Annotated in this window: 64 protein-coding genes and 2 pseudogenes; 26 read left to right on the plus strand and 40 right to left on the minus strand. The window is 35.4% G+C overall.

The features are described 5' to 3' along the window. The first annotated feature begins 35 nt into the window (after positions 1 to 35). Positions 36 to 710, plus strand: coding sequence for a BclA C-terminal domain-containing protein (locus tag SB773_RS21865; RefSeq protein ID WP_486304295.1), 675 nt, complete (start codon positions 36 to 38; stop codon positions 708 to 710). A 368-nt stretch (positions 711 to 1,078) separates the two neighbouring features. Here SB773_RS21865 and SB773_RS21870 read toward each other — a convergent pair whose 3' ends face one another. The 11 genes and pseudogenes from SB773_RS21870 to SB773_RS21920 all read right to left on the minus strand — a co-directional run bounded on the left by SB773_RS21870 (position 1,079) and on the right by SB773_RS21920 (position 6,196). Next, on the minus strand, positions 1,079 to 1,243 hold the full coding sequence (locus tag SB773_RS21870) for a hypothetical protein (RefSeq protein ID WP_002135968.1): 165 nt from the start codon (positions 1,241 to 1,243) through the stop codon (positions 1,079 to 1,081). 167 nt (positions 1,244 to 1,410) lie between these two features. Continuing rightward, positions 1,411 to 1,821 carry a hypothetical protein gene (locus tag SB773_RS21875; protein ID WP_410592047.1) on the minus strand — a complete coding sequence of 137 codons (411 nt, stop codon included), beginning with the start codon at positions 1,819 to 1,821 and terminating at the stop codon, positions 1,411 to 1,413. Positions 1,822 to 2,422: 601 nt separating this feature from the next. Then, positions 2,423 to 2,584, minus strand: coding sequence for a hypothetical protein (locus SB773_RS21880; RefSeq protein WP_002141502.1), 162 nt, complete (start codon positions 2,582 to 2,584; stop codon positions 2,423 to 2,425). A gap of 37 nt (positions 2,585 to 2,621) precedes the next feature. Next, a complete protein-coding gene (locus SB773_RS21885; protein WP_000511367.1) occupies positions 2,622 to 2,813 on the minus strand; it encodes a DUF3954 domain-containing protein in 192 nt (63 codons plus the stop codon). A gap of 71 nt (positions 2,814 to 2,884) precedes the next feature. Beyond that, positions 2,885 to 3,247: a cell division protein SepF gene (locus tag SB773_RS21890; protein ID WP_410592050.1), complete on the minus strand. Its 363-nt coding sequence runs from the start codon at positions 3,245 to 3,247 to the stop codon at positions 2,885 to 2,887. 10 nt (positions 3,248 to 3,257) lie between these two features. Further along, on the minus strand, positions 3,258 to 4,235 hold the full coding sequence (locus tag SB773_RS21895) for a DnaD domain-containing protein (RefSeq protein WP_410592052.1): 978 nt from the start codon (positions 4,233 to 4,235) through the stop codon (positions 3,258 to 3,260). A 117-nt stretch (positions 4,236 to 4,352) separates the two neighbouring features. Then, positions 4,353 to 4,637: a hypothetical protein gene (locus SB773_RS21900; protein WP_098566672.1), complete on the minus strand. Its 285-nt coding sequence runs from the start codon at positions 4,635 to 4,637 to the stop codon at positions 4,353 to 4,355. Between the two features lie 177 nt (positions 4,638 to 4,814). Further along, a complete protein-coding gene (locus SB773_RS21905; protein ID WP_410592055.1) occupies positions 4,815 to 5,036 on the minus strand; it encodes an RNA polymerase subunit sigma in 222 nt (73 codons plus the stop codon). A gap of 30 nt (positions 5,037 to 5,066) precedes the next feature. Continuing rightward, positions 5,067 to 5,582 (minus strand): annotated as a pseudogene (locus tag SB773_RS21910) (helix-turn-helix domain-containing protein). A 67-nt stretch (positions 5,583 to 5,649) separates the two neighbouring features. Further along, entirely contained in the window at positions 5,650 to 5,949 is a 300-nt protein-coding gene (locus tag SB773_RS21915) for a DNA-binding protein (protein WP_327963086.1), read from the minus strand. 22 nt (positions 5,950 to 5,971) lie between these two features. Then, complete coding sequence (locus SB773_RS21920) at positions 5,972 to 6,196, minus strand: helix-turn-helix transcriptional regulator (RefSeq protein ID WP_050821779.1); 225 nt, start codon at positions 6,194 to 6,196, stop codon at positions 5,972 to 5,974. 97 nt (positions 6,197 to 6,293) lie between these two features. Between SB773_RS21920 and SB773_RS21925 the strand changes: the two genes are divergently transcribed. The 5 genes from SB773_RS21925 to SB773_RS21945 all read left to right on the plus strand — a co-directional run bounded on the left by SB773_RS21925 (position 6,294) and on the right by SB773_RS21945 (position 10,552). After that, positions 6,294 to 6,647 carry a helix-turn-helix domain-containing protein gene (locus SB773_RS21925; protein ID WP_410592058.1) on the plus strand — a complete coding sequence of 118 codons (354 nt, stop codon included), beginning with the start codon at positions 6,294 to 6,296 and terminating at the stop codon, positions 6,645 to 6,647. 141 nt (positions 6,648 to 6,788) lie between these two features. Further along, positions 6,789 to 7,781 carry a DUF6731 family protein gene (locus SB773_RS21930; protein ID WP_050821777.1) on the plus strand — a complete coding sequence of 331 codons (993 nt, stop codon included), beginning with the start codon at positions 6,789 to 6,791 and terminating at the stop codon, positions 7,779 to 7,781. 44 nt (positions 7,782 to 7,825) lie between these two features. Beyond that, positions 7,826 to 8,491: a hypothetical protein gene (locus tag SB773_RS21935; protein WP_410592061.1), complete on the plus strand. Its 666-nt coding sequence runs from the start codon at positions 7,826 to 7,828 to the stop codon at positions 8,489 to 8,491. A 385-nt stretch (positions 8,492 to 8,876) separates the two neighbouring features. Beyond that, on the plus strand, positions 8,877 to 9,395 hold the full coding sequence (locus SB773_RS21940) for an ImmA/IrrE family metallo-endopeptidase (RefSeq protein ID WP_410592063.1): 519 nt from the start codon (positions 8,877 to 8,879) through the stop codon (positions 9,393 to 9,395). 20 nt (positions 9,396 to 9,415) lie between these two features. Further along, complete coding sequence (locus tag SB773_RS21945; protein ID WP_410592065.1) at positions 9,416 to 10,552, plus strand: site-specific integrase; 1,137 nt, start codon at positions 9,416 to 9,418, stop codon at positions 10,550 to 10,552. Between the two features lie 360 nt (positions 10,553 to 10,912). On the opposite strand, the gene SB773_RS21950 is transcribed toward SB773_RS21945, so the two are convergent. Both SB773_RS21950 and SB773_RS21955 read right to left on the minus strand, forming a co-directional pair. After that, positions 10,913 to 11,188, minus strand: coding sequence for a stage V sporulation protein S (locus SB773_RS21950; RefSeq protein ID WP_002035358.1), 276 nt, complete (start codon positions 11,186 to 11,188; stop codon positions 10,913 to 10,915). Between the two features lie 191 nt (positions 11,189 to 11,379). Beyond that, complete coding sequence (locus SB773_RS21955; protein ID WP_410592067.1) at positions 11,380 to 11,529, minus strand: hypothetical protein; 150 nt, start codon at positions 11,527 to 11,529, stop codon at positions 11,380 to 11,382. 190 nt (positions 11,530 to 11,719) lie between these two features. On the opposite strand from SB773_RS21955, the gene SB773_RS21960 reads away from it, so the two are divergent. Further along, positions 11,720 to 12,304, plus strand: a complete 585-nt coding sequence (locus SB773_RS21960) for a preprotein translocase (protein WP_410592069.1) — start codon at positions 11,720 to 11,722, stop codon at positions 12,302 to 12,304. Between the two features lie 194 nt (positions 12,305 to 12,498). Here the strand turns inward: SB773_RS21960 and SB773_RS21965 are convergent, their stop codons facing one another. The 3 genes from SB773_RS21965 to exsG form a co-directional block, all read right to left on the minus strand. Further along, the gene (locus SB773_RS21965; RefSeq protein WP_410592071.1) at positions 12,499 to 14,109 is read right to left on the minus strand and encodes a lipase family alpha/beta hydrolase; all 1,611 of its coding nucleotides are present in this window, start codon (positions 14,107 to 14,109) and stop codon (positions 12,499 to 12,501) included. Positions 14,110 to 14,372: 263 nt separating this feature from the next. Then, positions 14,373 to 14,582, minus strand: a complete 210-nt coding sequence (locus SB773_RS21970; RefSeq protein ID WP_002085943.1) for a hypothetical protein — start codon at positions 14,580 to 14,582, stop codon at positions 14,373 to 14,375. Positions 14,583 to 14,831: 249 nt separating this feature from the next. Continuing rightward, positions 14,832 to 14,984 (minus strand): exosporium protein ExsG, encoded by a 153-nt coding sequence (gene exsG, locus SB773_RS21975; RefSeq protein ID WP_000395676.1) that lies wholly within the window; start codon positions 14,982 to 14,984, stop codon positions 14,832 to 14,834. Positions 14,985 to 15,192: 208 nt separating this feature from the next. Here exsG and SB773_RS21980 point away from each other — a divergent pair, with 208 nt between their 5' ends. The 7 genes from SB773_RS21980 to SB773_RS22010 all read left to right on the plus strand — a co-directional run bounded on the left by SB773_RS21980 (position 15,193) and on the right by SB773_RS22010 (position 22,802). Beyond that, complete coding sequence (locus SB773_RS21980; protein ID WP_410592074.1) at positions 15,193 to 16,095, plus strand: excalibur calcium-binding domain-containing protein; 903 nt, start codon at positions 15,193 to 15,195, stop codon at positions 16,093 to 16,095. Between the two features lie 203 nt (positions 16,096 to 16,298). After that, positions 16,299 to 17,006 carry an iron-sulfur cluster repair di-iron protein gene (gene ric, locus SB773_RS21985; RefSeq protein ID WP_410592076.1) on the plus strand — a complete coding sequence of 236 codons (708 nt, stop codon included), beginning with the start codon at positions 16,299 to 16,301 and terminating at the stop codon, positions 17,004 to 17,006. 251 nt (positions 17,007 to 17,257) lie between these two features. Beyond that, positions 17,258 to 19,663, plus strand: a complete 2,406-nt coding sequence (gene nirB / locus SB773_RS21990) for an NADPH-nitrite reductase large subunit (protein WP_410592078.1) — start codon at positions 17,258 to 17,260, stop codon at positions 19,661 to 19,663. Between the two features lie 15 nt (positions 19,664 to 19,678). Next, complete coding sequence (nirD, locus tag SB773_RS21995) at positions 19,679 to 19,993, plus strand: nitrite reductase small subunit NirD (protein WP_410592080.1); 315 nt, start codon at positions 19,679 to 19,681, stop codon at positions 19,991 to 19,993. Between the two features lie 211 nt (positions 19,994 to 20,204). Then, positions 20,205 to 21,629 carry a uroporphyrin-III C-methyltransferase gene (locus tag SB773_RS22000; RefSeq protein ID WP_113734570.1) on the plus strand — a complete coding sequence of 475 codons (1,425 nt, stop codon included), beginning with the start codon at positions 20,205 to 20,207 and terminating at the stop codon, positions 21,627 to 21,629. Beyond that, positions 21,626 to 22,336: a sirohydrochlorin chelatase gene (locus SB773_RS22005; RefSeq protein WP_410592083.1), complete on the plus strand. Its 711-nt coding sequence runs from the start codon at positions 21,626 to 21,628 to the stop codon at positions 22,334 to 22,336. The genes SB773_RS22000 and SB773_RS22005 overlap by 4 nt, the downstream gene beginning before the upstream one ends. Next, on the plus strand, positions 22,329 to 22,802 hold the full coding sequence (locus tag SB773_RS22010; RefSeq protein ID WP_113734572.1) for a precorrin-2 dehydrogenase: 474 nt from the start codon (positions 22,329 to 22,331) through the stop codon (positions 22,800 to 22,802). Before SB773_RS22005 ends, SB773_RS22010 begins: the two co-directional genes overlap by 8 nt. Positions 22,803 to 22,996: 194 nt before the next feature. Here the strand turns inward: SB773_RS22010 and SB773_RS22015 are convergent, their stop codons facing one another. The 7 genes from SB773_RS22015 to moaA form a co-directional block, all read right to left on the minus strand. Beyond that, positions 22,997 to 23,194: a PspC domain-containing protein gene (locus SB773_RS22015; RefSeq protein ID WP_113734573.1), complete on the minus strand. Its 198-nt coding sequence runs from the start codon at positions 23,192 to 23,194 to the stop codon at positions 22,997 to 22,999. 267 nt (positions 23,195 to 23,461) lie between these two features. After that, entirely contained in the window at positions 23,462 to 24,631 is a 1,170-nt protein-coding gene (narK, locus tag SB773_RS22020) for a nitrate transporter NarK (protein ID WP_002031603.1), read from the minus strand. Positions 24,632 to 24,711: 80 nt separating this feature from the next. After that, entirely contained in the window at positions 24,712 to 24,945 is a 234-nt protein-coding gene (gene moaD, locus SB773_RS22025) for a molybdopterin converting factor subunit 1 (RefSeq protein ID WP_215577016.1), read from the minus strand. Continuing rightward, a complete protein-coding gene (locus SB773_RS22030; RefSeq protein ID WP_113734575.1) occupies positions 24,942 to 25,412 on the minus strand; it encodes a molybdenum cofactor biosynthesis protein MoaE in 471 nt (156 codons plus the stop codon). The genes moaD and SB773_RS22030 overlap by 4 nt, the downstream gene beginning before the upstream one ends. A gap of 44 nt (positions 25,413 to 25,456) precedes the next feature. After that, positions 25,457 to 26,746 carry a molybdopterin molybdotransferase MoeA gene (locus tag SB773_RS22035; protein WP_410592088.1) on the minus strand — a complete coding sequence of 430 codons (1,290 nt, stop codon included), beginning with the start codon at positions 26,744 to 26,746 and terminating at the stop codon, positions 25,457 to 25,459. A 43-nt stretch (positions 26,747 to 26,789) separates the two neighbouring features. After that, on the minus strand, positions 26,790 to 27,803 hold the full coding sequence (locus SB773_RS22040; RefSeq protein ID WP_410592090.1) for a molybdopterin-synthase adenylyltransferase MoeB: 1,014 nt from the start codon (positions 27,801 to 27,803) through the stop codon (positions 26,790 to 26,792). A 17-nt stretch (positions 27,804 to 27,820) separates the two neighbouring features. Then, positions 27,821 to 28,834 (minus strand): GTP 3',8-cyclase MoaA, encoded by a 1,014-nt coding sequence (moaA, locus tag SB773_RS22045; protein WP_410592092.1) that lies wholly within the window; start codon positions 28,832 to 28,834, stop codon positions 27,821 to 27,823. 376 nt (positions 28,835 to 29,210) lie between these two features. On the opposite strand from moaA, the gene SB773_RS22050 reads away from it, so the two are divergent. Then, on the plus strand, positions 29,211 to 29,903 hold the full coding sequence (locus tag SB773_RS22050) for a Crp/Fnr family transcriptional regulator (protein ID WP_016120121.1): 693 nt from the start codon (positions 29,211 to 29,213) through the stop codon (positions 29,901 to 29,903). A 118-nt stretch (positions 29,904 to 30,021) separates the two neighbouring features. On the opposite strand, the gene narI is transcribed toward SB773_RS22050, so the two are convergent. From narI to SB773_RS22070, 4 genes are read right to left on the minus strand one after another with little or no spacing between them, the layout of a single operon-like run. Then, a complete protein-coding gene (gene narI / locus SB773_RS22055) occupies positions 30,022 to 30,711 on the minus strand; it encodes a respiratory nitrate reductase subunit gamma (protein WP_131246649.1) in 690 nt (229 codons plus the stop codon). Between the two features lie 17 nt (positions 30,712 to 30,728). After that, a complete protein-coding gene (gene narJ / locus SB773_RS22060; RefSeq protein ID WP_002031591.1) occupies positions 30,729 to 31,259 on the minus strand; it encodes a nitrate reductase molybdenum cofactor assembly chaperone in 531 nt (176 codons plus the stop codon). A 19-nt stretch (positions 31,260 to 31,278) separates the two neighbouring features. Further along, entirely contained in the window at positions 31,279 to 32,754 is a 1,476-nt protein-coding gene (gene narH / locus SB773_RS22065; protein ID WP_410592095.1) for a nitrate reductase subunit beta, read from the minus strand. Continuing rightward, positions 32,744 to 36,427, minus strand: a complete 3,684-nt coding sequence (locus SB773_RS22070; protein WP_410592097.1) for a nitrate reductase subunit alpha — start codon at positions 36,425 to 36,427, stop codon at positions 32,744 to 32,746. The genes narH and SB773_RS22070 overlap by 11 nt, the downstream gene beginning before the upstream one ends. Positions 36,428 to 37,137: 710 nt before the next feature. Between SB773_RS22070 and SB773_RS22075 the strand changes: the two genes are divergently transcribed. Genes SB773_RS22075 through SB773_RS22085 form a run of 3 tightly spaced genes read left to right on the plus strand, consistent with a single transcriptional unit; the run spans position 37,138 to position 41,539 of the window. After that, complete coding sequence (locus SB773_RS22075; protein WP_341024188.1) at positions 37,138 to 38,100, plus strand: AAA family ATPase; 963 nt, start codon at positions 37,138 to 37,140, stop codon at positions 38,098 to 38,100. Continuing rightward, entirely contained in the window at positions 38,100 to 39,314 is a 1,215-nt protein-coding gene (locus SB773_RS22080; protein WP_410592100.1) for a DUF58 domain-containing protein, read from the plus strand. Before SB773_RS22075 ends, SB773_RS22080 begins: the two co-directional genes overlap by 1 nt. Further along, complete coding sequence (locus SB773_RS22085) at positions 39,311 to 41,539, plus strand: transglutaminase TgpA family protein (protein WP_410592102.1); 2,229 nt, start codon at positions 39,311 to 39,313, stop codon at positions 41,537 to 41,539. The genes SB773_RS22080 and SB773_RS22085 overlap by 4 nt, the downstream gene beginning before the upstream one ends. A 96-nt stretch (positions 41,540 to 41,635) precedes the next feature. Here the strand turns inward: SB773_RS22085 and bsaA are convergent, their stop codons facing one another. Continuing rightward, complete coding sequence (gene bsaA / locus SB773_RS22090; RefSeq protein WP_131246652.1) at positions 41,636 to 42,118, minus strand: glutathione peroxidase; 483 nt, start codon at positions 42,116 to 42,118, stop codon at positions 41,636 to 41,638. 225 nt (positions 42,119 to 42,343) lie between these two features. On the opposite strand from bsaA, the gene SB773_RS22095 reads away from it, so the two are divergent. The 4 genes from SB773_RS22095 (at position 42,344) to SB773_RS22110 (ending at position 44,694) form a co-directional block, all read left to right on the plus strand. Then, the gene (locus tag SB773_RS22095; RefSeq protein WP_002127081.1) at positions 42,344 to 42,553 is read left to right on the plus strand and encodes a DUF3925 family protein; all 210 of its coding nucleotides are present in this window, start codon (positions 42,344 to 42,346) and stop codon (positions 42,551 to 42,553) included. Between the two features lie 96 nt (positions 42,554 to 42,649). Continuing rightward, on the plus strand, positions 42,650 to 43,621 hold the full coding sequence (locus SB773_RS22100; RefSeq protein ID WP_410592105.1) for an MBL fold metallo-hydrolase: 972 nt from the start codon (positions 42,650 to 42,652) through the stop codon (positions 43,619 to 43,621). 85 nt (positions 43,622 to 43,706) lie between these two features. Beyond that, entirely contained in the window at positions 43,707 to 44,141 is a 435-nt protein-coding gene (locus tag SB773_RS22105; RefSeq protein WP_078181557.1) for a hypothetical protein, read from the plus strand. A 310-nt stretch (positions 44,142 to 44,451) separates the two neighbouring features. Then, entirely contained in the window at positions 44,452 to 44,694 is a 243-nt protein-coding gene (locus tag SB773_RS22110) for a hypothetical protein (protein WP_131246654.1), read from the plus strand. Positions 44,695 to 44,748: 54 nt separating this feature from the next. On the opposite strand, the gene SB773_RS22115 is transcribed toward SB773_RS22110, so the two are convergent. Together SB773_RS22115 and SB773_RS22120 are read right to left on the minus strand one after the other, a co-directional pair. Beyond that, complete coding sequence (locus SB773_RS22115) at positions 44,749 to 45,429, minus strand: DUF3600 domain-containing protein (RefSeq protein WP_410592108.1); 681 nt, start codon at positions 45,427 to 45,429, stop codon at positions 44,749 to 44,751. Beyond that, positions 45,426 to 46,005 (minus strand): annotated as a pseudogene (locus SB773_RS22120) (sigma-70 family RNA polymerase sigma factor). Before SB773_RS22120 ends, SB773_RS22115 begins: the two are co-directional and overlap by 4 nt. A gap of 206 nt (positions 46,006 to 46,211) precedes the next feature. Between SB773_RS22120 and SB773_RS22125 the strand changes: the two are divergent. Together SB773_RS22125 and SB773_RS22130 are read left to right on the plus strand one after the other, a co-directional pair. Further along, positions 46,212 to 47,198 (plus strand): quinone oxidoreductase family protein, encoded by a 987-nt coding sequence (locus SB773_RS22125; protein ID WP_410592110.1) that lies wholly within the window; start codon positions 46,212 to 46,214, stop codon positions 47,196 to 47,198. 29 nt (positions 47,199 to 47,227) lie between these two features. Further along, entirely contained in the window at positions 47,228 to 47,866 is a 639-nt protein-coding gene (locus SB773_RS22130) for a zinc dependent phospholipase C family protein (protein ID WP_410592113.1), read from the plus strand. 44 nt (positions 47,867 to 47,910) lie between these two features. Here SB773_RS22130 and SB773_RS22135 read toward each other — a convergent pair whose 3' ends face one another. The 6 genes from SB773_RS22135 to SB773_RS22160 all read right to left on the minus strand — a co-directional run bounded on the left by SB773_RS22135 (position 47,911) and on the right by SB773_RS22160 (position 53,658). After that, positions 47,911 to 48,294, minus strand: coding sequence for a VOC family protein (locus SB773_RS22135; protein WP_410592115.1), 384 nt, complete (start codon positions 48,292 to 48,294; stop codon positions 47,911 to 47,913). Positions 48,295 to 48,364: 70 nt separating this feature from the next. Beyond that, on the minus strand, positions 48,365 to 49,159 hold the full coding sequence (locus SB773_RS22140) for a sugar phosphate isomerase/epimerase family protein (RefSeq protein ID WP_410592117.1): 795 nt from the start codon (positions 49,157 to 49,159) through the stop codon (positions 48,365 to 48,367). Positions 49,160 to 49,388: 229 nt separating this feature from the next. After that, entirely contained in the window at positions 49,389 to 50,558 is a 1,170-nt protein-coding gene (locus tag SB773_RS22145; RefSeq protein WP_002012513.1) for a DEAD/DEAH box helicase, read from the minus strand. Between the two features lie 19 nt (positions 50,559 to 50,577). Beyond that, positions 50,578 to 51,105, minus strand: coding sequence for a hypothetical protein (locus SB773_RS22150; protein ID WP_002065080.1), 528 nt, complete (start codon positions 51,103 to 51,105; stop codon positions 50,578 to 50,580). Between the two features lie 90 nt (positions 51,106 to 51,195). Further along, positions 51,196 to 52,884 (minus strand): formate--tetrahydrofolate ligase, encoded by a 1,689-nt coding sequence (locus SB773_RS22155; protein ID WP_002031556.1) that lies wholly within the window; start codon positions 52,882 to 52,884, stop codon positions 51,196 to 51,198. A 93-nt stretch (positions 52,885 to 52,977) separates the two neighbouring features. Beyond that, on the minus strand, positions 52,978 to 53,658 hold the full coding sequence (locus SB773_RS22160; protein ID WP_002085991.1) for a class I SAM-dependent methyltransferase: 681 nt from the start codon (positions 53,656 to 53,658) through the stop codon (positions 52,978 to 52,980). A gap of 359 nt (positions 53,659 to 54,017) precedes the next feature. Between SB773_RS22160 and SB773_RS22165 the strand changes: the two genes are divergently transcribed. Next, a complete protein-coding gene (locus tag SB773_RS22165; protein ID WP_001253195.1) occupies positions 54,018 to 54,356 on the plus strand; it encodes a hypothetical protein in 339 nt (112 codons plus the stop codon). A 30-nt stretch (positions 54,357 to 54,386) separates the two neighbouring features. Here SB773_RS22165 and SB773_RS22170 read toward each other — a convergent pair whose 3' ends face one another. The 4 genes from SB773_RS22170 to ytfJ all read right to left on the minus strand — a co-directional run bounded on the left by SB773_RS22170 (position 54,387) and on the right by ytfJ (position 56,403). Next, on the minus strand, positions 54,387 to 54,599 hold the full coding sequence (locus SB773_RS22170) for a hypothetical protein (RefSeq protein ID WP_002012518.1): 213 nt from the start codon (positions 54,597 to 54,599) through the stop codon (positions 54,387 to 54,389). Between the two features lie 69 nt (positions 54,600 to 54,668). Beyond that, complete coding sequence (locus tag SB773_RS22175) at positions 54,669 to 54,989, minus strand: hypothetical protein (RefSeq protein ID WP_002118741.1); 321 nt, start codon at positions 54,987 to 54,989, stop codon at positions 54,669 to 54,671. A gap of 51 nt (positions 54,990 to 55,040) precedes the next feature. After that, entirely contained in the window at positions 55,041 to 55,817 is a 777-nt protein-coding gene (locus tag SB773_RS22180) for a hypothetical protein (protein WP_002085994.1), read from the minus strand. A 160-nt stretch (positions 55,818 to 55,977) separates the two neighbouring features. Continuing rightward, positions 55,978 to 56,403, minus strand: coding sequence for a GerW family sporulation protein (ytfJ, locus tag SB773_RS22185; protein ID WP_410592122.1), 426 nt, complete (start codon positions 56,401 to 56,403; stop codon positions 55,978 to 55,980). Positions 56,404 to 56,536: 133 nt separating this feature from the next. On the opposite strand from ytfJ, the gene SB773_RS22190 reads away from it, so the two are divergent. After that, complete coding sequence (locus SB773_RS22190) at positions 56,537 to 57,322, plus strand: GNAT family N-acetyltransferase (RefSeq protein WP_410592124.1); 786 nt, start codon at positions 56,537 to 56,539, stop codon at positions 57,320 to 57,322. Positions 57,323 to 57,671: the final 349 nt, after the last annotated feature.

The following is a 57,671-nucleotide window of genomic DNA, read 5'->3' on the forward strand; positions in this document are numbered from 1 at the left end:
CTGGTGGACCTCCGGGGCCTACTGGGCCTACCGGCATAACCGGAGCTACTGGACCTTCTGGTGGACCTCCGGGGCCTACTGGACCTACCGGCATAACCGGAGCTACTGGACCTTCTGGTGGACCTCCGGGGCCTACTGGGCCTACCGGCATAACCGGAGCTACTGGACCTTCTGGTGGACCTCCAGGGCCCACTGGACCTACTGGATTATCAGGAATTGTTGGAGCTACTGGGCCTACTGGACCTACCGGATTATCAGGAATTGTTGGAGCTACTGGACCTACCGGACTTACAGTATCTGGGTTATCTCATTATGCTTATGTTTTCAATACAGCAGCTCAAGTTGTTGCCTTAGAAGCACCTATTCTTTTTAATTCACATGGTAGAATGACATCTGGTTTTACTCATACGCTGGGAACTTCTCAATTAATGGTTCTTAATGCAGGAGATTATAAAATTTCTTTTTCTGTATCAGGAGTTGAGCCTAATCAATTCACACTTTTTTTAAATGGTGCTCCGGTTACCAGCGCAGTTTATGGATCAGGTGCAGGAACTCAACCAAACAACGGCCAAACAATCCTCACTTTAGCTGCAGGTGATATTATTACCCTTAATAATCATACTTCCGCTGCTGCAGTTACTTTGCAGACTTTGGCAGGTGGAACACAAACAAATATAAATGCTTCGATTGTAATTGAAAAATTAAATTAATTTAATCATTTATTTCTTGAAACTCTGGCAGTAAATAACCTAGAGTGGATTCTTTTTTTAACAAGCAGTTAGCTTTTGCTAGCTGCTCTTTTAATTAAAATAACGATTTTGTTTGAAAACTGCACATATATTAAACACATACATACAATAATCATAGTCACCTTTTTATATAAATCTTGGTCAGAGAGCGCCTTAAAAAGCGCTCTTTTTATTTAAATAAAGGTTTTATTAAAAAAATTTTCACCTTTTAACCGGACAAGCATACGTTATTGTATGGAGACTCTCCACTCATAGAAATCTACCTTTCTTGTCAAAGAGCATGCTTATATGTGTGCTCTTTTTCGCTTGTTATGAAATAAGGATTTTGTTTAGTTTTTCTTATGACCAAGAATCTCTTTCACATGCTGTATTAACTGCTCACGATCCATCTTTGTATATCCTTTAACCTTATGATTCTTGCATGCATATCTAAGGCTTGTTATTGTCCACTCTTCAACTGGTGGAATATTAATGATTACAGTTTGTTCACTCATCTCTCATTCCCCTTTGTTCATGATTTTGTAACAGATGTATACAAGTTTGTGTGTTACACTAAATTCATTCGAAGATGTCATTCGTTATTAATTCGGCAATTCTTAATACCCCATCCCCTGCCCTAGCTCCCCTGCTAGGGCTTTTGTTGTTAAAATAACTATTTTGTTTAGTTTCCTTGGTATTCAAGTTTGCTAGCGTCTATCGTTTCGATATTTTCAATTGATCCGAAGCTAGGGTACTCATTTATTCCTTTTAGCCATCCTTCAACTACCTTGTTTATTTGTTCTTGAAGTTTTTCACCTTCATCTCTTGCTACCCCTGAAAGCCGAGAATCTGCAACCCCTCCACATTCATCGTTTGCTCGTTCATATAATTCATCCAACAATACATCCGCATTAATCCATGGCGTATACTGTTTGAATTCTCCAATTTGGAATTCATTATCAACTGATGCCCTATCCGCTACCATTCTATCCGTCCAATCTTTTAAAGCTGCTTGAATGGCTTCCTCTTTCGTTTCATATTTATCACTTGTCCAAATCTCACTATTGCTATCAAGATTGTACATCCATTTCATATCTCCCATTCCCCTTTTCGTATAATCTTTTTTATATCGTGCATACTACCTGCAAGCCGACTTCCCACCGGCTTCACTCTTTCAAATCGGAGCTCTCTCCTCCGTATCTTTTCAGGACATGGCAGGTAACTTAGTCAATTACCTGCCGTTTTTACGTATAATCGTAAAAATCCTTGTCCATACTGTTTAGAGAAAACATCTCAAGCTATTTGATGAGACCTCCAGCACATGATATTTGTACGGCCGTTCCGATAAAGGAGCGGTCTTATTTATTTATCTCCGCATTACTTTTCAACAAAATAACGCTTTTGTTAACATTTTAAATAGCTATAAAATACTCAGTAACCTTACAAACTTGTAATAAAAATGTAAGCTTATTGAATGTTAAACTACCTACTTCTATAGTAAAATTCATCTGGGACATAAATATCTCACATTATTTAAAACAAATTGATTAGGATGTGTAAAAACATGATTAGCTTTTTATTCAAAGAAGTTGGAGTTATAGGTGTTTCATTAATTTTAAGTCTTGCTATTTTTTCATTTGTAGTTATCACAAACAAAATAGTTAAATTCAAATAACACTTATGTTATAAATTTATTAGATTGGTTGTACTGTTACAGTTACAAGGTCCAAATATACAATTTTATGTTTACCTTGCAACCTATCATTTTCTATTACATCTTCAACTCTGAAATGTTTGTTTTCTATATTGAAATTGAAGAAATTAGTAACATCTTCATGTAATACAAACATCAGCATTTTCAACTTCCTCCTTTTTAATAAAATTCAAATTTGATTAAAGTAACTGTGTTTTTCGTTCTTCCATACGAATTACTTTTCCACTTTGATATACAAATGATTGTTCACCAAATCCACCTTGGGGTGGTTCTATTAGTTGGACCTGACCATTTTTAACAACATATATTCCGTTTATTTTCAAATCTATTTCAGCTGTCATTTCTACAAGATTTTCTTTAATAATTCCCATTAAGACCACTCCCGTATGTTATGATTATTTTGTCGAAGCAAGTCGGGAGCAATCTCGACTTTTTTATTTTGTTATAGATATTCCACAACATTATCGGGAATAAATGATTGTTCTAATGATAAATAAAGTCGTATTGAAATCGGTTCTTTATTATCTCTCGCAGACTTGCAAAGCTCCTCCGCTTCGTCCCAATTGAACTGCTTATCTTCCACTCGCTTAAATCTCCAAATTCCAATTGTATATTCCTCAAATAATTCATACTGATCATTTGGCGCTGTTGTTGGTTTTAATTCATCAGTAGCTCTTACTTGCTTTGGTACTTGAACAACTACATCCGTAAAACGAACTTTAGAATTTAATCGATGAATGTGTGCTTTCTCAGTATCGAATGCTACTACAGGCTCAACATCAAATATTGTTAACTGCTTTGGCATTACAATCCTCCTAAGCCTCTTTTTTATATTTAGATAACACTTGTTCTAAACGTTTCCGTTCAGCTTCTAATTCGATTTCACTATGCTCTACTGACTGAGAATGTGTTTCCGTATCTTGAGTATGTAACCAATCAGGAACAATTTCTTTTCGAGCATTACTACTCCCACCACGAGACTGGTATTTCTTACGGAATTGAGTTTGTGCAGCTTCAACATCAGTAATACTCTTATACCCCTTAGCATGCCAATCTCTTAAAATACCTTGTACATAAGACATATTAGGTGCATTCTTTTCTAAAGCTATTTTCATTGCTTTGATAACAAGCTGTGCATTCAAATCTTCAATCCACGCATTGATCCCTTCAGCCACAAATGGTTTAAGAACTCCAAAGTTTTGCTCATAAAATGCTATTGGATTTTCTTCTGCAACTTTTTTATCTCTTGAGCAGCTTGCTGCTTCTTCTTTTGTTTTTGTTTCTTCTTTTTCTTTTGTTTCTGTTTTTGTTTCTTCTTTTTCCTTCATAGGGTCTTCGAAGCCCCTTATAAGCCACTCAAAACGAGCTTGGAAGTATTCCTTAATACGAGGAATTTTAAAATCTTGCTGCTTTTCTAACTCTAAACATGTCTCATAAAAATCAATTAAAAAATCTTCACATTTAATATTCTGGATTTCTTTTAACACACACTTTTCAATATTCAAATTTGTAATAGCATTGAATTTAAGCCAATTAAGCAACATAATTTCTTTCGTCTTTTTGTTGTAATAAATTTTCCCGTAATCAGCAAAACGCTCTAGCAGCTTCTCAACCGTTTCACGGTTATACCCTGTATCCATTTCTATCACTCGTAATGGAAGCTCATAGATACCACTCTGAGAAGTTTTGCTATTAGTCATTAAGTATAAGTAGAAGTATTTTTCCTCCGGTGTAAGATCTAAAACGAAAGCATCTTGCCAATATGAAACTTGAACAGGTCTATAAACTGCCATATTATTCATCCTCCATTGTTTTACTTGGTTTGCTTTGATATACTTAATCCAATTCAATTTTTAGAAAGACTCTCTGTTAGAGTCTAAAATCTATCACTCTGCCAAGTGATAGATTTTTTATTTTCTTCGACTAACTACTGATGCATTAATCCCCTGCCCTTGAAGGTTTTTAACAACTACACGATAACTCTTTGATACATCGTGATCCTCTTTTTCATTACGAAGGCTCTTGAATTCTTTTGCGCATCTATTTAATTCCTTCTCCCAATGATTTGCTTCATCTAATGAACCAGCATTGAACATGTTATGAATACATGTCACCATGCAGTTATGTAATTCATTTGCAAAAGCAAAATCACCTGGTAGAACTAAGTCGAACAGACGATTACATTCTGCTTTCATAATTTGCTCCCCATTTTTAATAATTTGATACTGTACGCATCGTTATGACCAGAAAGTATTGTATATGAAAGGATTAGAGGTAACAAATCCTCCTGGTCATAACGACAAGCACAACAGCTTGTCGCATTAAATTGTTATATGCTATAATTCATTTGTTGTACTATTGGCTATCGCGGGCTATGCGGTAGTCTTTTCTTTTTTAATTTTGTTTTTCAGAATAAATGCAGCTTCTATAATTCGAATTCTTATCTCCATTAACTTCTTCTCTTGTTTTAAATCCCTAGCTTTCATATAGTCTCCACAAACTGCTGCAATTCGAATATCACCATATAAATTTGCTTCCTTACGAATTAGAGCTTTATATTGATTTAAAGTTGGACTTACATAATCAATTGTCATAACTTAAACCTCCTCAATAAAATAATTAAATTAATCTTTTATATACTTCCTAGCTCGTAATGATACTTTCCAGTACTTAAAGACTTCTTTCATTGAAATACCATATTGATCACAGAGGACCGCTACGAGGCTCATCATCGAACCTGTAGCATCCAAGATTTCATGCATTACCTTTTTCAAATCTTCTTTCTCACTTTCGGACCAAGTTTGTGAAGGCTTAAACCAACATACCGTATCGAGTTGTTCCAAAGCTTCATTTGTCTCTTGATAAACCATGTATCTCATACTTGTAGGATGAAGATCTATTTGCTCTCCGTTAAAGAACGGGATACTTACATCCCCTGCTGCTTCACTTCACATTTTAAAAAACAACTGTGGATCATCAATTCCTTCAGTAATGCATTTTCGTAAATCTTCTGGTAATCGTCGTTGTTCAGTTTCATATTTTGCTAGTGACTCACGACTCACGGGGATTTCTAAGGAGAGTTGCTCTTGGGTGATTCCCTTTCGTTTGCGTGCCATAGCAACTTCTTTTCCTATGGACATCGTTTACTTCCCCCATTCGTACCTAAAGCAATATTTATTTGTGACAACTTACTATGGTAATTTGTTATTAGACGGATTCTTTAAATGGATTGTAATACTCAGTATTGTTTTCTACCCATTCAGTGTGATTCTCCATCCACTTAAAAAGAAGGTGTGTAGGAATAAGAACTCCCGCTTCACGACATACTGGAAAATCAGAACGGTTTAATAGCTCAGATGCTTTAGTGCGTTTAATATGTAACAGGTTCATTAATTCCGTAATTGTTAAAAATGGTGGTAATTCTTTCATTGGCTGAAGATGTTCGGTTGCTCTTTGTACTTCTTCTCGGATGATTTGACGAAATGATTCGATATCAAAGTTAATCACTTTCTTTCCCCCTTTAAAACTATTAACAATCGCACACATTGTGTTGTAGAGAATCAAAAAAAATAGATTGAACAGTAGCTCCATAAAAATTAGCTAATTTTACTTTTATTTCATCTCGTGGAATTCTTTGTCCATTCTCATACATTTGTAATGTACTAACACTAATGCCCACTGACTCAGCTACTTCTTCTCTTGTTTTTTCACTTCTTAAAGTTATAAGATTTTTGGCTATTAATTGTTTATTCAAGTATATCCCCCCAAGTTAACAACACAAAACGTGTGGTTTAGACTTGTAAACTTAATTAAATAACACATATTGTGTTATCATATGGATAGGTGATAAAATGAAAACTTTTGGAAATATACTCCGAGACTTACGGAAAGAAAAAAAAATTACTCAAAAAGAACTGGCTCAAACCCTTAAACTTAGTGAAAGTACAATTGGCATGTATGAAAGAAATGAACGTCAACCTGACTACGACACACTTAATCAAATTGCTAATTATTTTGAAGTAACAACTGATTACCTCTTGGGACGAACTGTTTCTTATAAAGAAGATAATTTAAAAGGTATTGATAATGACCCTGAACTTGGCCTATGGTTTAAAAATATTAAACTTGCTTCTCCTGAAAAACAAGAAGAACTAAAAAGATTCTGGGAGTTTATCTTACACAAGGAAAAAAATGAAGATACATAAAAAAATTACAAATTCTGTATTAACAAAGGCACGCTTATCTGCGTGTATTTGTTTCATTTCTTATTCATTTTATCGTTATGTTCATCTTATAAAATATTATTATTTTTTAATTATTTTATGCTATATTAAGGAGGAATTTTTATGAGTAAAACCATCCATTATTACAACTGCTTCATCACCCGAAATGGTGTAAAAACCAATATAAACTTAACAACCTTATTAGACCAACTTATTGGCATTAATCCACAAGTATTATTTAAAAGCACGAAGTACGGTAATATTTCGTTAATAAATATGAAAATGCCGGATATAACTTCCCCTACTTTTCAAAATAGAACTGTAACATTCGGAAAATTCAGAGACCACAAACCATACTTGGGCAATAAAGGAACCAGAAGAGCCGATGAGATTACAGATGATGTTTTAGAATTAACTACTGCCGTATTTATGCCAAATTCAAACTTGGTAATGATTGAATATAATCATTATGGTTGTCGACCAGTTCACTTGCAGCATTATTTAAGTCTTTTTTTACCAAGCAGTGAAACTGAAAGTTGGATGGTCGAATTTACTGAAATTGAACCTACATTAGGTTTTAATGATGTTCGTCACTCTCGAAATATAAAATCTATTGAATTCAGCCTTAATTTGATAGCACCCGCTCCACATAATTTTCTTGAAAACCAAGAAAACGAAAGTCTAATTGCCAATATTTTAAGACCTACCCTAGAAAGTCATGCTGAATTTGGTGCAAACAAAGCAACCATTACTTTTTCTAATGGCCGTTTCCGTAGGGAAGTTATACACCCTGAAAGACTAATTGAATTAGTTGCGGCACTTGATTTTGATGAAAATGATGTTTTCGAATCCATTAAAGTAAAATACCAAAGTCCAACAACTGGAAATTCTGAACATATAGATTTAAAAAATGCCGGAGTATTAAAAAGAATCATTATGAGAAATGACGATAATACCGGGTGGGAGTATATCGGTGATCAAATGGAGAGCGACTATTATAATAACAACAGACCAGGAAATGGTTTTGTAAGACGTTATGACCGCGAAATTATTGGCGCTAACTTGCCAAATATTGTTCTACCAGAAATACCATTACCTGATGCTATACCAAACTAATTATTTATATGTGTTATATTGAGTGCAAGGATGTGATTAAAAATATGAAAAAATATGATAAACTAATACGTTCCTTTGAAGATTACTCAATTACAGTAATATTAATTATGTTTTCTATTGTATTTTCAATTAATAAATTACTTATGATTTTCTATACAAGTTTCGCTTTTAGTAGCATAGAGAATTTTATTACAGTGCATCTAAAATCCTTTTTTATAGCTAAAGAAGGTTCCTTAGGTACTATTACAGCAGTTTTTATCGGTATTTATTTTACTGTATTCTCAATTTTGGGTAGTATTAAAATCGGATCTACCTTTGCCACTCTAACGAATAAAAATTTAAAAAAATTAGTTAAGTTTATAAAAAATGCCCTAATAGGGGCGTTTATTTTCCTATTCTTCTTGCTGTCCATGCAAACATTTATTCAATTAACTAATTGGATATTAATTGTCATTGGTTTTCTTTTATTACTCTATGTCTGTCTTTCTGCAATCAGATTTGGTATAGTAATATACTTTATTATAAAAAAAGATATCGAGAATACACATTCAAACATAGAAAAAGAAGAAATAGTAAACCAGAAGAATCAATTGTTAATGCATAGATTGGACAATTTTTTAACAGAGCATGAAAAAATTCAATCAAAAAAACAGGCCGAATTAATGCAACATAATATTAGATCAATAAAAAGCACTAGAAAACATGACTGATACTTCTTGTCTTCTAGTGCTTTTTATTCTCTATGTTAACTTTAATACTTCTTAGTTCATAAAACTCTCCATTATCTATCCTTTACTTAAAACTTTTAAGATTTCTATTAACAACTATCGCCTTCAGTAATTATACCATTTAGTATATTGAAAAATCTTAATTTAAATTATACCTGCTTCTATATTAATCAATTTCTTTTCTAGTATTTATTAATCCCGCTACTACTCGAACCATGTGACTCTTTTTTCACTTTAGAAACCACACTCCTTTTATCCTTTGGGTAAAATTAATTCATAAATCAAACCTTTCAAATTTTACTTTTTTATATTATTATATTAATAAGAACGTACGTTCTTATTATTTTTGAATGGAGTGAAAAATATTTTGTTTCAATCGCAACCCTACTACACAACACAACTTGAAGACTATATCCAGCACTTGTACCAATCCTTATCTATTATTGTTCCCGAACAAATTGATATGATAGAGATTGCGAAAAAGCTAAACATTTGGCTGTACTTCGCTCCGTTTGGAAGTCATGCAATGGAAAGAAATCAAATAGCTAACTTAGTTATTGATAATCGTATCTCTCAGCAAGAACAATGGGAGGATTTTGGCCATGAGACCTGTCACATTCTATTTCATTCTGGTAATCAATTATTAATGCATCAAATGTTTCTAGATTATCAAGAAGCAAAAGCTAAAAACTTCGCACAACAATTTTGTGTACCTACTTTTATGTTAAGAAAGCTTCCTCCTCTACAGTTAAAAGCATATATAATCTCAGAAAAATTCAATGTAACAACACAGTTTGCTGAAAAAAGGCTTGTACATTATGAAAATCAATTATTAGCAAGTAAATTACAGAATAAAATATCACAATACTGTAATTTACAAAAATAACGATTCAGGAGGTATTGAATATGAAAGGAAGTTTTCGTAAACGTGGAAATACGTGGTCTTTTATAATAGATATCGGTATAGATCCGGCCACAGGAAAACGCCAGCAAAAAAGTAAGAGTGGATTTAGAACAAAAAAAGAAGCCCAAAATGCTGCTGCAACGATGATTACGGAGTTAGAGAAAGGAATATATTTTGATGACAAACAATTAACTGTTTTAGATGTATGGGAAAAGCTAAAACCTCTTCGTAAAGCTGAATTAAAAATTACATCTTATGAAAAAGACATGAGCTTAGTTAGGCTCTATATCCTTCCTCCATTTAGTTATAAAAAAATTAAAAGTATTAAACCCGTAATGATTCAAAGCTACTATGCTGAACTTAAGGAAAAAGGACTATCAAATGGTACAATCAGCAATATCCACCGCTGCCTAAGATGTATTTTCAAACACGCTGTAGAATGGGAAATCATACATGATAATATAATGAATAAGGTTAAAAAACCACGTGAAGAGCAAGGTGAGATGAAAACATGGTCTAGCGAGGAATGTAATCGATTCCTCCAGTATCTAAAAGAAAAAAATATTAAGTACCATATATTCTTCTTACTTGCAATCTATACAGGTATGAGACGCGGAGAATTACTCGCACTAACATGGAAAGATATTGACTTTGATAATAAACGTATCCTGGTTAATAAATCGCTTGTAAAAACAGAAAAAGGACTATTTAAAGCTGCTACAAAAACTAAGTCTTCAAATAGAAGCATTAGTATCTCTTCTTTTGTTATAGGGAAGTTACAATCCTACTACTCCTATAAAAAGAAAGAATTTTTCCGCTGGGGTATACACTTGAATGAAGAGGCTTTTATTTTCACCGGCAATACGATACATTCGCCCTTACATATAGATGCTCCTCATCGCTTTTTGAATGATCACTATAAAAAAGCTGGTGTTCCTCGAATTCGTATACACGACTTACGACATACTCACGCTACACTCATGCTTCAGGCTGGAGAACACCCTAAAATCGTACAAGATCGCTTAGGGCATTCATCTATTCAAATGACTTTAGACAAGTATAGTCATATCACACAGAACATGCAGCAACAAGCAGCAGAAAACTTCGAGAGCATAATAAAATCTAATGAAAACACCTGATAAAAAATGAACAAATTTAATGTGAGCAAAATGTGAGCATCGAGGAAAATCACCGCTTAAAAAGCTTGATATAATAAGGTTTTTCATACTATCTCGTTGAATCTTGGGAGAAGAATGAGCAGTTTTAGAATTGTTGATTTTAAAAAACATAAAAACCTCAAACATGCCAAATCCCTTATGTCACAAAGGATTTGGCATTTTTAAGTTTCTAGAAAAACCCGCTAAATATAAAGAGGAATTAAAAGTCATAAATCCGGTACAATACTGTATCCACGCCCAAGGAACTGTCAAATGAAATAACGTGTCTAACTTTTTGGAGTCTATTGACCTTTTCAAATCCCCTTATATTAATGCTCGCTATTAAGACCTTCTCCTTCTAGGACCTACAATTAATTTGATTGCTGTTCTTTCTTGATTATCGATAGTAACCTCTTGAAACGCTGGAACAAGAACCAAGTCAATGCCACTTGGAGCTACAAAACCTCTTGCAATCGCAATTGCTTTAATCGCTTGATTTAAAGAACCAGCTCCAATCACTTGGATTTCTACTTTGCCACTTGCTCTTAGTACGCCCGCTATTGCACCTGCCACTGAATTCGGACTTGATTTTGAGGATACCTTTAATATATTTTCCATGTAAGTTGCTCCCTCTATTATTTAATCTCTCTTTTCTTACTGTTTGAAATATAACTAACGTATCTTTAACTACTATTCGAAATAAATACAAACAATTCTGTATAATTACATTCATTCGATATTTTTTGCCTTCTTCCTGCACAACTACATAAATAAAAAGCGACGACTAAGTTAAAAACTTAATCATCGCTTTATCCATTTCTCTGTTTCACTAAAATGCTGTCCTTTAAATACTTCGCTTCTTTACTTTGACGATATACTATCTTAAAGTTTAAATACTTCAACATTTTAAAACCTTGGATAGAGTTATCTGCTAAATATTCATCCTTTTTCTTCTCCAAAATTCATTACATAGAATATTCTAACTCCATTTTTTTGAAAACTATATCTCCTCATTAGAGCACTTTATATTATGCCAGCTTTTTATCCCAAATCTATTACCTTATATATGGACAAGTATACACGCCAATTGCTTTTCGATTGCATAAACTACTATGTGTTATACATTTCTTAATAATAGGAGGTAATATATTGGGTTCATACTATCATTCTTCAAATTCATATAAAAGATCTTCATGCCACTCTTCTTCTAGTTCATATAAAAAATGTTCGTGCCATCAATCTTCCAGTTCGTATAAAAAATGTTCATGCGACCATTCACATAAATCATCTAAGCCTGCTTACGGCACTTTTTGGCAAACTGAGTTTATAACTGTTCCTTTTGGCGGTTCTTTTCCGTTTAATCACGTTGGCCCTTTGGCAGGAGGAGTTTCCTTATTAAATCCGACTACTATACAATTTAGTAAAGCTGGTGATTATAGAATTTCTTTCATTTCAAGTATTAACACTACGTTAAATCCTGTATTTCCCCATATTCCAGTCATCACTATATTTTTAAATAATAATCCACTTGCTAATAGTCAAGGTGATTTCGCTTTTCAAATGAATACTTCATCAAATAACGAATGCCTTCAACTAGTTGGCGAAACTATTGTTACGGTGCCTGCTAATTCAACTCTTCAACTTAGAAATAATAGTGGTTTCAATCATCAAAGTATTGTAACTTGTGATAATGGTATAAATTCAGTTGAATTAACAGTTACAAAACTAAGTTAATACTATTCCCTCACATTCAGATGCTAATTCAGCATCTTTTTTATTGCATAACATTTTTTTGATTCCTATCGTCCTCTTATAGAACATAAGCTCCTATTTCACTTTTCTATTCATCTAATAAACATGAAAAAGTGCCGAAATCCTTCTTCCACAAGAATTCGGCACTTTTTTTATTAAAACCGATTCATTCTTTCCTACTTCTCCACATAAACCGATTTAACTATCGTACGATTATAAGGTTGTCCTTCCTTATTCATTCCTTTCATATCAATTGTAACGTTATATACACCTGGCTGTTCTATATTTTTCAAAGCACCTGTAAATGTAGTTGTATTAATGTTTTTCGATTCATTTGATTCAGAAACTAATTTTCCATCTTTATTAATTACTCGTACCGTTACTGAAAGATCGCCTTTCATTTCTGGAGCTACAGGTGATTTTTTGAGTTTATACTCTGCTTTATTTACTTTAACCTTTGCCGGCATTTGAAGGACGAACGGAGCATCTTTTTTGTAATCGGTCACGATTAAATATGCATCTTTCGGCTGCTTCGCCATCATTTTAACTTGCCATTCTCCTGCTTCCATTTTATCAAATTTAAATGTTCTTATAGTGGCTCCTTTAAAGAGAGATTCACCTTCACCAGTAGATACAGCACTATCTTTATTTGTATAAACTTTTCCTTTTGGAGATATTAGTTGTATTTCTACATCTGAAGAAGCTGTTAAAATAGAAACTACCCCTTCTGCTTTTTTATCAACTGCGACAGTTTGTCCTACCCACTCATTTTGTGACAACTCTCCTCCTAAAATAGCTTGATTAGAAGTTGTGTTTAATTGTTCTACCTTATCCTCTGAACTATTGTTCTGGGCTAATAAAGCTGGTACTGGTACATTTACTGTCCGTAAATATGGTTCAATTCGTGCGAAAACGGCTGAACCTTTTCGTATATTATCATGATCAAATCGTGAATCTGTAAATAAATGTGTTCCATATGGTAACTTAGCACTCCATTCGTTCACCAATCCATCATTAGAACCGTATGATGACAAATACAACCCGCCCATAGATAGTGCTGAAAAAACAGGTCCCCAGCTTGTCCCAGTAGCCGTATAGTAACGGTTTAATTTAGCTGCAGGATTATTATCTATTGTAGAACGAAACTTTGCCATTTCACCTATTTGCAATGAATATGTCCCATCATCTTTTTGACCTAATATAGAGGCAAGCCATCCTGCCCACCAACTATATGATAAATCCGCTAAATTGGATCCGTAATGCGGAGTGGCAAGCGTAATAACATTTCCAACAAATCGATTCGCTCCATATCCAACTAACGCAGCTTGTGTATCAATACCACCTTTACTGTGAGCTACAATATTTACTTTTTTGCCAAAATGATTATAAATCTCTTCAAGCTTTTGTGCTAACAATTTTCCATTGTCCCATTGGCTAGCTGATCCTTTCCCCGCAGCATCATATAATTGAATAAATACAGTTTGATAGCCTGCTTTCAAAGCATAATCGTACATATCATTCATCTCATGATATACTGTCTTTCCATACCAACTATCCGCATTACCATTTCTTCCTTGTACAAAGAGAATTGGTGTTTTATTCTCATCATAATTAGCAGGTTTCTGACCTAAAAACCATTCTCCAGGAGTAAATACTTCTTGATCTGGAAAGCCAGTCTTAAGCTCTGTTACAACCTCCGCGTGTACATTTGCACTAAAAACCAGCGGACTCATAAAACAAAGTACAATAAATAATGCGATACTCCTTTTCATAATTCCCATTAACATCCCCCTTTTTCTCCTGAAAGAAAACGCTGCCATTCCGTTGAACACCAATTGTTTTAAATTCCATTTAATCAATTACTTTTACGTTACAATATAATAAGAAATTAATAGCCGCATTCCTTTCTTATCAAACGTTATTCTCTCAACATTTCTTCATTCCTTTTTACAATAAGCGTTTTGAATATTTCTCAATAAAGCTTTCTCTTTACAAAAAAAACTGCGTATAAAAGGTCTCTTTAATAACCTTTTATACGCAGCTTCTTTGTTTAAAACTCGATGATGTACTCATCATCATATTTATCGTATTGCAAACCCGCTCCTATTTTGAATTCTGTAACTTGATCTCTTAGAAATGGTGCATCTTCTATTTTACTAGTTGCTATTTCAATCCCATATTTTTTTGTTAAATGCGCTAATTCTATTAAAAACCATTCTCTTCGTAATACGACTGGAATATCATACGTTCGTCTTTTCATATATACTAGCACCTCTTCTATTTTCATTATTGAAAAGAATATCACTTCTACTTTCGATACACTTTTTAAAACTATCGTTCATCATCAAAGGCCAATGAAACATTATAGTATATGCATGTCCGTTTTAAACGTGCTATGGCAAAAATAATATTAAAAAACTTAAAAAGCCTTATTTAGTTTACATAAAAAAATTATGTAATAGTAAAAGGGGAAGGCTTGTCCCTCATCCTTTTACTATCAAAAGCTAAATTAAGAACATCTTGGTACACCTAAAGCTAAGAATAAACCTGCTACTCCTGCTGTAATTGGCACTTTCAACGTAATAACATCGTCTACTTTTGTTACTAAAAAGTAAGCATTCCCTTCTTGTAACACGCAATTCACTAATAATTGAAATTCCATTCAAATCTCCTCCTTTCAATCGATATACTATAATTTATGAAATCTCTTTCAAAATGTAATAGTAAATATATCTATTTTTCCTTATATGCGAAATAAATGTTTATACATCTATTAAAAATATTAATTTTCTAAATTAATATAAAACGTGTAATATCCAATAAATCCCTATATAATCAATAGAGAAAATCTTACAAATGGAGGTATGAAAATGGCAATTTTGAGTAATATTGGTGTAGCTTTATTTTTTATAGCTTTTATTCTTTTAATCTTATGTATCATTTCATTCTTTAAGAAAAATGGAAAAGCAAAACAATATGGTCGTCCTACTGTTATTCTTTTTATGATTTCAATTATATTAATAATGACTGGCTCAACAAAATCTGAACACCCAGTCGTAGAATTTTTTTCTACTTTAAGTTTCATTCTATTTATATTTTTCCTTGTTCTAGCAATCTTATCTGTAATTAAGAAAACCGGTGTAGCAAAAAAGCAATTTATAATTACAGCTGTTTTATTTGTCATTTTTGTTGCGCTATCAGGTATTTCAAGTCCTTCTTCTGAAAAAACGATAGCAACGAATAAACAAGTCGCTTCTAATAGTGAAGAGAAAAAAGATGACAAAAAGAAAAAGGAAGTAGAAAAGAAAGAAGCGGACGAAAAAACTCGTAAACAACAAGAAGATGAAAAACGCCAAGCCGAAGAGCAAGAAGATGAAAAGCGTCTAGCTGATGAACAAGCTCGTAAACAACAAGAAGAGCAAAAACGCCAGGCTGATGAACAGGCTCGTAAACAACAAGAAGAGCAAAAACGCCAGGCTGATGAACAAGCTCGTAAACAACAAGAAGAGCAAAAACGCCAGGCTGATGAACAAGCTCGCAAACAACAAGAAGAGCAAAAACGCCAGGCTGATGAACAAGCTCGCAAACAACAAGAGGATCAGCAAAAAGTACAGCAAGCTCAAACACAACCAGCTGCAAGTAACAATAGTAATGTAACTTACAAAAATTGTACTGAAGTTAAAAATGCTGGAAAAGCTCCATTATATAGAGATCAACCAGGTTATAGCTCTAAACTTGATCGTGATGGCGATGGAGTTGCATGTGAAAAATAGTAGTAAAAAAGAAGCTTCTAGTAAGCTTCTTTTTTTATTATCAGAAACTATTGCGACGAATTACCCTCCCTCTCCCTTTTATAAAACTCATTTTATTATTCTCAAAAATGACACATAATAAGTGATTTAAATCACCACATTGATTTTAATTTAACGCTATTCTTAATTTAGATATTACATTTAAACTTTATGGAGGCATTCACATGGAACATACATTTACTGGAACTTCAATTGTTGGTGAGATTGTTACACAATTTCCGAAAGCTAGTGATCTTTTTAAATCATATAGAATAGATTTTTGTTGTGGTGGTAGTAGACCACTTATTGATGCAATTAATGAAAGAAATTTATCAGCATCAGAGGTAATAACAGAGTTAAATACGCTTTATCATAAAACAAAACTATTAAACGAATCTGAAATTGATTGGAAAAATGCTTCTTATCAAGAATTGATTGATTATGTTGTAAATAAGCACCATCGCTATTTAAATGAAGAATTGCCACAGTTAAGTCCATATGTGACGAAAGTATTACGCGTTCATGGGGTAAGTCAGCCTCATTTAGCTCAAATTCATAAACTATTTCATGAACTTAAAATGGAATTAGAACAACATTTAATTAAAGAAGAAACGGAAGATTTCCCATTAATTTTAGAATTCGAACAAAATCCAACTGATGAAAACTATGCAAAGTTACGTAAAGTAGTAGATGAACTAGAAAATGAGCACAATCATGCCGGAAATATTATAAAAGAACTTCGTAAAGTGACAAATGACTTTACCCCTCCTGAAGGAGCTTGCGGCACTTATCGACTTGTTTATCAACGCCTTGAAGTGCTAGAGTCCGATTTATTTGAGCACATTCATTTAGAAAATAATATTTTATTTCCACGTGCCATTACGAGAGTATAAATCAAGTGCAGGACATGAGTATAAATGCTCATGTCCTGCTTTTTCATTGTATAAAAAATATTTATACTCCCCCTTCCCCTCTATCCATATAGCCATATTCCCTTTCGCTTCTCCCTTCACATAAATCCGAATTTTAACAATTTGTGAATCATTATAAAAATGTGATAAATATCACATCTTCCCCTTTTTTGATTTTCTATAATGAGAATATAATATTTTGTTCAGCATTTCACATAAAAGGGGAAATGAATATGAAAAAACGTTTAGTTATGATCGGGAATGGTATGGCTGGCATACGCTGTATGGAAGAAATATTAAAACATGATAGTGATTCATATGAGATTACTATTTTTGGAGATGAACCACATCCAAACTACAATCGCATTATGCTCTCTCATGTTCTACAAGGCAAAACAAATATGCAAGATATCATTATGAACGAATATAGTTGGTACGAAGAAAACGAAATAACTTTATATACAAACGAGAGAGTTCAAAGTATTAACCGCGAGGAAAAGGTCATTATCACAGAAAAAAATCGTACTCTTACATACGACAAACTCATTATCGCAACAGGTTCTAGTGCTTTTATTTTACCAGTTGAAGGTTCCACCCTTCCTGGTGTAACAGGATTTCGAACAATTGAAGATACACAATTTATGATGGATACCGCTAAAGAAAAGAAAAAGGCCGTTGTCATTGGTGGTGGATTACTCGGTTTAGAAGCCGCAAGAGGTCTTATTGACTTAGGAATGGACGTACATGTTGTTCATTTAATGCCTAGCTTAATGGAGCAACAACTAGATACGAAAGCAGCTTCCCTATTGCGTGAAGATTTAGAAGCGCAAGGCATGAAGTTTCTAATGGAAAAGAAAACTGTAAAGATTCTTGGTACAGACCATGTTGAGGGCATTCAATTTGAAGATGGTGAAGTTGTAGATTGTAATTTAATCGTAATGGCTGTCGGAATACGCCCAAATACTCAAATAGCAAAAGATGCTAGTTTACTTGTAAATCGCGGCATTGTAGTCAATGACTATATGCTAACAAATGATGAATCCATTTATGCAGTTGGAGAATGTGCAGAACATGACGGTATCGCATATGGACTTGTTGCCCCTCTTTATGAACAAGGCGCAATATTAGCAAAACATATAACGAATTTACAAACTAATGGATATACGGGCAGCATCGTCGGTACACAGTTAAAAGTTGCAGGTTGTGATTTATTCTCTGCTGGTCAAATTTATGAAGATGATCAAACGAAAGCAATTTCAATCTTTGATGAATGTAAACGTTCCTATAAAAAAGTATTAATTCGTGACAATAAAGTCGTCGGTATCGTTTTATATGGTGATGCAACTGATGGTACACGCCTCTTTAGCATGTTAAAGAAAGAAGAAGATATACAAGAATATACAGCCGCTTCCCTTCTTCACAAAGCTGGTGAAGAAAGTGAACTTGACGTTGCTACAATGAGTGCGGATGACACAATTTGTGGATGTAATGGCGTTACGAAAGGTACAATCGTTCATGCCATTTTAGAACAAGAGTTAACTACTTTTGAAGAAGTTAAAGGATGCACGAAAGCCGCAGGGTCTTGTGGTAAATGTCGTCCGCTTGTGGAACAAGTTCTAGCTCATACACTCGGAGATGCTTTTGATGCTTCTGCGCAGTCTGCTGGTATGTGCGGATGTACAACTTTATCACGTGACGAAGTCGTAGCCGCCATTCACGAGAAAGGTTTAAAATCGCCAAAAGAAGTACGAAATGTACTAGGTTTTGCACATGAAGACGGCTGTTCGAAATGTCGTCCTGCTTTAAATTACTATTTACGTATGGCGATTCCGGAAGAATATGTAGATGATAAATCATCCCGTTACGTTAATGAAAGAATGAATGGTAACATCCAGCATGATGGTACATTCTCTGTTATTCCACGTATGTACGGAGGCGTTACAACCGCAGATGATTTAATGAAAATTGCTGAAGTTGCGAAAAAGTACGATGTTCCTCTTGTGAAAATTACAGGTGCAAGCCGCATCGGCTTATATGGTGTTAAGAAACAAGATTTACCTAACGTATGGGCTGACTTAAATATGACTTCTGGATATGCGTACTCAAAATCGCTTCGTAATGTAAAATCATGTGTTGGTTCTCGCTTCTGCCGTTTCGGTACGAAAGATTCATTAGGACTTGGTATGCTCCTTGAACAGTCATTAGAAATGGTAGATACACCTCATAAAATGAAAATGGGTGTAACAGGTTGTCCACGTAACTGTGCGGAAGTACTTACCAAAGATTTCGGCGTTGTGTGTGTTGAAAATGGATTCCAACTGTATATCGGTGGAAATGGTGGTACGGAAGTACGCGAGGCTGATTTTGTAATGATCGTCCCTACTGAAGACGATGTCCTTCGCATCGCTACAGCTTACATGCAATATTATCGTGAAACTGGTATTTACGGGGAGCGTACTGCCTATTGGACAGAACGATTAGGCTTCGATCATGTAAAAGAAGTACTACAAGATACAAGTATGGTCACGATGTTAAATGATCGTTTCCAAACAGCTCGTAGCACATATACGGAAGCTTGGGGACAAGCACTAGAAACGAAGTCTTTAAAAGCGATGTATGAAGTAGAAACTGTGAAATAAGGAGCTGTGATCTATATGATACAAACGAAAGAAAAAATAAAAGTTATGCGTGCGGAAGACCTTCCTATTCAAATTGGTAAAGAAGTACAAATGAAAGACATGTCTATCGCCCTATTCCGCCTTTCAAATGGTGATATTCGAGCTGTAGAAAATCGGTGCCCTCATAAAAATGGACCGTTAGCGGAAGGAATTGTATCTGGGGAATTCGTCTTTTGCCCACTGCATGATTGGAAAATCTCATTACTAACAGGTGAAGTTCAAAAACCTGATGACGGCTGTATCCAAACGTACGAAGTAGAAGTTATTGATGGTAACATTTATATAAAGTGAAACTTTAATCAGCGGGGATTGGTTCATCCCCCGCTGATTATTAGCCCTCACCAATCGGGCTTTTACGGGCAGTTGATCCCCACCTAACTACTTTGCTTTCGCTGAATTTTGAGGTAGGGGTCTTACTGCCCGTTAATGCGGGATATATATGTAATTTACAAAAGGAAGCCTCCCTGGCTTCCTTTTAAATAAAAATAAACGAGGTGCGAATATGAACGGATATGTATATTTAGTTGGTGCAGGACCAGGGGATGAAGGGCTTATTACAAAAAAAGCGATAGATTGCTTAAAGCGTGCAGATATTGTCTTATATGACCGCTTATTGAACCCTAACTTTCTTAGCTATACAAAGCCAACTTGTGAACTTATTTATTGCGGTAAAATGCCAAAGAATCATACTATGCGTCAAGAAATGATTAACGCCCACCTCCTTCAATTTGCGAAAGAAGGAAAAATCGTTGTCCGCTTAAAGGGCGGAGATCCATCTATTTTTGGCCGTGTTGGTGAAGAAGCAGAAGCTTTAGCGGCTGTGAACATTCCATACGAGATTGTGCCAGGTATTACAGCTAGCATCGCCGCTAGTAGTTATGCAGGTATCCCCCTCACCCACCGTGACTATAGTAATAGTGTAACTTTACTAACTGGACATTCGAAAGGTCCTTTAACCGATCATGGAAAATATAATTCATCCCACAATAGCGACACAATTGCCTACTACATGGGTATAAAAAACTTACCTACAATTTGTGAAAACTTACTACAAGCAGGAAAACAAGAAAATACACCCGTAGCAGTCATTGAGTGGGGTACAACTGGAAAGCAACGCGTTGTCACAGGAACACTTTCAACCATTGTTCCTATCGTCAAAAACGAAAATATTTCTAACCCTTCTATGACAATTGTTGGTGATGTCGTTTCCTTACGGGATCAAATCGCTTGGAAAGAACGTAAACCATTGCATGGTAAAAAGGTTTTATTTGCATCCGCAACAAATAAAACCAGTTTCATAAAGCAAAAGTTACAAGAATGCGGTGCAGAAACATATCAAATTCCAACTTTCAAAAGGGAAGAATACACATTAACATCTGAACAAATCAATGAAATTTTTAACGTTGATCGCCTTGTATTTTGTTCAGATGAAAGTGTAGAAATCTTGATGCGATCATGTAGTAAACACCAGAAAGATATTCGTTCCTTACAGGCGAAACTGCAGTATATGAACGTTGCCACTCAAGAAAAACTTATGCAATATGGGCTACTAAGTAAACAAGCAGAGTTCTCTTCCGATACAACTGTTTATTTAGGCAGAAATATTAATCGAATTGGTTTTATTCAAGAAAAAATTGGTGCTGGGTCTTATATGATGACTCATGAGTATACAATTGATCATCGCTTCGATGAAATTCATTCTCGTATGCTTTCTGAATTCTCATGGGATAGCATTGTATTTGAAGGACGTGCTTCTATTGATACGTTTCTAGCAGAAATAACACGCCTTAACTTTATCAATATTCTTACTCTACCATTCTCGTATACCGATATTCCAACTTTACACTATGCAAATAAAGTTGGGTTTCATAATGTAGATGAGCAATTACAAGACATTATTATGAAGAAAGATTTGGTGGTACGATGAAAGGAATTGTATATGTTGGACACGGTAGTCGCCTGCAAGAAGGTAACGAACAATTCATTCACTTTATTCAATCTGTTATGAAAGAACGTAACGAACGGATTCAAAAAATAGCTTTTCTAGAGCTAACAACACCTACCATTTCTAATGCAGTTACAGAAACGATACTAGAGGGCGCAACTGAAATATTGATTGTACCTGTTTTATTATTTGCAGCAGCTCACTATAAACGTGATATTCCTTTTGAAATAGAGCAACTACAAAAGAAATATCCACATATAACATTTTCAGTTGCACCACCTTTTAGTACGCATCCAAATATGGTGGAACTTGTAGTGAAAAGAATACGTGAAGCTATGCCAATGCAAAGTAGTAGCGTTTTACTCGTAGGACGAGGTAGTAGTGATCCACAGCCGATACATGAGTTACAACAAATCGGAGCAGTTGTCGAACGAAAACTCGGTATGCCAGTATGTTGTTCCTTTTTAACGAAAGGAACTCCCTCTTTTACCGCTGAGCTCAAGACTATAACATCGACTGCGTCCCATGTATATGTCATGCCGTATCTTCTCTTTACTGGATTGTTGCTTCAAAAAATTAAATTGCATACAAAAAAATATGATCACGTTACGACTTGCAACTGTCTTCAGTTTGATACATATATGAAGTTAACATTATTAGAACGAATGGAGGAATGTGTGTATGTATAACATGTGCCCTCTTATGTTTAATTTAGATAAAAAAGTAGTTGTTATAGTTGGTGGTGGTAAAATCGCATATCGGAAAGCGTCTGGATTAAAAGATACAGGCGCTTTTGTCACCGTTATCAGCCCAGAGATTTGCGAGGAAATGAAGGAACTTCCTTATATTACTTGGAAGCAAAAAACTTTTAGTAATGATGATATTAAAGATGCTCACCTTATTTATGCAGCTACAAATCAACATGATGTCAATATGATGGTCAAACAAGCCGCACATGATTTCCAATGGGTTAACGTTGTAAGTGATGGTACAGAATCATCATTTCACACACCGGGTGTCATACGAAATGGTGAATATGTTGTAACGATTTCCACTTCTGGTAAAGATCCATCGCTTACGAAGCGTATGAAGCAGGAACTAACATCTATACTTCCTAAACTTATAAAAAAGCTTTCTCGTACACATAAATCGTAATCTACCTCCTATCTAACTATGAATTTACTTTGGACAAACGTTTTTTACAGGCGTTTGTTCTATTTATTATTAAACAAATAATTGACACTCCTACCGCTTAGTGGAAGTTCTTTTCTCATATCCTAGACGTGTAAGAGGCGGAGTGCCTTTATCTACTTGTTCTGTTAAAGGTCCTATTATTTAAGTTCATACATTTATCTCTTCATTTTTTTATCTGTAGGCAAAACAATTGCAGCTATTATATAAAGTAACACCGTAAATCCACTAGTAAAAAAGGCTGATAATGCAGTGACTATGCGAAGGATACTTACATCAATTCCATACTTATCGCTTAAGCCACCTAATACACCTGATACTTGTTTATCTTGAGTGGACTTATATAATTTTTTCATCTAAACACCCCGATCCAATTAAGTATTTGTATGCTAAAAATTAGTTCTATCTTTGGAAGAGATTTAAACTTTCTTTAACTAACCCTTTAATTGAATAACATCTGATATCTATATTTTAACATAAAATTCCATAAAACTTCTGTTTTTCATTTTTAAACCACATTATTTTAGAATACAAGTGTTTGTTAAGTTAGCAATAAAAAACATATCGAAGCCTATTACTAAAAGAACCCTCCTAGATTACTTTAGGAGGGTTCTTTTTCTTTATTAATGATTCTTTAACATCACTAACAGCTTTTCTTGGCTATACATCCATACTGTAATGATTAAACAAGCAAGTGCGACTTCTGATAATGCCATAAATCCAATTGCATAATGACCTGTTAGTTGGAATAGTAACGTTAAAATTAATGGTGGGAAGAACCCTCCTAATCCACCTAAAGCTGACACAACCCCATTTACAATCCCTGCTTGCTCAGAGAAGTACATTGGAACAAGCTTAAAGATTGTTCCATTTCCAATACCTGCACAGAATGCAACTAGTAAGCAACCAAACGTATACACGTTCATACTGGGCATAAATGATAAAACAATACCAGATAGTGTTAAGCCGATAAATACGAAGATTAATATTTTAAATGGATTAAATTTATCACCGAGCCAACCACCAATCGGGCGCATCATTGTTGCTAATACGATGAATCCAGCTGTCCGCATGCCTGCATCTACTTTCTCTAATCCGAAGTGAGATACTAAAAAGTTTGGTAAATATACTGTAAATGCAACAAATGATCCAAATGTTAAAAAGTAAAAGATACATAGAAACCAAAGTTTTTCATTTTTATATACACCTTTTATTTGTTCCATTAATGGTGTATTCACCTTTTTTTCCTTACGATCGCCTAATAAAAAGTTCATAAGTGCAAATGCTGCAAGTAAAACTAAATAACACTGTACTGTTGTTCTCCAGCCAACTGATGTCGCAATTACAGGTGCTAAAAATGAAGTAATTGCTGTTCCAGCGTTACCCACACCGTAAATACCATTTACAAAACCGTGACTCTCTTTCGGGAAGTATTTCGGTAGAGAAGTTACTCCTACAGAGAATACAGCACCACCAATCCCTACAAATAATCCACCAATAATTAAATCCATCATAGAATTGGCAACACTAATGTAAAAGACAGGGAATAATAAAAGTATAAAACTAATAAAGAACAATTTTCTTGCTCCGTAACGATTTGTCCAATAACCAATTGGAATGCGAAGAATAGAACCTAAAATAACCGGTACTGCTGTGACCATAGAAATTTGTCCCGCAGTTAATGGAATATCCGCTTTAATATATGGCATTAATGATGATAAGATAACCCATACCATAAAACCGATAACTAGATTAGAAGTTTGTAAACTTAATTGAAAATTAGGACTTTTCACCCTATTCCCTCCTATGTATGCATAGTTATATTCATTCTCTCCAGCCTAATCACGTCCTAACATGATTAGGCTGAAAAGAATCAACCACCACTTACTGGCGGAATCATTGCTACTACATCGCCAGTTTGAATAATGTCATCCTCATTTGCATACTCTTCATTTACGGCGACCATTATCTCGTTTGAAATCGCTACGCTGTATTTCTTAATGAGAACTTCCTTTAGTTCAGTAACCGTAATATTTTCACAATCTATGTGCAAGGCAGGTTTGCTTGCTTCTTCTTGCAAATGTGCAAATAATAGCACTTCAATCATGTTCTCATCTCCTTTTCAGGCTCGCCATTTACATATGCTACTTTCTCTGACTGATCACCTATCCATGACTCACCATCTTCCCAAAACTCTTTCTTCCAAATCGGAACAATTTTTTTTATACGCTCCATAATATATTCATTCGCCTCATAGGCCGCTTTCCGATGTGGTGTAGCAACAGCGACAACAACAGCAAAACCAGAAATTTCCAATGTACCAATGCGATGTGTAATTGCTACATATGTCCCAGGCCACTTCTCTTCTACTTCATTACCAATTTTCTCAAGCTGTTTTTCCGCCATTGTTTTATATGCTACATACTCTAAATATAGCGTACGACGTCCTTTCGTAAATTCTCTGACGGTACCAATGAAAGTAGTAACCGCACCACACTCACACCGAATTACTTTGTTTGTAACTTCTTCAATTGAAATAGGTGTATCAATTACTTCATAATACGTATGTGTCATTTTGCACCTCTTACCTTTGTATAAGTTAGCAATCTATTTTTCTATTACTTGTATGATCGAAGTGGTTCTTTCCACGGCCACTCACTTCCTATGTTCGATTCCAATAATAATACCGAAACAATTATTCCTGCTTCAAATCCTCTCGTTCCTCCCGGCAGGGCGATAAATGCATTCGCCTCTACAAGTGAAGAAATTGCACTAGAGTTATCTAAACCAACTGGTGTAGCTTGCAATTTTCCATCTACACTTTCCACTTTCCCTCGTACAAAACGAGTAAATGGGTTTGCTTTTGGAAAGTCTTTCTGTAAAATTGCTTCTGCTCGATATACGTGCGGATCTTTTCTATGCAAATATGTTCCAATGACTGGCCGAACATATAATTCACATCCGACATAACAAGCTGAAGGATTACCAGATAGACCAAATAATAGTTTTCCTTCTAGCTCAGCTACAGTTGTCACACTTCCTGGTCGCATCGCTATTTTGTTGAAAAGTACATTAGCTCGTAATCTCTCATAAATAGCAGGTAAATAGTCATAGTCTCCTACCGAAACGCCACCAGTTGTAATTAAAATATCGACTTCTTTTATTGCTCTTTTTACGGTCTCATAACACGTCTCTAAATCGTCAGCAAATTGTCCATAATAGCGTACAATTCCACCTGCTCGCTCAATTTGAGCAGTAATCATATAGGAATTACTATTTCGAATCTTCCCCGGTTTAAGCTGTTCATGTACTTCTAAAAGTTCACTTCCTGTCGCTACAATTCCAATAACCGGCTGTTTTACAACATGTACGGAACTATAACCAAACGTAGCAAGAAGCGCCGCTACTCCAGGGTTAATAGAAGTCCCTTTTTTCACAAGTATGGCATTTTGTTTTACATCTTCTCCTTTAAAAGAAATGTTATCACCAGCAGCGAAAGAGCGTTTTAATTTCATATAAGTCTTTTCTTTTTCTTCAAATCCTTCCGTTAGCTCTAACATAACAACCGCATTACATCCTGCTGGAATTGCAGCTCCTGTCATAATACGTACAGCTTGAAATGCTTTCACCTCTTCTCTAAAAACAGAACCTGCCCCGATCTCACCAATCACTTCAAACTGAATCGGGTTACTGCTATTTGCTTCTTTTGTATCTTCCGCGCGAATCGCAAACCCGTCGTACGGAGAGCGATCGAAATGCGGGACATCATGATCTACAATAACATCTTCTCCAAGCATTCTACCGTAGCTGTCTATAAGAGAAACCTTTTCTATTTCACCTTGATGAGCATACTCCATTATGCGTGCAACTGCTTCTGCTACTGGAATTGGTTTACGTTTTTCTAGCATTCTTTTTTCACCTCGTTTTGATAAGGATAAACTCTCTTTCTGTTCATCCTATATATTTTGCGTATAATCGTTTTGCCATTTTTACATTATTTGTCCCATGAATAAATGCCCTACCGTCTGTAAATAAAACAAAACGATATTCATCTACTAGAAACGATAGTAAATATGGAGTTTTTTTGACACTCACGCTTTTTTGTAAGCGCTTTTGAACTTCTTCTAAATTAAGAACTCGCTTTATCCCTGGACGGATTTGAACCGTATTCCTTCCGCATAGCACTTCTATTTTTATCTGTGCTTCAAATGTTAAACTTGGATACGTTCGTGATTTCCCACAAGATGGACATGTACTTTTTTTCTGCCTGTTTACTTTTAATGAGATACATTGATTGTTCCAAATATCAAATGATAACATTGTTCCTCGCAACGCCTTATAATCGTCCACCAATATTTTCATCGCTTCTGTTACTTGGTGAGCAACTACCATTTGTACAGCTGGCTGAATAATTCCTGCTGTATCGCATGTTGCACCACCCATAGGATGATCCATTATGCAGCGAAAACATGGTGTTTCCCCCGGAAGAATTGTATACGTTACACCGTAACTCCCAATACATCCACCATATATCCAAGGTATATTTTCTTTTTGTGACATGTCATTTATAAGTAGGCGCGTATCGAAATTATCAGTCGCATCTAAAATGAGATCCACTTCTTTTACTAACTCTTCCATTTCTTGCATTGTAACATCCGTTACAACTGGTACAATTTCCACTTCAGAATTAATCTTTCTTAAATGTTCTGCCGCTGCAATTGCTTTTGGTTTACACTGCTGTGCATCTTCTTCTGTATATAACTGTTGCCGCTGTAAATTACTCCATTCGACGTAGTCACGGTCAGCAATTGTCAATTTCCCAATCCCCATCCTAACGAGCGCTTCCGCATTTGCAGCTCCTAGTGCACCCGCACCGATTAGGAGCACATGCTTTTCTCTTATTTTTCTTTGTCCCATTTCACCAATTCCAGAAAACAATACTTGCCTAGAATAACGCTCTTGCATAGGGAATCCTCCTTTCGCTATCCACCAATATAAGACATTTCAACTTTTGGACGTTTATTTGTACTTTCAGCCGTTCTTTCATCCGAATACCGATCTGTTCTGCACTCCCATGTATGTTGGAGAATTTTTAATAATGAAGCATCAGAAATATTTTCTCGAAGAAGCGTTCGCAAATCGGTTCCTTTCGTTCCAAATAAGCACGTAAAAAACTTACCGTCTGCCGAAATACGAGCTCTCGTACAAGAGGAACAAAAAGATTCAGAAACAGAAGTAATAAATCCAACTTCTGCATCGCTCCCTACATATCGATACAATTTCGCAACTTCTCCAAAGTAACGAGGTTTAACAGGCTCAATCGGATATACACGATTAATTTTCTCTATTAATTGTTCCTTCGTAATAACTTGTTCAAAGTTCCATCCGTTCGTACTGCCCACATCCATAAATTCGATAAAACGAAGCTGAATTTCTTGTTCTTTAAAATAACGAGCCATAAGAAGAATTTGACTATCATTCATCCCTTTTTTTACGACCATATTTACTTTTACTTCTAATCCAGCTGCTTTTGCTGCTTCAATTCCTTTCAATACAGGTTTTGTACTTACATTTCGTCCATTAATTTTTCGGAAGACATGATCTTCTATCGCATCTAAACTAATGTTTACACGTTTTAATCCCGCTTCTTTTAATGCCCTTGCCTGTTTTGCTAAATGAATACCGTTTGTTGTGAGTCCAATATCCTTTAAGCCTTCTAGCTTTGCAAGCCTTACAATTAACTTCGGTAAATCTTTACGCAATAAAGGTTCACCGCCAGTAAGTCTAATTTTATTAACACCCATACTTATATATAATCTCGCTAACCTTTCTATTTCATCGAACGTTAATAAAAACTCTTCCTGTAAAAAAGCATAATCAGGTCCGAACACTTCAGCTGGCATACAGTACGTGCACCTAAAATTACAACGGTCAATAACTGAAATACGTAAATCTTGAAGTGGCCGCTCTAAAGAATCTTTCATCTTCTCGTGCATCTATATCCCTTCTTTTCTACTGCAATCATTAGTAAGCTTTCAAATTTTTTATTTGCCTTCATTATAAAAAAGAAGCTACATATTCAATGTGACTTTTCTCACATTACTTTCCCCATTCAAAAATTCTTCACAAATCCGTTCGAATTTTGTTCACATCTCTAGTCCCATTCTCTTTACATACTAAAATTTCTTAAACTAAAAAACTTATATTCGTATAATATAAACCCTTACTATAAGTAGCTTTTTAGACATTTAAGGTCGTTTTTCCTTACGGTCATTGAAATTTTACTTTATTTTCAAAAATATCTCTTGCAATTTCATCATGATTACATCCAAAATAAGAAATATACTGCTTATAAGAAGAAAGGTGATTGCTGTGGCAAACAGTACGGCATTATCCAAAGATTTAAAGGAGTTACTTTCATCTGTTGAATATAAAATGCAAATCAATAAGGGGAGTTTTATTTTTCAAGAAGGTATGGAAGCAACAGAAATTTATATCATTCACTCTGGAAAAGTGCAAATCAGTAAACTTAGTGCTGACGGACAAGAATTAACACTTCGCATTTGTTCACAAAATGATATTATTGGGGAATTAACATTGTTCACGGAAAATGCAAGGTATTTATTAAATTCAAAATGCCTTGAAGATGTTGAAGTAGGCGTTATAAAGCGTGAAGCCTTAGAAAAAGCATTACTCCAAAAACCCGCTCTTGTATTTGAATTTATGAAATGGATTAGTGAACATTTAAGAAGAATGCAAACGAAGTTCCGAGATCTAGTATTACACGGCAAAAAAGGTGCCCTATATTCTACTCTCATTCGAATGACAAATAGTTATGGTGTGTTAAAAGAAAATGGGATTCTCATCGATTTACCATTAACGAATCAAGAACTTGCAAACTTCTGTGCAACTTCGCGTGAAAGCGTAAATCGAATGTTAAATGATTTGAAAAAAAAAGGTACGATTTCTATTCATAAAGGAAAGATTACAATCCATGATTTACAATTTTTAAAATGTGAAATTGCTTGTGAAGATTGCTCTGCCTCTGTTTGTAGCATAGAGTAGCATCTTATTTAGATGCTACTCTTTTTTTCTTGCATACAGTTATTTCCTAAAAAAGACGAGGCCTTCCATTAGACCTCGTTTCATGTTAGTTGCTAACTTCTATTCGTTTACTGTGGCATTATTTTTTCAATTCATTAGGAATACGTCTTCTGTAAATCACATAACTACGGCTTAAGTATTTAATTGGGGCACTAAATACATGGACAAGTCTAGTAAATGGCCATACTGCGAATAGACCCATACCTGCAATTATATGAATTTTAAACCATACTGGTACTTCCGTCATATATTCAACTTTCGGTTGGAAAATAAAGAGACTTCGGAACCACGGACCGATTGTTGTACGATAATCAAACCCTTTTGAGTCGATATTTAAAAAGGTTGAAGAAAGTCCCGCTAGCATTACGATTAGTAATAAAATAAGCGCAATATAATCTCCCCTTGTACTCGTTGCAATGATGCGTTTTACTGTTACACGGCGGTACGTTAATATAATTAAACCGATGATAGAAGCAACACCTGCCGGAAGCCCGAAACTAATTGCTACTACATGATACATATGCTCAGAAATACCTATTGAACGGTATACAGACTCTGGAATTAAAATCCCCATAACATGACCACCAATGACGAACATGATCCCAAAGTGGAATAATAGACTTCCGATTCGGAGCATTTTCTTTTCTAATAGTTCACTAGATTTTGACGTCCAGCCAAATTGATCATAGTTGTATCTGAAAATATGTCCACCGATAAAGATTGCAAAAATGATATAGGGAAACAATACCCATAGAAATTGATCCATCATTTTGACAACTCTCCTTTCTAATTTGCCTGTACACCCCATGTATTGATAGCGAGTAGAACAGCGGCGAGAATTGGTTCATACATACAGTTTGCTTCTTTTAATTGCCCGTGCAACGCTTGTATATTTTCCGTGTATTTACTCATAATTGGCTCGCTATCTTTTTCATTCGCGTTTGCAAGAAACTCAAGTAGAAGCGGTAAATAATCAGGTAGTTCTTTATCTGTTACGTTAAAACCAGATTTTTGATAATGCTGTTTTAACTCTAATAATTCAATTCCACGCTCTCTTTGTTCACCTGTTTTCATGTAGGTAAGATACATATTTGTCTTCTTTCCAAAGTCGAATGTATAGACGTAAGAATCAATAAGTTGATTGTCTGTTTTATTTAGCGCTTCTTTTATAAATGTTGTAAGTGATGCTCTGATTTCTTCCTGTTCAATTTCTTGAATCTCTTCCTGTAATTCTAGTAAAGCTTCCCTCCAACCTAGTTCAGGATAGGAGAGAAGAAAAGAAGAACAAGAAAAAGCTGTTTGTAAACTTTGTTTCATAGTTTTCTGCCCCCTTTTTTTAAGAAATTGTCGTACAAGAGCCTGGCCCACCTGCGAAAGATAAACCACAACTTCCTTGTTCGCTATATAAATCTGCAACTTGTTCGCGGTGAGACGTCGGGATAACAAAGCGATCTTTATATTTCGCAATAGCAAGAAGACGATACATATCTTCTACATCCTGTTTCGTTAAACCTAGTTCTTTTAATACAGCTTCATTTGGTTCTTTATTAATTTGCAAAGCTCTCATATGCGTTCGCATAACAGCCATTTTTTTCAATGTTAGACGAATATGGGATTCATCTCCTGCAGTGAGTAAATTCGCTAAATATTGAATTGGAATACGCATATTATCAATAGCAGGGAAAATCTCTTCTGCTTGCCAGTTACTACCTTTCCCCTCCACCATGTTCATAATTGGGCTAAGCGGCGGGATATACCAAACCATTGGCATTGTACGATACTCTGGATGAAGAGGTAGAGCGATTTTCCAATCGATAATCATTTTATAGATTGGTGACTCTTGTGCCGCTTTAATCCATTCTTCAGGAATCCCTTGTTTTTTCGCTTCAGCTGCTACTTCTGGATCATTTGGATCTAGGAAAACAGTAAGCTGAGATTCATATAAATCTTTTTCATCTTCAACAGACGCCGCTTCTTTTACTTTATCAGCGTCATATAGCATTACCCCAATATACCGAATACGTCCTACACATGTTTCAGAACAAATTGTTGGCATACCAGCTTCAATACGAGGGAAACACATTGTACATTTTTCAGCTTTATTTGTTTGCCAGTTAAAATATACTTTTTTATACGGACAAGACGATACACAAAATCTCCATGCACGACATGCATTTTGATCCACAAGAACAATCCCATCTTCTTCACGTTTATACATCGCACCCGATGGACAAGAAGAAACGCAAGATGGATTCATACAATGTTCGCAAATACGTGGTAAATACATCATAAAGACATTTTCAAAATCCGTTTTAATTCCTTCTTCCATTTTCTTGACGTTCGGATCTTGTAACCCTGTTATATGTCCGCCTGCTAAATCATCTTCCCAGTTTGGACCCCATTCAATTTTGTCGATAAATTCACCCGTAATTGCTGATTTCGGACGAGCAACTGGTTGATGCTTACGCTGCGGGCTATTTGTTAATGTTTCATAATCATAGTTCCAAGGTTCAAAGTAATCATCAATTGTTGGTTGATCTGGATTGTGGAAAATATTCATAAGACGCTTCATTTTCGAACCGGATTTCAGCTGAATTTCACCATTTTTCAATTCCCAGCCGCCTTTGTATTTCTCCTGATTTTCCCATTGTTTCGGATAACCAATTCCAGGTTTCGTTTCTACGTTATTGAAGTACATATATTCAGCACCTGGACGATTCGTCCAGGTGTTTTTGCATGTTACGCTACAAGTATGGCAGCCGATGCATTTATCTAAGTTCATTACCATTCCGACTTGCGCTTTAATCTTCAAGCCAATCTACCTCCTTCAGTTTACGGATTACAACGTTTAAGTCACGCTGGTTCCCAGTCGGACCATAATAGTTAAATCCATAGCTTAATTGGCCATATCCACCAATCATATGTGTTGGTTTAACGTGAATACGGGTTGGACTATTATGTGTTCCCCCGCGGGTGCTTGTTAATTTCGTACCAGGCACGTTAATGTGACGATCTTGCGCATGATGCATAAATGCCATCCCCCTCGGTATACGGTGCGTTACAACAGCACGTGCTACGACTACGCCGTTACGGTTAAAGCATTCAATCCAATCATTATCAGCAACACCAGCTTCATTCGCATCATCTTTATTCATCCAAACAGTTGGACCACCTCTAAACAGCGTTAACATTGGCAATGAATCGAAGTACATACTATGAATCGACCACTTATTATGCGGTGTTAAATAGTTTAGTGTAATTTCTTTCCCTTCTACTTCAGGGCGTGATTTACGGAATGGTTTATGTTGCAGTATTGGTTTAAATGTTGCCATCGTTTCGCCAAATTCTTTCATCATGTCGTGATCTAAGTAGAAAGATTGTCGACCAGTTATCGTTCTCCAAGGGATGAGACGTTCAACATTTGTTGTAAATGGTGAGTAACGGCGTCCACCTTTTTCAGAACCCGTAAAGGCCGGAGAAGTAATTACTGTTTTAGGCTGCGCTGTAATTTGTTCAAATGTGAAGCATTCTTCTTCACGTTCTTCTGCTAAGTCACGTAGTTTTAAATCGGTTTGTTTTTCAAGCGCTTCCCATGCTTTTACCGCCATATGACCGTTTGTTGTAGAAGAAAGTGTTAATACCGCCTCAGCAGCATTAATTGCTTCTTTTATGTCTGGGCACCCCTTCGCAATAGAATCCGTTCGAACAACTCCTAATCGACTCTTTAATTGCTCATATTCTTTTTCTGCCGACCAAGAAATCCCTTTCGTACCAATCGGTTGTTTTCCGGTATTTGGTCCAAGCGCTGTCATCTTGTCATAAATCGTTTTATAATCCCTTTCGACAACATGAATTTGCGGCATTGTTTTACCTGGGATCGGTTCACACTCACCTTTGCTCCAGTCTTTAATCTTACCTAGTGGTTGCGCTAATTCTTGCGGTGTATCGTGAAGAAGTGGTGTTGCAACGACTTCTTTCATTGGTTCAAGATCGATTTTCTTCGCTAAATCTGACACAGCTTTAGAAAGAGAGGTGAAAATATCCCAGTCAGAGCGTGCTTCCCACGGTGAACCGATTGCTGGATTAAATGGATGCACAAATGGATGCATATCCGTACTGCTTAAATCATGCTTTTCATACCAAGTTGAAGCAGGTAAGACGATATCAGAATAAAGCGCCGTTCCAGCCATACGGAAATCTAAATTAATGAGTAAATCTAACTTCCCTTCAGGTGCATCTTCATGCCACTTAATTTCTTCTGGTCTTAATGAGTCACTATCGTCATTCATTAATCCGTTTGTTGTACCTAATAAATGTTTTAAGAAATATTCGTGTCCTTTACCGGAACTTGAAATTAAGTTTGCACGCCATACGAATAAGTTACGCGGGAAGTTGTTTTTATTATCTGGGTCTTCAATCGCAAATTTCAGTTCTTTTTCTTTTAGTTTTTGTGCAACGTATTTTCCGATTTCTTCTTGTGTTGTTGCACCAGCAGCAACAGCTTCTTTATATAATTCAATTCCATTCTTCTCGAATGTTGGATAAGAAGGTAACCAGCCAAGTCGTGCTGCTAATACGTTGTAATCACCGTGATGTTGATAACGAGAGTTGCCCTCAACTGGTGATGCTAAATGTCCAACAGGTGTATCTTCATAACGCCATTGATCTGTTACGAAATAGAAGAAAGATGTACCGTTTTGTAATTTCGGTGGCCCTTGCCAATCTTTCGCCATCGCGATTGTTTGCCATCCTTCTGCTGGTCGTAATTTTTCTTGACCAACATAATGTGCCCAACCGCCGCCGTTTACACCTTGTGCCCCAACAAGAAGAACAAGATTTAAAACTGCGCGATAAATCGTATCAGAGTTAAACCAATGGTTAATACCAGCTCCCATAATAATCATCGAGCGGCCATTCGTATCAACTGCATTTTGCGCGAACTCACGAGCAATTTGAATAATAAGCTCTCGTTTTACTCCAGTCATTTTCTCTTGCCATGCAGGTGTAAACGGTACATCATCATTGAAATCTTTCGGTTCTTGCCCGCCAAGACCTCGGTTCACACCGTAATTTGCTAACGTTAAGTCATATACAGTTGTAACGCACACTTCGCCTTCTTCTGTCATAACTTTTTTCACTGGAATTGTACGTTCTAATATTGTATTTCCATCATCAGAGAAGTATGGGATTTGTACCGTTCCAACATTATCTTCCATTCCAAGTAAAGAAAGACGTGGATCAATCTTTTCACCTGTTTCTTCATCTTCTAAACGTAAGTTCCATTTCTTTTCGTTATCCCAACGTGATCCTATTGTGCCGTGAGGTGTTGCAAAATCTTTCGTGTTCTCGTTCCAAAGAACAGGCTTCCATTCTCCTAACTTTGTTTCACGTCCAATATCAGTAGCATTTAAGAAACGATCAGCGACGAATTGATCTCCTTTTTCTTTCAATGTGACAAAGAAAGGAAAATCAGTATATTGCTTCGCATACTTTGTGAAGTATTCTACTTGATTATCTACGTAAAATTCTTGTAAGATCACATGCCCCATTGCCATCGCAAGTGCACCGTCTGTACCTTGTTTCACACTAATCCAATCATCCGCAAACTTTGTAGACTCGGCAAAGTCAGGACTTACAGAAACGACTTTCGTTCCTTTATATCGAACTTCGGCTAAAAAGTGTGCATCTGGCGTTCTCGTCATCGGTACATTTGAACCCCATGTCATAATGTAACCAGAATTATACCAGTCACTACTTTCTGGTACATCTGTTTGATCCCCCCAAATTTGCGGAGAAGCTGGTGGTAAATCCGCATACCAATCATAGAAGCTAAGCATTGGTCCACCCATAAGTTGCATAAAGCGGCTACCAGCTGCATGACTTAACATCGACATTGCTGGAATTGGTGAAAAACCAACATTTCGGTCTGGACCGTATTTAATTACTGTGTATAGTAATGAAGCAGAAACGAGTTGTAATACTTCATCCCAATTCGCACGAATGAATCCCCCTTTACCACGCGCCTGCTTATACGTACGTGCCTTTTCAGGGTTTTCCACAATGCTTTTCCAAGCATCTAATGGTGACTCGTTATTTTGTAGTTCTTCTTGCCACATTTCCCAAAGCACACCACGTACATATGGATATTTCACACGAAGCGGACTATAAATGTACCAAGAAAAGCTCGCTCCACGCGGACATCCTCGTGGTTCAAAATCAGGCATATCAGGACCTGTTGTTGGATAGTTAAGCTCTTGACCCTCCCATGTTACAATTCCATCTTTCACATAAATGTTCCAGCTACAAGAACCAGTACAGTTCACACCGTGTGTAGAACGGATTACTTTATCATGCTGCCAACGCTTTCTGTACACATTTTCCCATTCACGATCTTCATATGTTTCTTGTGTATGATTATCGTTATAACGATCTATTGGTGAAAAATATTTTAAACGTCTCATTAATGCTGAAGGTCTCTTCTTCATACTGTTCACTCCTTTAATACGTCTCTCTTACATACCCTTACTATAAGAGAGGTTTTAAAATACAGATGTGACATTTCGCACAGTTCAAGAGATTGTCATAAATTCATTTGGAAATCGGTTTAAGGAGAAACATTTATAAGTAAAGATTACTTTGTTTTGTTGTGAAGATTTCGGTCAGCGGTGGGCTTATTAGGAGAATAGTATTTGGAGGATTCACCTTTTTTTGCATAAGAAAAAACGCAGGAGAAATTCCTACGTTTTTATATAAATATATTAAAAAGAGTTTTGATACTACTTCAATAATGCTATAAGGAATTTACTTTTCTGCAACGATACTATTATCAAGACATATTTTATATAAAGTGAAACTTTAATCAGCCCGCAAATAGAGGGATAAAACTACAAATCATTATTTACTGTATTGCCCTTAATTACGGAAACAATTATACTAGATGTTATCTACATGTATAATCTGAATATTCATAAAATTACGAGTAGGATTTCCTTTGGGAACATAGAAATTATAAAGTATATCACCATGATTTTTTAACATTTAAGTTTTTCCTATTTATATAAGTTCTCAATATGAACTTATATAAACCATTCCTACTTACCTCTTAGATTACTATTATACTGCATTAAAATGAAGGAACTCCTTTTCTTTAACATAAAAATGAATTAGAAAAGATAATAAAATTAGGAGGATTACGATGCCCCAGCTTGATTCATTACATCCCATAGTAGAAAAAATAATCACCAATATTGAAAAATTAATGGTCGGAAAACGAAAAGAAACACTCTTAGCTTTGACAGCTCTTTTAGCTGAAGGTCATGTACTATTAGAAGATGTTCCCGGTGTCGGGAAAACAATGCTAGTACGTGCTCTTTCTAAATCCATTGATGCCGATTACAAGCGTATTCAATTCACACCTGATTTACTGCCGTCAGATGTAACAGGTGTTTCTATTTATAATCCAAAAGAACTCCAATTTGAGTTCAAGCCTGGACCGATTATGGGGAATTTTGTACTTGCTGATGAAATTAATCGTACATCTCCAAAGACACAATCTTCCTTACTTGAAAGTATGGAAGAAGGCACTATCACAATAGATGGCATTACAAGATCGTTACCAAAACCTTTCTTTGTAATGGCTACACAAAATCCGGTCGAATATGAGGGAACATATCCTTTACCAGAAGCTCAGCTCGATCGTTTCTTGTTGAAGCTAAGAATGGGATATCCTACACCAGAAGAAGAATTTGAAATTTTAAACCGGATGGAAAAAACAAACCCACTCTCCCATTTACAAGCTATTACAACAATCAAAGAATTACTTTATTTACAACAAAGCGTACGGGAAGTAAGCATGGACAAAGCAATCAAGCATTACATTGTAAAGCTTGTTAGTCAGACTCGTTCTTATAGTTCTATACAGCTAGGTGCAAGTCCACGCGGCTCAATCGCTTTAATGAAAGCTTCACAAGCTTATGCATTCATCCATGGCAGAAATTATGTTATTCCAGACGATGTTAAATTTTTAGCTCCTTACGTTTTAGCTCACAGACTCATTCTAAAAATGGAAGCAAGATTTGAAGGAATAACAGGAGAACAAGTTATCGCCAAAATCGTTGCACGAACTACCGTGCCGACTCAAAGGACGAAAAACCTTTGATGAAACGACTACTACGAGCACTATATCACGTTACGAAGTTATTGCTAATACCTTTATGCCTAGTCTTAACATTTGTGTACGCTATGCTTCAAGGAGGATTTGTAAGTTGGTTTTTGTTTTACAGTACGATTCCTATTGGTCTTTATTCACTACTACTTCCCTTCTACGCTTTACGAGACGCTGAAGTAAAACGAATAACAAACCAAAATGAATATGCAGCAGGAGAACAATTTTTAAGCACTATTACAATAAAAAGAAGATTTCCTTTTCCCTTACTTTATTTAATTATAGAAGATGAACTGCCATCACAATTTACAAATTTTAGACAAACGAAGGTGAATAAGGTAATACTCTTTCCAGGATTGAAACGAAATATTTCGTTTCAATATGCAATTGACACAATCCCTAGAGGAGAGCACACTTTTTCAAGCGTACGTGTCAAAACTGGTGATCTATTCGGAATGATGGAGAAAGAAGTAACTTTTTCAGTTCTAGATACATTTTTAGTCTATCCCCAGTATGTAGCTATAACGTATCGACAATTGGAAAATCATTTCGAACAAGGAGCGCTTTCAGCAAATATAAATTTAGCAAAGGACTCTACAATTTCTGTCGGTGTCAGAGAATATAAGCCTGGTGATCGCTTTTCATGGATTGATTGGAAAGCAACTGCACGAACAAACAACATTATGACGAAAGAGTTTGAACAACAGCGCAGCCATAATATCATGATATTTATGGACAGAACTGAGTCCCCTCTATTCGAATCAGTCGTAACATTTTCCGCCTCTATTGTAAGGGCTGTCTTGAAGCAAAATTCACCAGCGTCATTCGTGTCTGTCGGAAAAGAACGAACTTTTTTCCCTTTAGACAATGGAGATAGTCAGTTACAACAAATCTTTTGTCATTTAGCGAAAGTACAAGCAGACAGTGTATTCCCGCTCTCCCGGAGTGTAGAAATGGAATTAAGAAAAATTTATGAGCCCGTAACGATTATACTCGTAACAAGCGATCTTTCTCCCGATATTCAAAAGACGGCTGACTTTGCTGCTATAAAAAACAGAAAATTAATGGTGTTTGTCGTGAAAGAAAAAGCAAATCAACTCTCACATCGAGAACTAAGTATTCTAGAAACTCTACAAAAACGAAAAATATTTGTAAATGTGGTTTATGGGAACCGGTATACAAACGTGTTTTTTGAGGTGAGCAAATGATAACATTACGAACAAAATACAAATGGGATATGAGCAGATTCTTCATGCATGTATGTGCACTTCTACTTTTACTAGAATGGCTAAGACCCCTTATAGGTATTACAAACGTAGGTAGATTAGATATTTTTGTAATATTTATAGGGATTTGCTTCACTCTCTCTTTTTTTCAAACAAGGTGGCAGATTCCAATAAAGATCGTCACGATCTTATTCATCATTCATTTCCTGTATTATAAAAATGCTTTTATAAATCCATCTTGGCTAACAAAATTTTTTGCTGATATTTCTCGAAATTCCTCTCTGTTTTTCCAGGGGGATTTGCTAGATATTTCTCCAGTTTTTCCAACATTATTATTTTTTCTATCATTTTGGTTTTTGAGTTCTTTCAGCTCTTTTTGGGTTATTCATAAAAAACGTGGGTTGTTATTTCTTGCATTGACTATTATTTATATCACAACTTTTCATAACTTACATTTATACAATGCAAACTACGCTATTATTCGTACTGTTGTCATCGGCTTTTTTATACTTAGTCTTCTTCAAATAGAACGAATAAAAAAGATGGAACACTTACAAAATTATGCTGGAGCAATCTCAAAATTACTTAGACCTCTTACAATATTTATTGTATTGTCAGCAACCATCGCATACTTTGCTCCAAAATTTGGCCCTCAATGGCCAAACCCAATGGATTTTTTGAAATTCAACACATCTGAAGCAAGTAAAGAACAAGAAGTTTCTAAAATTGGATATGGTTTATATGACTCGCAATTAGGTGGCCCTTTTAAGGCCGATAATACAATTGTTTTTACAGCACAAACGCAAAACAAACAATATTGGAGAGTAGAAACAAAAGATTTTTATACAGGAAAAGGTTGGGATCTTTCTGAAAATCGAAAAAAAGTTTCTTTTAAAAATAAAAACGACGTCGTGAGCTGGTACGAACCAAATACAAAAACGGAGATAACTGAGGCAACAATCACCATGCAAAAAAGTTATCCTCACCTTACCTATCCAGCAGGATTAGTATCAGTTGAGGCTTCTTCTGATGTATCATACAGCGTTGACCCATTTTCAGAAAAAATCTATACGATGCAAGGAGACTCTTCTACTACTTTAAATTCGTATAAAGTAACATATGAGATTCCGGAGTTTTCCATAGAAAATTTGAAATCTGTAAAAACGAATGAAGGTCATGAAACAAGTCCTTATTTCATGACAAAGTACACACAACTTCCCGAATCATTACCGCAGCGAGTAAGAGACTTAGCTGTTAATCTTACAAATGATAAAGGCAACCGATATGACAAAGTATTAGCTATTGAAAATTACTTCACAGACAATTCTTTTGTATACGAAACAATGAATGTCTTATACCCTGCCAAAAACCAAGACTATGTAGATCAATTCCTTTTCGATACAAAAAGCGGCTACTGTAATAATTTTTCGACGTCTATGATCGTGTTACTTCGTTCTGCCGGGATTCCCGCTCGCTGGGTAAAAGGCTATACAGAAGGAACTCTGGAGAATACACTTGCTAGTACAGAAGGTGAGAATGTTTATACAATCGCGAACAATAACGCACACTCTTGGGTCGAAGTATATTTCCCAGGATACGGATGGATTCCATTCGAACCAACAAAAGGATTTACCAATCCCTATAATTTCACAAATAATACTCCTGCTTCTACTTCACAAAATAACGAAGTAAATAATTCTAATAACGAGCCAATACACCAACGGAACAATGAAGCAAAGCTCAAAAGTTTAATAGAAAATACAGAAGAAGCCTCTACTAAAAAGATCACAAATTCCAAAAATGATTTTTCTTGGTGGTACGTATTCCTCTCTACGATACCGATTAGTATCATCGGATACATTCTCTTCACCACTAGAATGAAATGGATTACATTTTTTATTATTCTTTTCTATAAATACCGAAAAGATGATGCTGTTTATCAAAAAGCTTACGGTGCACTTTTAAAACAATTTGCGAGAATCGGCATACCACGGGGTGAAAGTCAAACATTCCGAGAATACGCTCTCCACATCGATACACTTTACAATTCGACCGATATGCAACAACTTACTTTCAGTTATGAGAACGCTATGTATCAAAAGGAACAGGCCGCAGCCGAATGGAAGACATCCGTACACTTATGGGAAGTGCTTATGAAAAAAGCAGCTTCTCTGCCTAAATCAAACGACTACGATAGAGTGATTTAATCTTGATAATGTGAGTTTAAAGAAAACACCTCAAAGAGCTACTTTGTTCTTTGAGGTGTTTTTTAGTAAACATAATAAAAGATAGCTAACTCCTAATTATTCCCCAAGCACCTTCTCAATCTCAACCTCTAAATCCACCGGCTTCGTCTGCGGCGCAAAACGTCCTACTACTTTCCCGTCTTTTCCGATTAGAAACTTAGTAAAGTTCCATTTTACTGCTTTCATACCGAGTAAACCTGGTGCTTGCTCTGTCATGTATGTATACAGAGGATGAGCTTTATCACCTTTCACATCAACCTTTGCAAACATCGGGAAGTTTACACCGAAGTTCAACTCACAAAAACTAGTAATATCCGCTTCTGTACCTGGTTCTTGTCCTCCGAATTGGTTACAAGGGAAACCGAGTATTTCTAGTCCTTGATCTTTATATTTATCATATACTTCCTGTAACCCTTTATATTGTGGTGTAAATCCACATTTACTAGCTACATTTACAATAAGAAGTGCTTTTCCTTCGTAATCTTTTAACGATTTTTCTTCTCCTGTTATTGTTTTAGCTGAAAAATCATAAACTGTCATTGTTCCTATCCCTCTCTTCACTATCATTCTATGTTTATACTATACTACATTCGTGAATATACAGCTCTTATTACGTACTCACATACCGGAATGATAGCGCTTTATTTTTGTTCGAAAATTCGACACAATATACTAGACTTTTATGATGGAAAGTTTTACAATTAATTTGTGAACAAAATGTGACAGTTTATATTTCCATTATAATAGAAAAGGATGGTGTTCATTATGAAAACTGCACAACATGAAACGATTTCAAATCGCGAGTTTTATTTCGTACTATATATGATGTTATTGTATGTTATTGGCTGGGTAATCGATGTAAATGGTTTATTTTTAAGCTCCTACTTTAATTTAGCAGGAGAAATTATGCTTCCGATCGTTGGCGGCATTGTTGGACTGTTCGTTATGTCTATCAATAAAGAACAAACGAAATAACTACATTACAAAAGGGCAGAAGACGAGCTTTCGTTTTCTGTCTTTTTCTATTTTTAGCGTATAATAGATACATACCGTATATAAGGAGTGGTAAGTATGAAAAAAGTAGAACAACTATCTTCTCATCTATATCTTATTGATGATTATGACTTACAACATGATGAACGCACAGGTACATACGTTTTATTAGGTGACGATATTACTTTAATTGAAACTTGTGCGGCCCCTTCTCTTCCCTATATTTTAGACGGCTTACAGCAATTACATATTAATTTAAATGATGTAAAAAACATTATCGTTACACATGTTCATTTAGATCACGCCGGGGCTGCTGGTTTAATGATGGAAAAATGTCCAAACGCTACTTTATATGTGCATTCTCGCGGTGCTCGTCATATGATTGATCCAACAAAACTAATTCTTGGCGCAAAAGCTGTGTACAAAGAAGATTTTGATAAACTTTTTGATCCAATTCTTCCAATTGAAGAAGAACGTGTTCATATTGTACAAAATGGTGATACATTAAAAATTGAAGAAGACCGTACACTCACATTTTATGATACACCGGGACATGCGAAGCACCATATTAGCATTCACGATTCATTAACAAACGGCATTTTTACTGGCGATACAATAGGAATTTATTATAGAGAACTCGCAGACCTTGATGTAGAACTATATCTACCATCAACGTCTCCTTCACAATTCCAGCCAGATGCGATGATTGCTTCTAAAAATCATATTCAAAGTATGAATGTAGATACTATTTATTTCGGTCATTACGGCGCATCATCCAATGTTACAGAAGTATATAACCAACTTGAACATTGGTTACCTGTTTTCGTTCATACTGGTAAAGAGGTCTTTGAAAAGTATAATGATTTCGATGAGGCTACTAAAGCATTACAAACTTTATTAATGGATAAAATCTCTTCTCATCTTACAAAGTTAAATGTTCCATCCAATCATTCTGTTTATAACATTTTACATCTAGATATAGAAATTAGCGCGATGGGCATTATAGATTATTTCACGAAGCAAGAAAAAGCAAACTCCACTATTAAATAACCGTAAAAGAAGAGATATACAACAGTAGTTATTGTATATCTCTTCTTTTTTTGAATATATTTTGAGTAAAGGATGGTGGAATGTAATGCAAAAAGTGATGCTATATCTCTGCTTCACCTTATTTATCGTCTTATTATTATTTGTCGGAGTGAAAATTCAATTTTATTTAGATACAGACGCGCAGGTGAACTTTAACGTTTATCCAAGATTATTCTACTTTACACTCTTCCCTCTTATAGTTGGCATTTTATTACGATTCCTTCAATCCATTAATCGCGAAACGAGTAAACAAAACTGGCGCTTTCAACCGGATAAATTTATCGCGATTACGTTGCCGACGCTATTCATTTCCTTTTCTCCAGCTCTACTCTTTTCACCAGTTGGTGCATACCTACCTTATTTAGCTAATATTATTCTTATAAATACAACTTTTGTTACGATAATAAGTTTAATAGCTGGCTATTCTCTTTTAGATTGTTTTATACAAAAAGACAAAGAGAATAGTAAGGAATATAACTAAGTGATTTCCCACTTTCACTTTATTAAGCAAATCAAGATAATTCTGCCCTGACATGTATGCAAAAGAACCTAATGTTCAATTTTTAAGTTTTGTTGGTTATGATAGTTTATTTATAAGTGTCATACTCCTTGTAAGAGTTGCTATACATGCGGTAAGGAAATTTAAGTAATAACAAAACGAGTATGAAATCGCATAGATTTTATACTCGTTTTTTATTGTTCATATATTTAATTGGTAATAGGAAATTTATGTTAAACTAAAGAAAGTCGCGCACTAAATCAAAATACATTTCAAACAAGGGAGACTTATTATGAAATTAGGGACTTTCTCGTTTCTAACGTTTATCACAAGTATATGTTCTTTCTTTATTTTAAGAGGACCTAATGCAAATTTAACATTAATTATTGTGCTTCTAAGTATTCTTTCATTACTCGGTATTATTTTTGCGATCGCATCAAAGAATTGGCTATTTAAAATAGTTGGTACGACATTAAATGGAGTCATAATAATATTTGTATATTTCTTATTGCTAGCAAAAGGAATAGGTGGTTAATATATTTACGTTTCAATAAGAAAAGCTCACAGCTTAAGCTATGAGCTTTTTTACTTATCTCACCTTTTCATCTACATACTCCATAAACTGTTCTGCTTTAATAAATCTTTCTTTATACGCTTCAGGTACTTCTTCTACTGTTATCCCACCACTCGATTTCGCTTTTACTAATACAGTTTGATATGACATTAACGCTTCCATATATCGTTCATACTCTTCTGAAGTTAATACTTCTTTACTAGATTTATGGCCATTTAATTTATCAAAATACGGCTGAAGTTCCATTTCTACCTTTTTCATTTCCTCTTTTTTAGCTGGTGATAATTGATCATAATCAATATTACCGTTCGAATCCCCGTACTCAAGCTTTGCATTTGTTAATTTCTTTAGTTCTTTTGTAAACTCTTCATATTCCTTCGCACCCATTTCGTCTTTCGCTTGTGATAACTTTACATTAAAACGCATGTATCCTTCTAATGTTATAGCTCCGGCATGTTTTTTTAAGTTCTCAAAAGATCCGTATATACCATCCGCCATAATAGATTGGTAAGCAAAACCAGTCGTTGGGATTAAAAATGCGGCTGCAAGCACTCCTGCGATAAGGCGCTTCTTCCTTTTACTTCCCCCGCTCTTCATTTTTATTTGAACAATTACTTTTTCTTTTAACTCCGGCGGGGCAATAATCCCCTTCGCTTCTTCTTGTATAGATTCTCTAACTCTACAATCTAAACTCATTTCACATTCCCTACCTCTCCTAAAAAGATTTCTTCTACTTGCTCTTTTTGACGTAGTTTCTTTAATGCCGCATGAATTCTAGACTTCACTGTACCGATTGGAATATGTAATATTTGTGCTACTTCTTCTTGAGAGTAATCGTGTAAGTATCTTAAGATAATAACTTGTTTCAATTTATACGGTAACTTATGAATGAGTTCGATTAATTTTTGATTTGATATTTTACTTACAACATCGCTAGAAAAATCAATTTGTACTGGTTTTCTTTGCTCTTCTGCTTTTTTTACAATTCGTAGTCGCATCCACCTCTTCCTTCTATAAGAATGAATTTGTTTAATCGCAAGTCCAATTAGCCAAGGTCTAAATGGCTTCTCGCTATCATATTTACGAAGCGATTCATATAGCTTGTATGTATATTTCTTGAACGACATCATCTACATCTGCTTTGTCTTCTATTAAAAAATGTGCTGTCTTATATATTTCTTGAATTGTTTTATCATACAATTCGCTATATGCTTCTTTATTGCCTGATAAAGTTAATTGGATTAAATCTGAATACACTGTTTCACCCTTCATGTACCATCCCTCCTTTGTCCTACACTATATATTGGCAAGTAATTGATATTTCGTTCGATTTTTTCAAAAAGTTTTTTATATACATTAATACAATGATCCAATGACTTCATAAGCTTCACTTATAACCTTGCATAACAATTATATAATTTTCCAATTTCTAATAAAGATTTAAAATAATATATATATTCAAATTTAGGAGGATGCATATGAAAGCTATCGTTGTAACTTCGTTCGGTGGTCCTGAAGTGATGAAATATACAGACGTGGAGATGCCGGCTATTTCAGACAATCAAGTTTTAATTCGTGTTGTTGCTACTAGTGTTAATTTCGCCGATATTAAATCACGCTATGGCAAAAAAGGAAACAAAGCATTACCTTTTATTCCAGGTATAGATGTAGCTGGTATTGTAGAACATGTAGGTTCTCAAGTGAAAAATATTCATTCTGGACAACGTGTCATCGCTTTCCCTCAAAACGGATCTTACGCAGAATACGTTGTCGCAAACGAAAATCTTACTTTCGTTTTACCTGATGAAGTCGATTTTCAAGCTGCAGCTGCCTGCCCTATCGTATCTTTTACAAGCTACAATTTACTTGCAAATGTTGCAAGACTACAAAAAGATGAAACAGTTCTAATCCATGCAGCTGCTGGTGGAATTGGTACTACAGCGATTCAACTTGCAAAACTATTAGGCGCTAAAAAAGTTATCGGTACTGTTGGAAGTGAAGCGAAAAGAAAAATCGCTTTTGATGCAGGAGCCGATTATGTTATTTGTCATCAAGATGAAGATTTTGTAGAGAGGGTAAATCAGCTTACAAACGGAGAAGGCGTTAATATTATTTTAGATTCTATTTCTGGTACTGTGTCCGAAAGAAGTTTAGAATGCCTTGCTTATTACGGTCGTCTCGTCCATTTCGGCAATGCTAGCGGAGAAGTTGGTAGTTTTCAAACGAAAGATTTACACGCAAGTTGCCGTTCTATACTCGGTTTCAGCTTTGGCACTACACGGAAAAAACGTCCTGAATTGCTTCAAGAAACTGCGAATCAAGTTTTCCGTTATTTACGCGATGGAAGTTTACAAATTAAAGCTACGAAATCTTTTCCTCTTCAAGATGCAGGGAAAGCACATGAATGGGTCGAAAGTAGACAAAGTACAGGGAAAGTAATACTCCACGTTCAGACAGCTCCCTAAAATGAATACATGAAATAGAGGTGTTATTCATGGGATCACGAATTATGCATATCATTATCGCGAGCGGTATTGCAGAGAAACTATCTATTCAAGATAAAACTTCTTTCTTACTTGGTGGTGTAGCTCCTGATGCTGTTCATTCAAAAAAAGAAAAAGGAACTTCACATTTTTACGCTGGTACAACGAAGAACTATACGAGAAGAATAGATTATGATTCATTTATTCATAAATACGAAGATCATATGGATTCCCCTTATATTTTAGGTTATTATACCCACCTCATTGCCGATGATAATTGGCTAAGCGGCTTTTTTCTACCTTGGCTTAAAAACAGAATAGAAAACGACGAAACTATCGCACCTATGTACTATAACGATTTTAAATTATTGAACGCACAATTGTTGCATCATTACGATAAAGAACAGCAGCTCTTCGCCCTACTTAATCAAGAGGCTAACATTGTGAATATAGAGGAGATTTCTAGAAAGAATGTTTTAGCTTTTCGGCAATATATTTTTGAAGATATGCTATATCCTGAGCAACACTTGCACGAAAACTTACAAGTGTTTTCATTTGATCAAATCGTTGGTTATATTGAGACTGCTATTGAAAAAGGAACATTTTTTATAGAACAACTCGCTAATAAAAAATTCACTTCAAATATTTAATCCCCCTCATTATTTACAAGGGGGATTTTCACATAACAATACAATTATTTTTTCTGTTCCATTACTGCAAAGTAATTCCCTTCACTATCAGCAAAGTTAAACACTTTACCAGAAGGCATAGTTACCATTTCTCCAACAGTAACATTTTTATTTGTTAGCTCTTTATATAATTGATCAAGATTTTCTGAGAAGAACATTAAGGACGGTGTACCAAGATTTAATTCTGGGCTCATGTTCGAAATAACTTCTTTATTATGTAGTATAATACTCGTTTCTGCACCCTTAGTCGGAGCGATTTCAATCCATCTCATTCCTTGCTTGTTATCTTCCTCTGCAATTACATGAAATCCTACTTTTTCCGTCCAAAAATTTACTGCCTCATCTTGATTATTTACGTATAACATAATTTGTCCAACTTTATGGATCATTTGTTTTCCCCCTAATGGTTTTTATATTCTATGTAGGTTTCTACAAGTGCTATTGTTATTCCTTTTGAGTTTATATGTACCTCTTCACAAAATTTATCGACTGATTCATCCCGTCAAGTTCGTTAAAATAATCATTTCTTTCAATCATGTAATAACCGTCGAATCCGATTTCATCTAATGCCTTGAAGAATATATTGAAATCTACTTCACCGTTTCCTGCTGCGACTTCTATATACTTACTTGAACTATCGCTTTTCAATTCTTTACAGTCTTTAATATGCGTTTGTACTATATAATCTTTTAATAGGAATAAACTTTCTATCGGATTTTCATTTACATCACTTATTAAATTCGCTGGGTCAAAGTTAACTGCTAGTCCTTTTGAGTTTATATTTTCTAAAAATCTTTTTAACACTATTGCTTTTTCAGATCCCGTCTCAATAGCAAAGACTTCCCCTAATTTTAATGATAAATCCCCTATCTCATAACAAGCCCTTTGCATCTTTTCATATCGCTCGCTCTTTTCAACATCTGGAATCTTTCCAATGTGAGCCGTTATTATGTTTGCTCCTAATTCTAATCCCTTATCAGCAACACGTTTCAACTGCTCTATTACACTTTCATCTTCCGCCCCTACAATTCCACTTTCTCCAAAACTAATTGCTAATGATGGGACTTTAATCCCATTAAAAGATAAGCTATCCTTTAAAGTAATCCATTCTAACTTTGAAATATTAGCTAAATTGAAATTCTCATTCATAGCATATAGTTGAATATATTCTAAATCCCATTCTCTCGCCTTTCTTATTCCTTCGTTTACTTCAATATGTTTCGTATTTAAAAACATTCCTAATTTCCTAGCCATACATGTACCTTCTTTTTATTATTTCGTATCATGTTAATATTTGACTCTTTTTATGTTACTTCCTTGTACAAACTAAACTAGAAATGCTACACCTTTATCAATATTCCCTGTAGAATCGTTAATATTTTTAAAGTTACGATAGATGAAATTTTAATAGTCGTTAATAAAATTCCATCTATTATTCCACAAAAAAAGACGTAACTACGCATAGTTACGTCTTCCCAATTATTTATCTAGGCTTTTTCTTACCAGTAAAAGCTGGTTTCTTTTTCTTTGGTGCTGGTGGTTTCGATTCTACAAATGTTCCTTTGAACATTTCTTGTTTCGTAAACACGATACCTAATTTTTTCGCAAATTGAAGTAATTTACGCTCTTCTTGTTCTGTTACAAGAGAAACAACTGTTCCTTCTTTACCCATACGTCCAGTACGTCCTGAGCGGTGAATATATTGGTCTACTGTGTCTGGTAACTCTAAGTGGATTACGTGTGTTAAATCATCGATATCTAATCCACGTGCTGCAATATCAGTAGCAAGTAATATTTCTAATTTCCCGCTACGGAACGCGCGCATCGTTACTTCACGCTCTTGTTTGCTTGCCTCTGCATGAAGTGCTGCTGCTTTCATTTTACGGAACTTCAGTTTTTGAGTAATTTCATCTAAACGGAATGGATCATTTAAGAAGGCAACTGCTTTTACATTTCCCATATGCATAACTCTTCTAATATAATCATTTTTTTCACGACGCTCACAAACGATATACGTATGTTCAACTAGGCTCTGTGCCTCTGAACGTGTTACACGTACTAATTGTGGTTCAACTGTCAAATCACGTGCCGCATCTTCTGCAGCTTTTGTTATTGTCGCCGAGCAGAACACTAATTGACGATCGCGCATCGTTGATTTAATTACATCAAGTACAGCACCCATCATCTTTTGTTTTACAATTTGATCAAACTCATCAAATACAATCGTTTTCACTTCATGCATCTTTAATTTTTTCATGCGAATCAACTCTAAAATACGTCCTGGTGAACCGACAATAACTCTCGGATGTTTCTTTAATTTTTCAACTTGGCGCTTAATATCCGCACCACCAATTAAAGACGCACCTGAAATATCCGTTCCTGCTGTAAACTTTTGAACCTCTTCATGAATTTGCATAACAAGTTCACGAGTTGGCGCTAAAATTACAACTTGAGGTTGTTTAACTTCAGGATTAATTTTATGTAAAAGTGGTAATAAGTACGCTAATGTTTTTCCTGTTCCAGTTGGAGATTCAGCAATAACGTCTTGTCCTTCTAAAATAGTTGGAATCGCTTGTTTTTGAATTTCAGTAAATTCTTTAAAACCAGCCTTTTCCCAAGCTTGTTGTAAAAATGGTTGCATATCTTTTATCATTTGTTTTTCTCCTTTATCTCTATTTTTGAAGAAAATGTTGTATTGTTCGCACCGTTTCTATCATGTGTGAAATAACAGCTATTAAATCATCAACATGGTCTTCTGTAATCGATTTTTGAAATAGAACCTCTACCTTATTATGATATGAAATCGCTTGCTTATTATATTCGTATGAAATTTTTTGCGTAATCATTCGCTCTTTTCCCCATATAGAATGCAATAAAGTTTCAATTTCTTCGCATCCTATCTCTGGTTGCTCCATTTCGAACGAGAATTCCAGCTTCATTTCACAACCTGGTATAAACTGAGGTACTTCTAATATTTCACCTGATAAATTCTTTGCATCAACAGATAGTGAAAATGTCGCCTCTACCATCGTTTTAAATGTTTCTGTTAGTTGAAATGAAATACTATACATACGACTTAATGAAGCAAGGTCCATCACATCTTTTCGATCCGTTACGAGAATATCACCGTGTAAATCGAAATCATAGACAGCTCCTTCCACAATTACCTTTAAATTTTCAAAAGCAGTTGGATCAAACATAATTTCCTCCAAAAAACAGGCGCCTTTCGATGGAAAGGCGCCACTTGATGTATATATAGTTTACAGATAAACGAGATGAATTACAACCTTTTAGAATAAACCTACTGCTTTTCCATCTTCATTTACATCCATTTGCAGCGCAGCTGGCTGTTTTGGAAGGCCTGGCATTGTTAACATTGTTCCTGTTAACGCAACGATAAACCCTGCACCGATAGATGGTTTTAATTCACGAATTGTAACGATAAAGTCAGATGGGCGACCTAATTTTGTTGCATCATCTGAAAGAGAGTATTGTGTTTTCGCCATACAAATCGGTAGGTTACTCCAACCTTCTCCCTCATATTGAGCTAATTGCTTACGTGCTTTCGGAGCAAATTCAATATCTTTTGCGCCGTACACTTTTTGAGCAATTGTACGAATTTTTTCTTCTAATGGTAATTCTAATTCATAAAGTGGTGCGTAGTTGTTTTCACCTTTTTCAATTTCTTTTAACACTTTCTCAGCAAGGTCAACTCCGCCTTGGCCACCTTTCTCCCAAACTTCTGTTAAGGATACTGCATAGCCACGCTCATTGCACCATTCTTGTAAGTATGCAACTTCTGCATCTGTATCAGTAATGAATTTGTTAATGGCAATTACGAAAGGAACACCGAAGCTTTGAATTGTTTCAACATGCTTCTGTAAGTTCTCCATACCTTTTGCTAACGCATCTACATTTTCTTCTTTTAATTGATCTCTCGCCACACCACCGTGCATTTTAAGCGCACGAATAGTCGCAACAATAACTACCGCTTCTGGTTTAATACCAGCTGCACGTGCTTTAATATCTAAAAACTTCTCGGCACCTAAATCTGCACCGAATCCAGCTTCTGTAATAACATAATCACCTAATTTTGCTGCCATTGTCGTAGCGATAACGCTGTTACAACCGTGAGCGATATTCGCAAATGGTCCGCCATGAATGATAGCTGGTGTATTTTCTAATGTTTGTACTAAGTTCGGTTTTAATGCATCTTTTAATAGAAGTGTTAACGCTCCTTCTACTCCTAAATCTTTAACTGTTACAGGTTGATTTGAAAAATTATAAGCGACAACAATGCGAGATAGACGTGATTTTAAATCTTGAATATCTGTTGCAAGGCAGAATACGGCCATAATTTCAGATGCTACTGTAATATCAAAACCATCTTCACGTGGTACACCTTGAACCGGTCCACCAAGGCCAATTACTACGTTACGAAGGGCACGATCATTTAAGTCAACACAGCGTTTCCAAACGATTTTACGCGTATCAATTCCAAGTGTGTTTCCTTGTTGGATATGATTATCAATGAACGCCGCTAATGCGTTATTGGCAGTTGTAATCGCATGAATATCTCCAGTAAAGTGAAGGTTAATATCTTCCATTGGTACTACTTGAGAATAACCGCCACCTGCTGCTCCGCCTTTTAATCCCATTGTTGGTCCAAGAGATGGTTCGCGAAGTGCAATTACTGTTTTCTTACCAATTTTATTAAAAGCTTGACCTAAACCAACTGTTACTGTTGATTTACCTTCTCCTGCTGGAGTTGGGTTAATCGCTGTTACTAAAACAACTTTACCGTCTTTCTCATCTTGTAAACGCTTAAAAATATCAAGAGATAACTTGCCTTTATAATGTCCGTATGGCTCTAGTTCTTCTTCTAAAATATTTAAATTAGCTGCAATTTCTTGAATCTTCTTCATACTTGCTTCTTGTGCGATTTCAATATCAGATTTAACTGTTGTAGTAGTTGTCATATACCCTAGTCCCCCTTTAATTGATTCTGATGATATTGTATCAGTTTTTTGTATTTTCTGCACTTATTTACCTCCTAAAACCCTTCAATTTTGTTATACGTTTTTTAACATAAATACCCATAAAAATGTTAACGCTTGTTGTAACTCTGTAGGTAGCTGACCTAACATCTTCTCATTTACTCCGCGCTTATATACGCCGGTACCATCTACAACTTCAAATCCTTGTTCTTTTGCTAACTGTTCAAATTCCCAAGGCATCATCGTATTGCAAACAACGTCTTTGCCATATAGGCGCGGATAACTGTTCTCTCTCGGTTTTGCTGTCGGTCCTAAAATTGCAATACATGCGTATCCATCTTTCTTTAAAACACGCTTTATTTCATTTAATGCTCGCAACGGCTCCTCGGTCCATTCTAAAGAATTAATTGCCATAATTGCTTCAAATTTCTCATTTTCAAATGGTAATGAAGAAAGATCACCTTTTATAAAAGATAAGTTTGGGTCTTCTCCGCGCTCCTTACCCTTTTGAATCATAACTTCCGATAAGTCCACCCCAACCGCTTTGTAGCCAGTAAGACTTAATTTATATGTACCATACCCATCACCACAGCCAACATCTAACACTTGTACTTCCTTTTCCACGTACTGCTCAAAAAATGGAATGATTGTACTCCTGCTCCCGCTATCCCACATTTCTTGACTATTTTGATTCCAAAACTCTGCATTGTTATCCCATTTTTTCTCTGCCGATTCATGCCAATTAAACTTCGCCATACATTCCCCTACCTTCACGTATTATCATTCATTTCATTCTACATCATGTTCCAAAATCCCTGTTTATCTTCATAAGGAGATAAAGTGAAACTTTAATCAGTGGGGGTGTTTGTTCGTCCCCCACTGATTATTATTTGAACCAATCGGGCTTTTACTGGCAGCCCGACTCCCATCTAACTTCTTTGCTCCAGCCGAATTTTGAGGTGGGGGTCTTACTGCACAGCAAATAGCGGGATAAACAGGATAACAACGGAATCTATTTTCTCCAATTTTTGCTTTACTTGGGTTTAACTCATACTCATGTTCTGCTCCTTATGAAAGATACTATAGATACACCCAATTGAAAGAGAGGGATGTACATGCGAAGAAAGAGAAATCATCATTTTAAAAGTGGTGAAAAAAACGAAGAGTATGCAGCTGAAATATCTCCGGCTGGTATTCCGATTAGACATGAGCGCAAAGAAATTGCAAATGAAATAGAAGGTACAAATACCGGTGCAATGATCGGCTATGTCGCATTATTTCTTTCGTTATTCTCCATTGCTTTTTATCCTGTTACACTCGGCTCCCTTGCTATTTTAGTTGGCTTATTAGCTGTCAATTTTGGAGCGAGAACACTCGGATATACCGCAATTGGTTTTGGTAGTTTTTCTGTTTTATTTACTTTACTCTATCCGCTTGCTTTGTCAGCGTTTTAAAAAAAACACACCAAGTTATACTTGGTGTGTTCATTCGTGATACAACATAATATGACCGCATCCACAACAATGCTTCGCTGTAATTTCTTGAAAAACTGGATAATTTTCTTCATCTCTATGCTCAATAAACACCTTTTCAAATCGGTACATGTTTGGCGCATATGCCCAATCTTGTTTCGTACGTGCATATAATGTTGAAGAAAAAAACTCCTCACCACCACAAACGATACATCCCTTCTTCATCAATACCCCTCCTATGCTTGTCTTACTTCATCTATATGAACATAAGCATAAAAAAAAGACCTTCTATTACTAGAAAGTCTTCTCTGAAACAAAAAGAAATGTACCGAATATACCTACTCCGCTATATTCTTTCGTAACACCAGCTTCTGTTTTATACGTTTGCTTTACAGTCATAAAGAAAACACCATTTCGTGCATCAATACTTTCAAACTGTAATTTCTCTTTTTTTTCATCTACATTTTGCGTGCATTCAAAACTACTCTCGTCACATTTCAATGCATACTTATCCTCTAAATACAATTTAAAATCTGATTCTTTCGGACAAGTTATAAGTAATATTGCCACGAGAATAATACTTACAATACCCACAATTGTATAATATTTCTTCATTTGTTCTCCTTTCAAAAGACAAGAAAACTTGACTTCATGCGCCAAGTTTTCTTAGTCTACAACCCATTGCCACTCTTGTTCTTTCTTATCAAAAATGAGCCAACCCGTTTCTGTTGCTTCCGCTTTCAATTCATCGATATTATCTAGTACCTCATCCGTACTTTCGAATGATCCTACTACATATACCGGAATTTCAAGACCTCTTCTCGACTCAATTTTCCCCGCTAAATCAATGTATAATCCATCTTCCATTAACGGCATAAGCCCAAGGATAACTTCCTTTGAAATTGCTGGGAAAATTTTTGATTTTTGGAAGAAAGTAAAACGTTTCTTTCCAAACGAACCGAGTTTATATGGAATCACTTTACTTAGCATTCCTACAAAATCACCGATTCTACGGTAATACACTTTGTTGTACCAACCGTCATCATGTGAAAAATAAACGAATCTATTCTTCAACAATGGGAAGAACGTTCTTCCAAGTGGTTCTTTTTTGTGAGCCAAATATAATAATTCTGCAATTTCTTTTGGCTCTAACTCATCTAAATCGCTTGCATCATCGAAATCTACCCAACAAAATTCATCAAATTCATCAATCTCTGCTTGAATGAGTTTATGTATGTTTTCTTCCTCAACATATTCAAATAAAGTATGATAATGAAAATCTGTCCACTCAAAATTATGCTTTAAAAGCAATACTTGATGAAGCGGTGAAGGGATGTTACTTGCAAACTCTTTAAACGTAATTCCAGATGTAATAAAACAATGACCCCGACGATTACCATTAATATATATCATATTGTTTACTTGGTCAGATCCTCCAGACAAAGCACCTAGCCACCTTCGTTTTATATGTTTCAATTCTATAGCATATTTTAACATGAAAAATTTTAGAAACATAGAAAAAACTTCAAAAACTATTTACAATTTCATGTGTTTTATTACATACTGATTACAAGAAAAAACGCCTGCTTATGAGCAGGCGTTTTTAAAGGATTTCATCTGGGTTTTGAGGGTGATAATTTCCCTCGTTCTTTTCATCTGTTTGGAACATCGATTGAATTTTATCAATTGTTTGTGGAGCTAATTCAATTATTTTTTCTGCTAAATGTGTCGCATTTTGTAGATGAAGAATATTTACTCCATCTTTATTCACTACAAGAAATGCTACTGGTGTAATAGAAACACCACCCGCGCTACCGCCACCAAATGCAGGGTTACCGTTCGCTCTTTGTCCATCATTCGTTTGGAAATCAGAACCTCCTGCTCCAAAACCGAACGCTACTTTAGAAACCGTTAACACCACACCACCGTCAGCCGTTTGAACAGGCTCTCCAACAATCGTATTTACATCAACCATTTCTTTTAAATTTTCCATTGCTGCTTTCATTAACCCTTGAATTGGATGATCCACCGTTCATAACCTCCTTTGTCATATCTTTCCTAGTTTTTCCGAAAGTTTGTGAACTAAACATAAAATTTTATATTGATTTCAAAAAACTTAAGTTGTAATATTTAGAAAAAATAAAAAAAGAGGTCGATTCGTTATGATGCGAAAATTAACAAAGAAAGATCATGAACAAGTATTCGCTTACCTAAAAAAAGAAGCAGCCCTTAACTTGTTTATTATTGGAGATATTGAAGCTTTCGGTTATGACACAGATTTTCAAGAATTATGGGGCGTATTTAAAGAGAATGGGATATTAAAATCAATTCTACTCCGATTCCACGATTCATTTATACCATATAGTAAAGAAGACTTTGTTACCATTGATTATGAGGCACTTCTTTCCGCATATAAGCCGCTTAAACTCTCTGGCAAGTCAACTATTGTAGAAAGGTTTGAAGCTTCTCCAAGTCTACAATTAGGCACCAAAAATGAAATGTATTTTTGCGAATGTCTAAATGACAACAACTTACCTAGCACACCAATTCATGAAACAATTAAACTTGCCTCACTCGATGATATAGAACGAATTATGAAATTAAGAAGTGACATCGCTGAATTTCCGACTACTAATGAATCAGAGAAAATATTAAGGCAGGCTATCGAAACAAATACAGGACGCACATACTATATTGAAAAAGACGGTGCAATCATCGCATCCGCCTCTACTTCCGCTGAAAATTCATTATCTGCTATGGTAGTTGGTGTATGTACACACCCGAATTATCGCGGAAATGGCTACGCTTCACTCATACTGCAAAAAATGATTCAGGACTTTACGAAAGAAGGCCGAACACTTTGCTTATTTTATAACAATCCAGCTGCTGGACGAATTTATAAACGACTAGGATTTAAAGACATTGGAATGTGGACGATGTACCGATAATAAGGGCTACTCTATATACAGAAATAGTTGTCACTTAGCAATAAAAGCAAATTACAAAAAAATTTCACACCGTTATTATGAAGATGAAGAAACTACTTGCGGAGCCATGACTCTAACTAAAAAATGTTATGTATTCAAACTAAATTTGGATAGATAAACGTCCCCAATTGTTACATATAGTCTAGCAATTGGGGCTGCATTTTTATGCTCTAATTCTCTCCAATACAACTAGAAATAATTGTTAAACATTCACCACACTAATCTCTCTAAATATTCCATCATGATACAATTAGAAGTAATTGCATCACCTAAAACCTCCTCAACTTTCGGTCTTTCATTCACTTACTTA

This window comes from Bacillus sp. SIMBA_074 (genome assembly GCF_046534555.1).
GTDB classification, from domain to species: Bacteria; Bacillota; Bacilli; order Bacillales; family Bacillaceae_G; genus Bacillus_A; species Bacillus_A mycoides.

Coding starts and splice junctions, on each gene's coding strand:
- SB773_RS21870 (WP_002135968.1), bottom strand. CDS start 1,243: ATGAGTGAACAAACTGTAATCATTAATATTCCACCAGTTGAAGAGTGG.
- SB773_RS21875 (WP_410592047.1), bottom strand. CDS start 1,821: ATGAAATGGATGTACAATCTTGATAGCAATAGTGAGATTTGGACAAGT.
- SB773_RS21880 (WP_002141502.1), bottom strand. CDS start 2,584: ATGCTGATGTTTGTATTACATGAAGATGTTACTAATTTCTTCAATTTC.
- SB773_RS21885 (WP_000511367.1), bottom strand. CDS start 2,813: ATGGGAATTATTAAAGAAAATCTTGTAGAAATGACAGCTGAAATAGAT.
- SB773_RS21890 (WP_410592050.1), bottom strand. CDS start 3,247: ATGCCAAAGCAGTTAACAATATTTGATGTTGAGCCTGTAGTAGCATTC.
- SB773_RS21895 (WP_410592052.1), bottom strand. CDS start 4,235: ATGGCAGTTTATAGACCTGTTCAAGTTTCATATTGGCAAGATGCTTTC.
- SB773_RS21900 (WP_098566672.1), bottom strand. CDS start 4,637: ATGAAAGCAGAATGTAATCGTCTGTTCGACTTAGTTCTACCAGGTGAT.
- SB773_RS21905 (WP_410592055.1), bottom strand. CDS start 5,036: ATGACAATTGATTATGTAAGTCCAACTTTAAATCAATATAAAGCTCTA.
- SB773_RS21925 (WP_410592058.1), top strand. CDS start 6,294: ATGAAAACTTTTGGAAATATACTCCGAGACTTACGGAAAGAAAAAAAA.
- SB773_RS21930 (WP_050821777.1), top strand. CDS start 6,789: ATGAGTAAAACCATCCATTATTACAACTGCTTCATCACCCGAAATGGT.
- SB773_RS21935 (WP_410592061.1), top strand. CDS start 7,826: ATGAAAAAATATGATAAACTAATACGTTCCTTTGAAGATTACTCAATT.
- SB773_RS21945 (WP_410592065.1), top strand. CDS start 9,416: ATGAAAGGAAGTTTTCGTAAACGTGGAAATACGTGGTCTTTTATAATA.
- SB773_RS21950 (WP_002035358.1), bottom strand. CDS start 11,188: ATGGAAAATATATTAAAGGTATCCTCAAAATCAAGTCCGAATTCAGTG.
- SB773_RS21965 (WP_410592071.1), bottom strand. CDS start 14,109: ATGTTAATGGGAATTATGAAAAGGAGTATCGCATTATTTATTGTACTT.
- SB773_RS21970 (WP_002085943.1), bottom strand. CDS start 14,582: ATGAAAAGACGAACGTATGATATTCCAGTCGTATTACGAAGAGAATGG.
- exsG (WP_000395676.1), bottom strand. CDS start 14,984: ATGGAATTTCAATTATTAGTGAATTGCGTGTTACAAGAAGGGAATGCT.
- SB773_RS21980 (WP_410592074.1), top strand. CDS start 15,193: ATGGCAATTTTGAGTAATATTGGTGTAGCTTTATTTTTTATAGCTTTT.
- ric (WP_410592076.1), top strand. CDS start 16,299: ATGGAACATACATTTACTGGAACTTCAATTGTTGGTGAGATTGTTACA.
- nirB (WP_410592078.1), top strand. CDS start 17,258: ATGAAAAAACGTTTAGTTATGATCGGGAATGGTATGGCTGGCATACGC.
- nirD (WP_410592080.1), top strand. CDS start 19,679: ATGATACAAACGAAAGAAAAAATAAAAGTTATGCGTGCGGAAGACCTT.
- SB773_RS22000 (WP_113734570.1), top strand. CDS start 20,205: ATGAACGGATATGTATATTTAGTTGGTGCAGGACCAGGGGATGAAGGG.
- SB773_RS22005 (WP_410592083.1), top strand. CDS start 21,626: ATGAAAGGAATTGTATATGTTGGACACGGTAGTCGCCTGCAAGAAGGT.
- SB773_RS22010 (WP_113734572.1), top strand. CDS start 22,329: ATGTATAACATGTGCCCTCTTATGTTTAATTTAGATAAAAAAGTAGTT.
- SB773_RS22015 (WP_113734573.1), bottom strand. CDS start 23,194: ATGAAAAAATTATATAAGTCCACTCAAGATAAACAAGTATCAGGTGTA.
- moaD (WP_215577016.1), bottom strand. CDS start 24,945: ATGATTGAAGTGCTATTATTTGCACATTTGCAAGAAGAAGCAAGCAAA.
- SB773_RS22030 (WP_113734575.1), bottom strand. CDS start 25,412: ATGACACATACGTATTATGAAGTAATTGATACACCTATTTCAATTGAA.
- SB773_RS22035 (WP_410592088.1), bottom strand. CDS start 26,746: ATGCTAGAAAAACGTAAACCAATTCCAGTAGCAGAAGCAGTTGCACGC.
- SB773_RS22040 (WP_410592090.1), bottom strand. CDS start 27,803: ATGCAAGAGCGTTATTCTAGGCAAGTATTGTTTTCTGGAATTGGTGAA.
- moaA (WP_410592092.1), bottom strand. CDS start 28,834: ATGCACGAGAAGATGAAAGATTCTTTAGAGCGGCCACTTCAAGATTTA.
- narI (WP_131246649.1), bottom strand. CDS start 30,711: ATGATGGATCAATTTCTATGGGTATTGTTTCCCTATATCATTTTTGCA.
- narJ (WP_002031591.1), bottom strand. CDS start 31,259: ATGAAACAAAGTTTACAAACAGCTTTTTCTTGTTCTTCTTTTCTTCTC.
- SB773_RS22070 (WP_410592097.1), bottom strand. CDS start 36,427: ATGAAGAAGAGACCTTCAGCATTAATGAGACGTTTAAAATATTTTTCA.
- SB773_RS22075 (WP_341024188.1), top strand. CDS start 37,138: ATGCCCCAGCTTGATTCATTACATCCCATAGTAGAAAAAATAATCACC.
- SB773_RS22080 (WP_410592100.1), top strand. CDS start 38,100: ATGAAACGACTACTACGAGCACTATATCACGTTACGAAGTTATTGCTA.
- SB773_RS22085 (WP_410592102.1), top strand. CDS start 39,311: ATGATAACATTACGAACAAAATACAAATGGGATATGAGCAGATTCTTC.
- bsaA (WP_131246652.1), bottom strand. CDS start 42,118: ATGACAGTTTATGATTTTTCAGCTAAAACAATAACAGGAGAAGAAAAA.
- SB773_RS22095 (WP_002127081.1), top strand. CDS start 42,344: ATGAAAACTGCACAACATGAAACGATTTCAAATCGCGAGTTTTATTTC.
- SB773_RS22100 (WP_410592105.1), top strand. CDS start 42,650: ATGAAAAAAGTAGAACAACTATCTTCTCATCTATATCTTATTGATGAT.
- SB773_RS22105 (WP_078181557.1), top strand. CDS start 43,707: ATGCAAAAAGTGATGCTATATCTCTGCTTCACCTTATTTATCGTCTTA.
- SB773_RS22110 (WP_131246654.1), top strand. CDS start 44,452: ATGAAATTAGGGACTTTCTCGTTTCTAACGTTTATCACAAGTATATGT.
- SB773_RS22115 (WP_410592108.1), bottom strand. CDS start 45,429: ATGAGTTTAGATTGTAGAGTTAGAGAATCTATACAAGAAGAAGCGAAG.
- SB773_RS22125 (WP_410592110.1), top strand. CDS start 46,212: ATGAAAGCTATCGTTGTAACTTCGTTCGGTGGTCCTGAAGTGATGAAA.
- SB773_RS22130 (WP_410592113.1), top strand. CDS start 47,228: ATGGGATCACGAATTATGCATATCATTATCGCGAGCGGTATTGCAGAG.
- SB773_RS22135 (WP_410592115.1), bottom strand. CDS start 48,294: ATGATCCATAAAGTTGGACAAATTATGTTATACGTAAATAATCAAGAT.
- SB773_RS22140 (WP_410592117.1), bottom strand. CDS start 49,159: ATGGCTAGGAAATTAGGAATGTTTTTAAATACGAAACATATTGAAGTA.
- SB773_RS22145 (WP_002012513.1), bottom strand. CDS start 50,558: ATGATAAAAGATATGCAACCATTTTTACAACAAGCTTGGGAAAAGGCT.
- SB773_RS22150 (WP_002065080.1), bottom strand. CDS start 51,105: ATGTTTGATCCAACTGCTTTTGAAAATTTAAAGGTAATTGTGGAAGGA.
- SB773_RS22155 (WP_002031556.1), bottom strand. CDS start 52,884: ATGACAACTACTACAACAGTTAAATCTGATATTGAAATCGCACAAGAA.
- SB773_RS22160 (WP_002085991.1), bottom strand. CDS start 53,658: ATGGCGAAGTTTAATTGGCATGAATCGGCAGAGAAAAAATGGGATAAC.
- SB773_RS22165 (WP_001253195.1), top strand. CDS start 54,018: ATGCGAAGAAAGAGAAATCATCATTTTAAAAGTGGTGAAAAAAACGAA.
- SB773_RS22170 (WP_002012518.1), bottom strand. CDS start 54,599: ATGAAGAAGGGATGTATCGTTTGTGGTGGTGAGGAGTTTTTTTCTTCA.
- SB773_RS22175 (WP_002118741.1), bottom strand. CDS start 54,989: ATGAAGAAATATTATACAATTGTGGGTATTGTAAGTATTATTCTCGTG.
- SB773_RS22190 (WP_410592124.1), top strand. CDS start 56,537: ATGATGCGAAAATTAACAAAGAAAGATCATGAACAAGTATTCGCTTAC.